General features: G+C 60.1%; 36 protein-coding genes and 4 tRNA genes. 23 read left to right on the top strand and 17 right to left on the bottom strand.

Annotation, left to right across the window (positions count from 1 at the left end):
* Both trpS and DW796_RS06535 read right to left on the bottom strand, forming a co-directional pair.
* Window positions 1–833: tryptophan--tRNA ligase (trpS, locus tag DW796_RS06540; RefSeq protein ID WP_118094659.1), on the bottom strand; the 833-nt coding region annotated here is incomplete at its 3' end.
* A 161-nt stretch (window positions 834–994) separates the two neighbouring features.
* Entirely contained in the window at window positions 995–2194 is a 1200-nt protein-coding gene (locus tag DW796_RS06535) for an MraY family glycosyltransferase (protein WP_118094629.1), read from the bottom strand.
* A 525-nt stretch (window positions 2195–2719) separates the two neighbouring features.
* Here DW796_RS06535 and DW796_RS06530 point away from each other — a divergent pair.
* From DW796_RS06530 to proB, 5 genes are all read left to right on the top strand, one after another.
* Window positions 2720–3664 (top strand): radical SAM protein, encoded by a 945-nt coding sequence (locus DW796_RS06530; protein ID WP_089572042.1) that lies wholly within the window; start codon window positions 2720–2722, stop codon window positions 3662–3664.
* A gap of 179 nt (window positions 3665–3843) precedes the next feature.
* Window positions 3844–3916 (top strand) — tRNA-Ala (locus DW796_RS06525).
* Between the two features lie 64 nt (window positions 3917–3980).
* Window positions 3981–4421, top strand: coding sequence for a hypothetical protein (locus DW796_RS06520; protein ID WP_089572040.1), 441 nt, complete (start codon window positions 3981–3983; stop codon window positions 4419–4421).
* 84 nt (window positions 4422–4505) lie between these two features.
* Entirely contained in the window at window positions 4506–6011 is a 1506-nt protein-coding gene (locus tag DW796_RS06515; RefSeq protein ID WP_118094628.1) for a nicotinate phosphoribosyltransferase, read from the top strand.
* Window positions 6012–6090: 79 nt separating this feature from the next.
* A complete protein-coding gene (proB, locus tag DW796_RS06510; protein ID WP_118094627.1) occupies window positions 6091–7218 on the top strand; it encodes a glutamate 5-kinase in 1128 nt (375 codons plus the stop codon).
* Window positions 7219–7416: 198 nt separating this feature from the next.
* Here proB and DW796_RS06505 read toward each other — a convergent pair whose 3' ends face one another.
* Complete coding sequence (locus DW796_RS06505; RefSeq protein ID WP_118094626.1) at window positions 7417–8835, bottom strand: alpha/beta fold hydrolase; 1419 nt, start codon at window positions 8833–8835, stop codon at window positions 7417–7419.
* Between the two features lie 112 nt (window positions 8836–8947).
* Between DW796_RS06505 and DW796_RS06500 the strand changes: the two genes are divergently transcribed.
* Window positions 8948–10234 carry a glutamate-5-semialdehyde dehydrogenase gene (locus DW796_RS06500; RefSeq protein WP_118094625.1) on the top strand — a complete coding sequence of 429 codons (1287 nt, stop codon included), beginning with the start codon at window positions 8948–8950 and terminating at the stop codon, window positions 10232–10234.
* Window positions 10235–10293: 59 nt separating this feature from the next.
* Here the strand turns inward: DW796_RS06500 and DW796_RS06495 are convergent, their stop codons facing one another.
* Both DW796_RS06495 and DW796_RS06490 read right to left on the bottom strand, forming a co-directional pair.
* The gene (locus tag DW796_RS06495) at window positions 10294–10893 is read right to left on the bottom strand and encodes an HD domain-containing protein (protein WP_055252329.1); all 600 of its coding nucleotides are present in this window, start codon (window positions 10891–10893) and stop codon (window positions 10294–10296) included.
* A gap of 116 nt (window positions 10894–11009) precedes the next feature.
* Complete coding sequence (locus DW796_RS06490; RefSeq protein WP_089572030.1) at window positions 11010–11495, bottom strand: CarD family transcriptional regulator; 486 nt, start codon at window positions 11493–11495, stop codon at window positions 11010–11012.
* Between the two features lie 342 nt (window positions 11496–11837).
* Here DW796_RS06490 and argS point away from each other — a divergent pair, with 342 nt between their 5' ends.
* The 4 genes from argS (at window position 11838) to DW796_RS06470 (ending at window position 18966) form a co-directional block, all read left to right on the top strand.
* On the top strand, window positions 11838–13691 hold the full coding sequence (gene argS, locus DW796_RS06485) for an arginine--tRNA ligase (RefSeq protein ID WP_117800437.1): 1854 nt from the start codon (window positions 11838–11840) through the stop codon (window positions 13689–13691).
* Between the two features lie 662 nt (window positions 13692–14353).
* Window positions 14354–16795, top strand: a complete 2442-nt coding sequence (gene rho, locus DW796_RS06480) for a transcription termination factor Rho (protein ID WP_233539695.1) — start codon at window positions 14354–14356, stop codon at window positions 16793–16795.
* 313 nt (window positions 16796–17108) lie between these two features.
* Window positions 17109–18509 carry a hypothetical protein gene (locus tag DW796_RS06475; RefSeq protein ID WP_147351023.1) on the top strand — a complete coding sequence of 467 codons (1401 nt, stop codon included), beginning with the start codon at window positions 17109–17111 and terminating at the stop codon, window positions 18507–18509.
* Between the two features lie 7 nt (window positions 18510–18516).
* Complete coding sequence (locus DW796_RS06470; protein ID WP_117583742.1) at window positions 18517–18966, top strand: VanZ family protein; 450 nt, start codon at window positions 18517–18519, stop codon at window positions 18964–18966.
* Window positions 18967–19081: 115 nt separating this feature from the next.
* On the opposite strand, the gene DW796_RS06465 is transcribed toward DW796_RS06470, so the two are convergent.
* Both DW796_RS06465 and DW796_RS06460 read right to left on the bottom strand, forming a co-directional pair.
* Window positions 19082–19519 carry an ROK family protein gene (locus tag DW796_RS06465; RefSeq protein WP_233539694.1) on the bottom strand — a complete coding sequence of 146 codons (438 nt, stop codon included), beginning with the start codon at window positions 19517–19519 and terminating at the stop codon, window positions 19082–19084.
* A gap of 17 nt (window positions 19520–19536) precedes the next feature.
* Window positions 19537–20718: a pyridoxal phosphate-dependent aminotransferase gene (locus DW796_RS06460; RefSeq protein ID WP_117638218.1), complete on the bottom strand. Its 1182-nt coding sequence runs from the start codon at window positions 20716–20718 to the stop codon at window positions 19537–19539.
* 164 nt (window positions 20719–20882) lie between these two features.
* On the opposite strand from DW796_RS06460, the gene DW796_RS06455 reads away from it, so the two are divergent.
* From DW796_RS06455 to DW796_RS06445, 3 genes are all read left to right on the top strand, one after another.
* Window positions 20883–20959 (top strand) — tRNA-His (locus tag DW796_RS06455).
* A 22-nt stretch (window positions 20960–20981) separates the two neighbouring features.
* Window positions 20982–21057 (top strand) — tRNA-Lys (locus DW796_RS06450).
* A gap of 43 nt (window positions 21058–21100) precedes the next feature.
* Window positions 21101–21173 (top strand) — tRNA-Lys (locus tag DW796_RS06445).
* A 112-nt stretch (window positions 21174–21285) separates the two neighbouring features.
* Here the strand turns inward: DW796_RS06445 and DW796_RS06440 are convergent.
* The 4 genes from DW796_RS06440 to DW796_RS06425 all read right to left on the bottom strand — a co-directional run bounded on the left by DW796_RS06440 (window position 21286) and on the right by DW796_RS06425 (window position 25350).
* On the bottom strand, window positions 21286–21648 hold the full coding sequence (locus DW796_RS06440) for a BRO family protein (protein ID WP_233539693.1): 363 nt from the start codon (window positions 21646–21648) through the stop codon (window positions 21286–21288).
* Between the two features lie 161 nt (window positions 21649–21809).
* Window positions 21810–23336, bottom strand: a complete 1527-nt coding sequence (locus DW796_RS06435) for an FAD-dependent oxidoreductase (protein WP_118094623.1) — start codon at window positions 23334–23336, stop codon at window positions 21810–21812.
* A gap of 256 nt (window positions 23337–23592) precedes the next feature.
* Entirely contained in the window at window positions 23593–24597 is a 1005-nt protein-coding gene (locus tag DW796_RS06430; RefSeq protein WP_055252290.1) for a GGGtGRT protein, read from the bottom strand.
* Window positions 24598–24615: 18 nt separating this feature from the next.
* A complete protein-coding gene (locus tag DW796_RS06425; protein ID WP_006235554.1) occupies window positions 24616–25350 on the bottom strand; it encodes an iron-sulfur cluster assembly scaffold protein in 735 nt (244 codons plus the stop codon).
* A 403-nt stretch (window positions 25351–25753) separates the two neighbouring features.
* On the opposite strand from DW796_RS06425, the gene DW796_RS06420 reads away from it, so the two are divergent.
* A complete protein-coding gene (locus DW796_RS06420; RefSeq protein ID WP_118094622.1) occupies window positions 25754–26554 on the top strand; it encodes a transposase in 801 nt (266 codons plus the stop codon).
* A gap of 65 nt (window positions 26555–26619) precedes the next feature.
* Here the strand turns inward: DW796_RS06420 and sufU are convergent, their stop codons facing one another.
* From sufU to sufC, 5 genes are read right to left on the bottom strand one after another with little or no spacing between them, the layout of a single operon-like run.
* Window positions 26620–27054 (bottom strand): Fe-S cluster assembly sulfur transfer protein SufU, encoded by a 435-nt coding sequence (sufU, locus tag DW796_RS06415; protein ID WP_117583738.1) that lies wholly within the window; start codon window positions 27052–27054, stop codon window positions 26620–26622.
* The gene (locus DW796_RS06410) at window positions 27047–28372 is read right to left on the bottom strand and encodes an aminotransferase class V-fold PLP-dependent enzyme (protein ID WP_199579833.1); all 1326 of its coding nucleotides are present in this window, start codon (window positions 28370–28372) and stop codon (window positions 27047–27049) included. Before DW796_RS06410 ends, sufU begins: the two co-directional genes overlap by 8 nt.
* Window positions 28369–29640, bottom strand: a complete 1272-nt coding sequence (locus tag DW796_RS06405; RefSeq protein ID WP_118094621.1) for a SufD family Fe-S cluster assembly protein — start codon at window positions 29638–29640, stop codon at window positions 28369–28371. The genes DW796_RS06410 and DW796_RS06405 overlap by 4 nt, the downstream gene beginning before the upstream one ends.
* Window positions 29640–31052: a Fe-S cluster assembly protein SufB gene (sufB, locus tag DW796_RS06400; RefSeq protein WP_117854891.1), complete on the bottom strand. Its 1413-nt coding sequence runs from the start codon at window positions 31050–31052 to the stop codon at window positions 29640–29642. The genes DW796_RS06405 and sufB overlap by 1 nt, the downstream gene beginning before the upstream one ends.
* A gap of 12 nt (window positions 31053–31064) precedes the next feature.
* Window positions 31065–31865 (bottom strand): Fe-S cluster assembly ATPase SufC, encoded by an 801-nt coding sequence (gene sufC / locus DW796_RS06395; protein WP_006235561.1) that lies wholly within the window; start codon window positions 31863–31865, stop codon window positions 31065–31067.
* A gap of 224 nt (window positions 31866–32089) precedes the next feature.
* Between sufC and DW796_RS06390 the strand changes: the two genes are divergently transcribed.
* From DW796_RS06390 to DW796_RS06380, 3 genes are all read left to right on the top strand, one after another.
* A complete protein-coding gene (locus DW796_RS06390; RefSeq protein WP_117735619.1) occupies window positions 32090–32521 on the top strand; it encodes an Rrf2 family transcriptional regulator in 432 nt (143 codons plus the stop codon).
* A 139-nt stretch (window positions 32522–32660) separates the two neighbouring features.
* A complete protein-coding gene (locus DW796_RS06385) occupies window positions 32661–34433 on the top strand; it encodes a hypothetical protein (protein ID WP_118094620.1) in 1773 nt (590 codons plus the stop codon).
* A gap of 203 nt (window positions 34434–34636) precedes the next feature.
* Window positions 34637–36436, top strand: coding sequence for an AAA family ATPase (locus DW796_RS06380; protein ID WP_158567705.1), 1800 nt, complete (start codon window positions 34637–34639; stop codon window positions 36434–36436).
* A gap of 20 nt (window positions 36437–36456) precedes the next feature.
* On the opposite strand, the gene DW796_RS06375 is transcribed toward DW796_RS06380, so the two are convergent.
* Window positions 36457–37476 (bottom strand): glycosyltransferase, encoded by a 1020-nt coding sequence (locus DW796_RS06375; RefSeq protein WP_118094618.1) that lies wholly within the window; start codon window positions 37474–37476, stop codon window positions 36457–36459.
* 256 nt (window positions 37477–37732) lie between these two features.
* On the opposite strand from DW796_RS06375, the gene DW796_RS06370 reads away from it, so the two are divergent.
* The 6 genes from DW796_RS06370 (at window position 37733) to DW796_RS06345 (ending at window position 45794) form a co-directional block, all read left to right on the top strand.
* Complete coding sequence (locus DW796_RS06370) at window positions 37733–38836, top strand: glycosyltransferase (protein ID WP_118094617.1); 1104 nt, start codon at window positions 37733–37735, stop codon at window positions 38834–38836.
* Window positions 38837–38842: 6 nt separating this feature from the next.
* Window positions 38843–39883, top strand: a complete 1041-nt coding sequence (locus DW796_RS06365; protein ID WP_118094616.1) for a glycosyltransferase family 2 protein — start codon at window positions 38843–38845, stop codon at window positions 39881–39883.
* A 74-nt stretch (window positions 39884–39957) separates the two neighbouring features.
* Entirely contained in the window at window positions 39958–41076 is a 1119-nt protein-coding gene (locus DW796_RS06360; RefSeq protein WP_158567704.1) for a glycosyltransferase family 2 protein, read from the top strand.
* 12 nt (window positions 41077–41088) lie between these two features.
* Window positions 41089–42156, top strand: coding sequence for a glycosyltransferase family 2 protein (locus DW796_RS06355; RefSeq protein WP_118094614.1), 1068 nt, complete (start codon window positions 41089–41091; stop codon window positions 42154–42156).
* Window positions 42157–44643: a glycosyltransferase family 2 protein gene (locus tag DW796_RS06350; RefSeq protein WP_118094613.1), complete on the top strand. Its 2487-nt coding sequence runs from the start codon at window positions 42157–42159 to the stop codon at window positions 44641–44643. It begins immediately after the preceding gene.
* Window positions 44644–44780: 137 nt separating this feature from the next.
* Window positions 44781–45794 carry an Abi family protein gene (locus tag DW796_RS06345; RefSeq protein ID WP_118094612.1) on the top strand — a complete coding sequence of 338 codons (1014 nt, stop codon included), beginning with the start codon at window positions 44781–44783 and terminating at the stop codon, window positions 45792–45794.
* Window positions 45795–46030: the final 236 nt, after the last annotated feature.

Genomic DNA, 46030 nt, shown 5'->3' with positions numbered 1-46030 from the left:
ATCTCGACTTCGGAACGGCCGGTGCAGATGGCGGCCGTCGAAAGCAGACCGGACACGCCGGGGCGGTTCTCGGGATCGAACGTGATCATGCGCTCGGAGTCGGTCTGGCTCTTCTTGATGCGCTTGGCCGTCTCCTCGGCGGTCATCGAGATGTTGATGGCGTTACCGTAGCTCTTGCTCATCTTGCGACCGTCCAGGCCCGGCAGCAGCGGGGTCTCGGACAGCAGTGCGTCGACCTCGGGGAACACCTTGCCGTAGCGGTTGTTAAAGCGGCGGGCGATGGTGCGGGTGAGCTCGATGTGCGGCAGCTGGTCGCGACCGACGGGCACCACATTGCCCTTGCAGAACAGGATGTCGCAGGCCTGGTGCACCGGGTAGGTGAGCAGAAGGCCGGTGAGCTCGTGGCCCGAGGCCTCCATCTCGGCCTTGACCGTGGGGTTGCGCGCCAGCTCGGCCTCGGAGACCAGCGACAGGAACGGCAGCATGAGCTGGTTTGCGGCGGGTACGGCGGAGTGCGCGTAGATCATGGTCTTGTCGGGGTCGATGCCGCAGGCAAGGTAGTCCATGACCATGTTGTACACGTTGTCCTGGATGTGCTCGGTCGTATCGCGGTCAGTGATGACTTGGTAGTCGGCGATGAGCACGTTGGTCTTGGCGCCCATGTTCTGCAGCTCAACACGGCCCTTGAGGGTGCCGAAGTAGTGACCCAGGTGCAGACGGCCGGTGGGGCGGTCGCCGGTGAGCATGGTGAACTTCTCGGGCGTTTTGGCCAGGCCCTCGCGAATGGCGTTGCTCTTTTGCAGCGCGACTTCGTAGCTGTTCTCGTTTGGCATGATTGCTCCTAACGTATGTTCATGGGTCAAGATGATAACGCGTTTATTGGAGGGGCGGGTCGTAAGTAGGCGAGGGGCGGGAGAGCGGCGGCTTGTGCGATGGGCGCGGCGTGGCTGCACGTTTGGCCGGCGGCGTCTGGACGCATCCTCGGCAGCTTACCCTAGCGCCTGTGGTGGCGCTCTTCCTTGCGTTCTTCTGCTGCCTGCTCCTCTTGCTTAAAGGCGGGATCGTCGGGGGTGACGAGCTCGTCCTCGTGCGTGCGCTTGTTGTAATGGTGACGCAACACGGGCTCAAACAGATGCAGATGCTTGGCAAAGGCCGCCGAGCCAATGGCGAGCACGGTAAAGATGAGCACGCGCATGGGCACCTCGACCTGGTTGATCGCGGCGGCGCCGGCCGAAAGCATAATGCACCAGGCGTAGATGAGCAGCACAGCCTGCTTTTGGTTGTAGCCCTCTTGGATCAGGCGGTGGTGGATGTGGCCCTTGTCGGCCTGCCCGATGCTAATGTGGGCGCGCTTGCGGCGCACGATGGCGCTAAACGTGTCGATGATGGGCACGCCGGCAACGATGAGCGGGATGATAAGCGAGGTGAGCGCGGCGGTGCGGCTCACGTTGAGTAGCGAGATGGAGCCCAGCGCAAAGCCCAGAAGCAGCGACCCCGAGTCGCCCAAGAAGATGCTTGCGGGGTTGAAGTTGTAGCGCAAAAAGGCCAGACAGGCGCCAAAGAGCGCAATGGAGAGCGCGGCGGCGTCGATGCGGCCCGAGAGAACGGCCATCGAAAACATGGTGAACGACGCGATGCCGCAGATGCCCGTGGCTAAGCCGTCGAGGCCGTCGATGAGGTTAATGATGTTGGTGAATGCCACCAGATAGATCACGGTGATGGGGTAGGCGAGCCATCCGAGCATGATTTCGCCGGGGGCAAACGGGTTGACAATGACGCCGATGCGCAGGCCACCCACGCAGGCGATGAGCGCAGCGAGGACCTGTCCGGCCAGCTTTTGCTTGGGCTTGAGCTGGATGACGTCGTCGATAGCGCCGGTCGCAAAGATGACGGTAAAGGAGAGCGCCAGCATGGGATAGCTAATGTGAAGGCGCGGGTGCGGCACCAGGACGGGCGGCCAGCCTAGGTGCCAGGTGCCTAGGATTTGCACAATGCAGGCAACGACCAGGCCCAAAAACACCGCCGTTCCGCCCAAACGCGGGATGGGCTTGGTGTTGATGCGGCGCTTAGAAGGATAGTCGACGGCGTCGAGCTTAATTGCCAAGCGCTTGACCAGGGGCACCATGAGGAAGGTCGTGATAAAGGCCGCCGCTGCCACGCATAGGTACGGTATGTAGCTCGGGGATGAAGCCATGAATCTAAAAACCGCCAAGCGTCGAAGGAAAAGGTCAGAAGAACGCCATGCGCAAAGGGCATAGCCGAACCATGATACTCGACCACGGGGGGTGCATGGAATTGCATGCAGCGATAATCACGCGCTTACCAGATATTGGGATGTTGTCGATGGCTTGTCGGGATACCGGCGGGGATCCATATGGGCTGTAATGGTGGTTTTCGGCAAATGAAAACCACCCCCCACGTTACGAAAATGAACCCACCTAAAACAGGTGGGTGCCCTCATCGACTGTTCCAGCGTCCTTAACAACGAAGGATACCTGTACTAGGTACGACTGTGTGGGCTCCCTAAATAAACGCGACGGTTCACCCAGTTGCTCCGCGGGGGGCGGAATACCTACATCATAAAGCGGCACTTTGTCGATTCCAGTCTTGACATTATAAAAATCGTGTCGGACGATTACGGCGCCTTGGGCTCGAGCCGTCTGTGCGGTTGGTCCCTTTACGTTTGAGCTGCTGAATCATTGTTTTGGAGCATGTTTTTATGCCGACGTCGTTGACCGAACTTTTTTCGCCCGCCTGCCATTTGTGTCCGCGCCGTTGCGGTGCGGCGCGCGACGAGGGCACGCGTGGCGTGTGCGGCGCCGACAACACGCTTAAGGTGGCCCGCGCAGCGCTTCATATGTGGGAGGAGCCGCCTATCTCGGGCGAGGCCGGCTCGGGTACGATTTTCTTTAGCGGCTGTTCGCTCAAATGTATCTACTGCCAAAACCACGAGATCTCGACGGGCAATTTCGGTCTTGAGATTTCGCCCGAGCGTTTGGTCGAGATTATGCTGGAGCTGCAGGACCAGGGCGCCAATAACATCAACCTGGTGACGGCGACGCACTATGCGCACCTGTTGCCTGCCACGATTGCCGCGGCACGGACGCGCGGGTTGGTCATCCCAATTGTCTACAACACGAGTGGTTACGAGCGCGCGAGTGCCGTGGCGGCGCTGGGCGACCTGGTCGACGTGTGGCTTACGGACTTTAAATATGCCGATGCCGGGCTTGCGCAGTCGCTTTCTCATATTAAGGACTACCCGCGCGTGACCGTGTCGGGTCTGGCCCAGATGGCGCGCGAGATTGAGCGCCGCGGGGGAGAACTGGTAGACGAGGACGGGCTCATGAGGCGCGGCATGATCGTGCGTCACCTGGTGCTGCCGGGGCATGCCGACGATTCGTGCCGCGTGTTAGACCTGGTGTGGCAGACGGTGGGCGACGTGCCGATCTCGGTCATGAACCAGTACACGCCCAATGCACTCATGCGCGAACAAGGCGGCGACCTGGCGCGCGCCGTGACGCGCGAGGAGTATGAGCAGGTGCTCGACCATGCCGACGACCTGGGCTTTACGACGATGTTTTGGCAAGAAGGCGGCGCGGTAGACGAGAGCTTTACCCCGGCGTTCGATACCACCGGTGTTCTTACTAGTGCTCAAACCAGCTAATCTGGGACGAGGCTCTTTGAGTAGTCTTTTTGGGACGGGGCTGTTTTAGCTACCCCTGCCGCTGTTCGACCAAACCGTTCGCGTTGTCTGTCGGGGTAGCTAAAACAGCCGCGTCCCAAAAAGACTGGGTATTGGGCGTTGACAGTTGGCGAGCCGTAGGTAAAATATCAACTTGTCCTGGGGACGTAGCTCAGTTGGGAGAGCGCTGCCGTCGCATGGCAGAGGCCGAGGGTTCGACTCCCTTCGTCTCCACCCTTGGATTTGATAAGCCGCTGACATTGTGTCGGCGGCTTTTTTTAAAAGAAAGGGCTGTACCATGGCCAAGCTTGAGTCCCAACCACTGTCTGCCGAGGAACGCGCCGAGTTGGAAGAGCTCCGCGCCGAGAAAGCTCGTCGCGAGGCCCAGGAAGAGGCACGCCGCGAGCGTGAGGAGCTGGCCGCCCTGCGTGCCGAGTGCGAGAAGGCCGAGGAGGCCGCTGCGAACGTCGCCCCCGCGCCCAAGCCCGCCGCCGCGAAGCCCGCGCCCACCGCACCTAAACCTCAGCCTAAAAAGGTCGCTCGTTCCAAGTCCGTCGAGCCCAAGCCGAGCCGTGACGAGATGACCTTTGCCCAGCGCATGGTTACCTCCAAGGAGCCCACGGGCGAGAACGAGATCCCTGGCATGGCGCCGGCTCAAAAAATCATCATTGTCCTTGCCCTCATCGCGTTTGTCATCTTTATGGGCTACACGATCCTGACCAGCATGGGCCTGCTCTAGCCCATTCGCGCTGGGTGCCATGCCCGAACACTCTGCCCTTTTCCAACCCTCAACCTCTGCACAGCGCATCCGAAAGGTCGCCCCATGGCTTTGACCGACATCTCGCATCCCACCGACATTGCAATGCTCACCGATCTGTACGAGCTCACTATGGCCCAGGGCCTGTGGGAGAGCGGCAAGGCCAATGAGCAGGGTTGTTTTACCGCGTTTTACCGCGACCATCCTTTTGGCAGCGCCTATGCCGTCATGTGCGGCACCGCCGAACTGCCCGAGCTGGTCGAGAATCTGCGCTTTACGCCCGAGGATATCGACTACCTCGCCTCGCTCCAGGCCCCGGCCGGCGGCGCGATGTTCAAGCCTGGATTCCTCGACTACCTGCGCGATTTTCGTGCGCATGTAAACATCGACGCCGTGCCCGAGGGCGAGCTCGTCTTTCCGCGCGAGCCCATGGTTCGCGTCACCGGCCCCGCGCTGGAGTGCCAGCTGCTTGAGACGGCGCTGCTCAACATCGTTGGGTTCCAGACGCTTGTCGCCACCAAGACGGCGCGCGTGGTGCTGGCGGCGGACGGCCGTCCCGTTGCCGAGTTTGGCCTGCGCCGCGCTCAGGGTCCCGATGGCGGCTTGGCCGTCGCGCGCGCGAGCTACGTTGCCGGCTGCTCCTCTACATCCAATGTGCTCGCCGGCCGCCGCTACGGTATTCCCGTCTTTGGCACGCATGCGCACAGCTGGGTGATGAGCTTCGATTCCGAGCTCGAGGCATTCCGGGCTTTTGCCAAGTCGAGTCCCAAGAACTGCACGCTGCTCATCGACACCTACGACGTACGTGAGGGCTGCGAGCATGCCATTACGGTTGCCAAGGAGATGGAGGCGGCAGGCGAGCGTCTGTCGGCTATTCGCATCGACTCCGGCGACCTCGCCAAGCTCTCCAAGTATGTGCGCGGCCGTTTTGATGCCGAGGGCCTGCCCTATGTGGGGATCTCGGTTTCTAACGATCTGGATGAGTACACGATTCAGTCGCTGCTCGACCAGGGCGCGCCCATCGATAGCTTTGGCGTGGGTACCAAGCTTGCGACCTGCTATGACCAGCCGGCGCTGGGCGGCGTGTACAAGCTTTCCGCCCGCCGTGCGAGCGAGGCAGATCCATGGACGCCGGTGGTCAAGCTCTCTGAGCAGCCATACAAGCGCACGATCCCGGGTGTGCAACGCGTGCGCCGTTATTACGACGGCTTTGGCGGCCCGGTCTGCGACATGATCTACGACGAGGACCATCTGGCGGGGGAGGGCGCCGCGCGCGGCAATACCCTTGTGGCCGTGAATGATGCCGCCCTGGTGACCGACGTGTCCGAACTTGAGTATCGCGAGCTGCTGGTGCCGATCGTGCGCGATGGCAGCGCGGTGGCTCCGCGTGAGAGCATCCAGGACGCGCGCGAGCGCTGTGCTTGGGCACTCGATCATCTGGACGCAGCTTTCAAGCGCTTCCTGTACCCGCAGACCTATGTGGTGGGCATGGAACAGGGCCTGGCTCAGGTGCGCGACGAGCTCGTGCGCAAGAACATGGCCGCGGCTTCGGCCTTCCCCTGGGCTCACTAATTCCTTGGGCGGTAGGGGCGAGTCACGCTCCCTTGGCCGCCAGCTCGGCCGTTCGCTGAACAGTTGATTGGTTTGACGTATGACGACTTCTTATAAAACGATGGTGGTAAAGATCGGTTCGTCCACGGTGGTGGGCGCCGACGGCAAGGTCAACCGCGCCTTTATCGGCGGACTTGCCGACCAGGCCGCAGCGCTGCGCGAGCTTGGCTGGCGCCTGGTCGTGGTGAGCTCGGGCGCTATCGCCTGTGGCTATCCCGTGTTGGGCTTCGACCGCAAGCCGGTCGGCGACCTGCCGAGCCTGCAGGCCTGCGCCTCGGCTGGTCAGTGCATCATCTCGTCGGCCTACGACGAGGAGTTTCATGCGCGTGACCTGCTCACCTCGCTCGTACTGCTCACGCGCCACGACACGGCCCGTCGCACGTCCTACCTGCATGCGCGCGACGCCCTGTTGCGCCTCGTGGAGCTTGGCGTGGTGCCGGTCGTCAACGAGAACGATACCGTTACCGTCGATGAGATCAAGTTTGGCGACAACGACACACTGGCGGCGCTTGTGAGCTGCCTGGTTTCTGCCGATCTGTGCGTGACGCTCTCGGACATCGATGGCCTTTATACTGCCAATCCGCATGAGGACCCCACGGCCGAGTTTGTTCCTGTCGTGCATAAGATCGATGCCAAGATTATCGCCTCGGCGGGCGATTCTTCGACCTCGGTGGGCACGGGCGGCATGATCACCAAGATCCGTGCAAGCCGCATTCTCATGACGGCCGGCATTCAGAGCGTGATTTGCTCGGGCGAGGAGCCCGATGCGCTCGTGCGTTTGGCCCGCGGCGAGAGCGTGGGCACGCTGTTCGATCCGCCGGCGGAGCGCCTGGACATTGCACCCCGCAAGCTGTGGATTGCACTGGGCGACAAGGCGCACGGCTCGGTGACGGTTGATGACGGCGCCGCGAAGGCGCTGGTCAGCCGCGGATCGTCGCTGCTCGCGGTGGGTATTCGCGAGGTCGATGGCCAGTTTGCCGAGGGCGATGTGCTCGACGTGTGCGACCCGAGCGGCATGGTTGTCGCCCGCGGTATCGCCGAGGCCGATTCGGACGTGCTGGAGCTTGCCGCCGGCCGCCGCCAGGACCAGATTGCCAGCAACCGCCTGCTCGCAGACCTGGCCGAGAAGCCGGCGATCCATCGAGATAATCTGATCGTCTTTGCCTAACCAATTGACGCTGCAAACGCCCCTAAGCGGCAATCTGACGTTCAATCGTCGGGCATGACCAAAAGGTCAATGCCCTCCTCTTTCACGTCACCTTGCTTGCTTAGGGGCGTTTTCGCTTTCCGTCCTCTTCCTGCGGCATTGTCGTTGCCGGCACTTGGGGACGTTTCTATTGTGCCGGCAGGTGGGGACACTCCTTTGCTAGAAGATTCGGCGCAGGTCTCCGCGGTTGAGGGCCTCGTCGAAGAGGTGCTTGAATACCATACTGCCGTGCAGGCCGTCGTGCTCGAACTCGTTAGTCACCCAGGCATGCGAGTTGCCCACGCGGCTGAGCGTATCGAGCTGCAGGCCCGAATCGACGTACATGTCGTCGAAATACACCGCGGCCTGGAGCGGCACCTCGTTGCAGGCCAGGCGTTGCGGGTCGTAGATCTTGTCCCAGCTGGTGTCTTCCATCAGCAGGTCCATGGCGGGCTTGAAGGGCTTGAGCTCGGGCATCTGCTCAAACATCCACGGGAACATGGCCTCGCCGGTAAACATGAGCGGGCGCGCGAGCGTGTCGAACTCGGCACGATGGGCCTTCTCCTCTGCCGCGGCCCAGCCAATGGGCATGGTGTCACCGTCGGCGTATATGAACTCCTGCAGCGTCCAGTACAGCGGATTCGTGCGCGTGTTGGTGCGCTCGAAGGCGCGCATCAAAAAGCTGTCGGATACTGAGGAGCCGCAGCTCAGCGTACCGTCGCCAGTAACAAACGCGTGATCGATAATCCAATGCATACGCTCAAAGCTCGGCTTCATGCCAAAGTCGCTGCCCATGAGCTGTAGGCGCTCGACCGTCATCGGCGAGCCGTCGGGCAGCACGGGCTTCTGTGCCTCGAGCGCATCGGCCAGGGCTGCCACGCGCTCGACGTCAGCGGGGTAACGGTCGTAATACTGCTGCGTCTTGGCGGCCATGCGCGGGAAGGTGTGCGCGTAGACCTCGCTGGCGCTCGCCGGCACGTGCGGAATGCCACCACAGGTAAAGCTTGCCGCCACGCCCTCGGGGAAGAGCGACAGATAGCTCAGCGTCAAAAAGCCGCCGTAGCTCTGCCCGAGCGTGACCCACGGCTTGCCGCCAAAGCCCACCAGGCGCAGGTACTCAAAATCGCGCACGATGGAGCTGGCGAGGTGACGCTTGAGGAAGTCCGCCTGCGAGCGTGCTGTATCGGCGCCGGCGGCCGTTGCGCGATCACCCAGTGCCTTGATCGTGCGTCCGTCCACGCAGCTACTGCGTCCGGTGCCGCGCTGGTCGGGAAGGACCACGCGGAAGTGCTTGACGGCCTCCTCGATCCAGCCGTCGCTTGTGGGCGACAGCGGACGCGGGCTCTCGCCGCCGGGGCCGCCCTGCAAAAACAGGAGCAGTGGCAGATCGTCGTTGATGCGGTCGGGCGCGCAAACCACACGGTAGAAGAGCTTGATGCTCACGGGCGCGCCGGCGATGGGCGCCGGCATAGCGCCGCGGCGCATGGTGCTGCCGACGGCCAGGAGCATCGGCTCCAGGCCGCGCCAGTCAAGGGGGACGTCGATGCTGTGGTCCTCGACGTAAAGGCCGGGGACGTGGTACGAAGTGATGAGGGCCATGTGAGTCTTCCGTTCGTTGCGGTGTTTCGGGTTGACCAATTCTACCGCCGCGGGCGAGGCCATGCGCAAATCGGCTACCATGGTTGCAAACTTCTAGGAGAAAGGGCCGCCCATGTCGGTCGATATAGCCACGTATGTCCACGATCTTGCCGTTGCCGCCAAGGCAGCGTCGGCCTCGCTTGCCACGGCGAGCGATGAACAGCGCCAGGAGGCCGTGCGCGCCATGGCCGCAGCGCTGCGCAACGGTGTCGACTCCATCGTCGCCGCCAACGAGCTCGATATGTCCGCCGCGCGCGATGCGGGTACCTCGGCCGGACTGCTCGATCGTCTGCTGCTGACGCCTGAGCGCGTCGAGGGCATGGCCGCCGGCCTGGAAAAGCTCGCCGAGCTGCCCGATCCCGTAGGCCGCGTGCTCGACCACCGCGTGCTCGCAAGCGGCGTGGACCTCACCCGCGTGAGCGTGCCGTTGGGCCTGGTCGCCATGGTGTACGAGGCGCGCCCCAACGTGACGGCCGACGCCGCGGGCATCTGCATCCGCACCGGCAACGCCTGCATTCTGCGCGGCGGCTCGCTGGCCTATCACTCGTGTGCCATGATTGCCGAACTGCTGGCCGATGCGCTCGAGGCCCAGGGTTTCCCGCGCGAGGCCGTGTCGATGATCGAGTCTACCGACCGCGAGGCCACCGGCGAGCTCATGAAGCTCCGCGGCGTCGTCGATGTGCTCATTCCGCGTGGCGGTGCGGGCCTGATCCAGCGCTGCGTGCGCGAGTCGCTCGTTCCGGTGATCGAGACGGGCACGGGTAACTGCCACATCTACGTGCATGAATCCGCCGACTTCGATAAAGCGCTCAATATTATCGTCAACGCTAAGACGCAGCGCGTGGGCGTGTGCAATGCCGCCGAGTCGCTGCTGGTCGACCATGCTGTGGCCAATGTGTTTTTGCCTGCGGTCGTTGCCGTGCTGCACGACCACGGCGTGCTCATTCACGGCGACGAGGCCACGTGCGCCGCATGCGCCGACGCCGGGCTTGCCGAGGGCGATGACTACGTTGCCGCGACTGAGGAGGACTGGGGTCGCGAGTATCTGGCGCTCGAGATGAGCGTGAAGGTCGTGGCGAACGAGGACGAGGCCATCGCGCACATCAACCGCTACGGCACGATGCACTCCGAGGCCATCGTTGCAGAGGACACGGATGCTTGCGAGCGCTTCCTGGACGAGGTCGATGCCTCGGCCGTGTATGCCAACGCCAGCACGCGCTTTACCGACGGCGGCGAGTTTGGCCTGGGCGCCGAGATTGGCATCTCGACCCAAAAGCTCCACGCCCGCGGCCCCTTTGCCGCCGAGGCCCTCACCACCTACAAATACAAGCTCCGAGGCACCGGCCAGGTCCGTCCCTAACGCCCGCGCAAACAAAAACCACCACAAAGGTGCCTGTCCCCTTTGTGATGGTTTTGGAATTAAGCCTGAAAGGTGTCGCGGTCGGGGGCGAAGGACTGCATGGCCGCGATGGTACGGTCGAAGAGCTCGGGGAGCTCCCAGCCCAGCATCTCGGCACCCTGCGTAATCACGTCGCGCGAGCAGCCGGCGGCAAAGCGCTTGTCCTTGAACTTTTTCTTGAGCGACTTGGTCGTAAAGTCCATGACGCTCTTACTCGGACGCATGATGACGGCAGCACCGATCAAGCCGGTGAGCTCGTCGCAGGCAAACAGGATCTTTTCCATCTGCAGCTCGGGCTTGGGCAGCGAGGTGTTGAAGTCCGACGTGTGCGTCTGAATGGCGCGAATGAGATCGGGAGAGGCGCCCTCGCCTTCAAGGATCTCGGCCGCATAGATGGTGTGGTTCATGGGGTCGTCCTCATGCTCCTCCCAATCTAGGTCGTGCAGCAGACCGACGATGCCCCAAAACTCCTCGTTCTCGGGGTCGAACTCGCGCGCAAAGTAGCGCATGGTGCCCTCGACCGTTTCGCCGTGGGTGATGTGGAACGGGTCCTTATTGTGCTCGTTGAGCAATTCGAACGCACGGTCGCGGGTGATTCCGGCGGAAAGTGGCTCTGCCATAAAAGACTCCTTGTGCTCGCAGGTATCGCTAAGAATGAATACTACTAGAACGACTAGAACGAAAAACCACCACAAAGGTGCCTGTCCCCTTTGTGGTGGTTTTTGGCGCGGATGGGTTAGTTGAGGGCGGCTTGGGCTAGGCGGGCTTCGGCGGCCTCCTCGGTGACGCCCAATGCCACGGCGAACTCCTCGATGGAGCGGCGCTTGGCTTCCTTGAGTACACGCATATAGTAAGAGCTGGGCTTTTTATCGGCTTCCTCGGCCTGGCGAATGCGGTGCATCATGGTCTTTGCCACGCGGACCGTCTCGGGCGCGCCCAGCTTGAGCTGCTGCTTAAAGTGTGTCTCTTCAAGCGAGCTGTTGCGCTCGGTAAAGGTGTCGCACTCCAGCTCGTCATAGTGGCTCAGCAGATGCTCGGCATCTTGCTGAGAGATGGCGGCATGCAGACGGTCGGCCTGCGCCACGGGGTACATAAGGATCGTCTGCGCATGCCCCTGCTTGGCCTCGAGCAACAACATGGGCTGCGGCGTGTCGTCCCTAAAACCGACGACGGTGCAGACTCCCTGACCCGGATGAATGACGTGTTGACCGATTGAGAACATGCTACCTCCAACTTATACGAATTTACGTATGTCTAGAATAACACGCTGACGTGCGCAAATCCTCGCTTTATGCAGGAAAAGCACACAACTCTGATAGGTAAGAGTATTCGATAAAAGACACAGCTCATTCACACCTTTATGCATTTTCAACGCGTGCATAATCTGCAGGCAGACCGGCATCTTTGAGTGACTCCATACAAGCTGTAGTCAATTTTGTGCATATGCAATTTCGATTGGCTTTACCCTGCGACAGTGCCCCTCGCTTGTGATAGAGTGCTACAAACTCTGGCTTTTGCCCTACGAGTGACCAAGAGCTCGGGGGCTTTAACACAAGGAGGATCTATGCCCGAGAAGATTGAAGAGCTGGTACGCGCTGCGCTTGCTGCGGCCCAGGAGGCCGGCGACCTTTCCGCATTTGAACTTGACGATTGCGCTATCGAGCGACCGGCTGACACTTCTCATGGCGAGTGGACCTCTACCATGGCCCTGAAGTCCGCCAAGCTGGCCCACTGCGCCCCGCGCAAGATCGCCGAGGCCATCGTTGCCCATATGCCCGAGGATCCCGCGATCGAGAAGGTTGAGATCGCAGGCCCCGGTTTCATCAACTTCTACCTCTCCGTTGCCGTCAAGAATGCCATCTTTGGCGAGGCTCGCGAGAAGGGCATGGACTTCGCTAAGTCCAACGTCGGTGGTGGCCTGAAGACCCAGGTCGAGTTCGTTTCCGCCAACCCCGTCGGCCCCATGCACATCGGCCACGGCCGCTGGGCCGCGCTGGGCGATTCGCTCTGCCGCGTTATGGACCACGCCGGCTATGAGATCCAGCGTGAGTTCTACATCAATGACCACGGCTCTCAGATGAACACCTTCGGCAACTCCATCAGCACGCGCTATATGCAGCTTGCCGACATCATCGCCAAGCAGGGCGTTGATATCGACGAGGCTCACAAGCTGCTGATCGCCGACCGTGACGCCTTTGTTGCCGACGAGAACGACGAGCACCCCGAGACCCATCCGTATCAGGACAACTTTGCCGAGACCTTGGGCAAGGACTCTTACGGCGGCGACTACATCATCGACGAGGCCGCCGAGTTCTGGCGCACCGACGGCGACAAGTGGGTCGACGCCGATCCGCAGGAGCGTATGGAGAGCTTCCGTGAGCGCGGCTACGTGAAGATGGTCGACAACATGCGCGACCTCTGCCACGCCGTCAACTGCGACTTTGACCGTTGGTACTCCGAGCGCTCGCTGTATGTGAAGGACACCGAGGGCGAGACCGCCGGCACCTCCGCCGTCGACCGCGCTTTTGAGAAGCTCGACAAGATGGGCTACCTCTACACCAAGGACGGCGCCCTGTGGTTCCGCTCCACCGATCTGGGCGACGACAAGGACCGCGTCCTGATCAAGTCCGACGGCGAGTACACCTACTTCGCCTCCGACGTCGCCTATCACTGGGATAAGTTCCAGCGCGTCGACCACGTCATCGACATCTGGGGCGCCGACCACCACGGTTACATCGAGCGCGTCCGCTGCGTCTGCGACGCTCTGGGTTACCCCGGCAAGTTCGAGGTTCTACTGGGCCAGCTCGTCAACCTGCTGCGTAACGGCAAGCCCGTCCGTATGTCCAAGCGCAAGGGCACCATGGTGACCCTTCAGGAGCTCGTCGACGAGGTTGGCTCCGATGCCGCTCGCTACACGCTCATCTCCAAGAGCTCCAACCAGATGGTCGACTTCGACATCGAGGCCGTTAAGAAGCGCGACAACTCCAACCCGGTCTATTACGTGCAGTATGCTCACGCCCGCGTGTGCTCCATCCTGCGCCGTGCCGCCGACGTTACCGCCGAGCAGGCCGACGAGATGGGCATGAAGGCCGTTGCCGCCAAGGCCATCGGTGAGAACGTCGATTACTCGCTGCTGACCGACCCGACCGAGCTCGCCCTTTCGCGCAAGCTCAACGAGCTCACCGACCTGATCGCCAGCTGTGCTCGCGATCGCGCCCCGTTCCGTCTGACCCACTTTGCCGAGGAACTCGCCGGTGACTTCCACAGCTTCTACGCTGCCTGCCAGGTGCTGCCGAGCGAGGGTCGTCCCGTCGACCCCGAGCTTTCGCGTGCCCGTCTGGCCGCTTGTGATGCCGTCCGTGTGACGCTCGCCCTGGTGCTCACCCTCGTTGGCGTTTCCGCGCCCGAGCAGATGTAATCTGCGGGTCATTTGACCGTGTAGGTTTGGTTTAACTGAGCCCTATAAGCCCGATCTCCTACGGAGGTCGGGCTTTTTTCGCAAACGCCGACGTATTGATGAATTTGGAGCTGCTAGAAATACGAAACTATGCCGGTTTACTACGATGAATTGAGGAATTCTAACCACGCCGGCTTTTTGCTAAAAAGTGCAAGGCATCTACCTGCGGTTTTAGTTCAACAAGTTTCGGAGTGGTCGCGGTTGAGCGATTCATCGTAGTAAACCGCCATAGTTTTGGCGGAGGCAGTCAGATTTGTGGGTGGCAAACAAAGAGTGTCCCTTTTGACTAGTCGTTTAAGAACGTCCCCCCAATGACTAAGTTGCAGGTGGCGGCGGTTGTGTTACACTAACGCTGCGTAGTTGACGCAATCATCTCGATACAGATCAATGATGTCCGTCGTTTTGAACGGAACTAGACTGTTTAGCCGCCCTGAAGGTTTATGCAGGGAGCATGTGATCACAGGGCTTGAAAAGAAAGTTGAGCAAACACTGTGTCTGATCAACAGCAAGAAAACGAAATAACGACGACGCAGGCCGCTCCCGCTGCACCGGTTGCGTCGGACCAGGTCGCGGCGCCCGCGCAAGCCTCGGCTCCTGAGACGCCTAAGGCTGCTTCGACGCCTATGCCTGTAGCGGCTGAGAAGGCCGTGCCTGCAACTGGTGAGGAGGCTGCTCCGGCAAAGCCCAAGCGCATGCGCCGCACGGCCAAGCCTGCCGCTGACGGCGAGGAGGTCACCAAGCCAAAGCGCCGTACCACGCGCACGACGCGCGCCAAGCTCACCGTTGCAGCTGACTCCTCGGCGCCGATTTCCGATGAGGTCGCGCAGGCACGTGCGTTGGCGCAGATTAGCGAGGCCCAGGTGGTGCGCGCCCGCCGTCGTGCTGCCGAGCGCGAGGCCGCGGCTCTGACCGAGCTTGCAGCTCCGTCTGTGCCCGAGACGCCTGCCGCCACCGAGACTCCTGTCGCCGACCAGCCGACCGAGAAGCCGGTACTGCGCACACGCCGTCGCACGGCTGCTAAGGCCGAGCAGGTTGCTGAACAGGTAACCCCCGAGCTCACTGAGGCTTCGGTCCGTTCCGCGGCAGGGGAGGGCACATCGCCTGTTGAGCCCGCTGCGCCTGTCGAGGCCAGCGAAGTTCCCGTTGTCGATCCGGCTTTGCGCCCGCACCGTCGCGGTCGCAAGCCCAAGGCCTTTGTCGAGGCCGAGAAGGCCGCAGCCGCAGCCGCCGCCGCTCGGGATGCTGCGGCGACCGCCAAGTCCTCAACTGCTGCCGATGAACCCGTCCAGGATGCTACGACTTCCGAGGCCGTTTCTGCCGATGCCGAGCCCGCCGACGTCCGTCCCGGTCGCAGCCGTCGCACTGCTGCTAAGCGCACGTCCAAGGCTAAGGCTGCCAAGAAGGGCGCGTCCGAGGTTTCCGCCGAGACGACCGCCGATGCATCGACTGATGTCGCCGAGCCTCAGGACGTCGAACAGCCTGCGTTCGAGAAACCCAAGCGCGGCCGTAAGAAGTCCGCTAGGGCCAAGGCCGCCGAGCAGCAGGCTTATGTCGAAGCGCAGGTCGATACCGGCGCCGAGGCCAATGACGCCGCCGCGGCCAATGTTGACACCGCCGCAACCGATGGCGCCGCGCCCGCCGAGGGCGAAGACGGCGCTCGCCCCAACCGTCGCCAGCACAAGCGCAACGACGAGCGTGACGAGCACAAGGATGACCGCAACAACGACCGCCGCAACCGCCAGCGAGATCGCAAGCAGCGCAACAAGGAGCGTAATGCCGCTCCCACCGAGCCCACGCTTTCGCGCGAGGAACTCGCGGCCATGAAGGTCGCCGAGCTGCGCGAAAAGGCCAAGGAGTTCGAGATCGAGACGACCGGCAAGAAGAAGGTCGAGCTCGTCGAGGAAATCTACACCACCGCCGCGAAGGCCGAGGGCTTCCGCGACATTAAGGGCATCCTGCAGATTCGTCCGGACAGCTCCGGCATCATCCACGCCCATGGCTATATGAAGTCCAACGACGACGCCTTTGTGCCCGCTTACCTCATCCGCTCCGCGCGCCTGCGCACGGGCGATGTCATCGAGGGCTCGCTGCGCCCCTCGCGCGGCGGCGACAAGCGCGCCGGCCTCGTCAAGATCACGACCGTCAACGGCATGGATCCCGAGCAGATTCGCAATCGCCCCAAGTTCGGCGATCTTACTCCGGTCTATCCCAACGAGCCACTGCGTATGGAGCACGGCAAGGATTCCATCACCGGTCGCGCCATCGACATCGTGTCGCCGATCGGCAAGGGCCAGCGCGGCCTGATCGTGTCGCCGCCCAAGGCCGGCAAGACCACGATCCTCAAGAAGATCTGCCAGTCCATCTCGATTAACAACCCCGAGGTGCACCTCATCTGCCTGCTCGTCGACGAGCGCCCCGAAGAGGTCACCGATATGCAGCGCTCCATCAAGGGCGAGGTTGTGGCGTCGACCTTCGATATGCCCGCCGACAACCACACCCGCGTGGCCGAGCTCGTCATCGAGCGCGCCAAGCGCATTGTGGAGCTGGGTGGCGATGTCGTGGTGGTGCTCGACTCCATCACGCGTCTTGCCCGCGCCTACAACCTGGCGGCACCCGCCTCGGGCCGCATCCTTTCGGGCGGCGTCGATTCGGCGGCACTGTATCCGCCCAAGCGCTTCCTGGGTGCAGCCCGTAATATCGAGAACGGTGGCTCGCTCACCATCCTGGCCTCTGCCCTCATCGACACCGGTTCCAAGATGGACGAGGTCATCTTTGAGGAGTTCAAGGGCACCGGCAACATGGAGCTTAAGCTCGACCGCGACCTGGCCGACCGCCGCATCTTCCCGGCTATCGACCCCGTTGCCTCCGGTACGCGTAACGAGGACCTGTTGGTCGACGAGCAGATGCGTCCGTTTGTCTTTGGCCTGCGTCGCATTCTTGCCGGCATGAACAACACCGAACGCGCAGCCGCGTCGTTCATCAAGGGTCTTAAGGGCACCAACACCAACCAGGAGTTCCTGGTGCGTTCGGCCAAAAAGCACAGCGACTACGAGCAGACGTTCTAGGTTGTCATCCACACGCAGCGATAGTCATCAATGCGATAAAGGGTCGGGGCTTTGAGCCTCGGCCCTTTTCCATAGCGCCGCTCCGCGCTTATTTTTGACCGTAAGACCGACGAGCAGCAGGTTTCCCGTTTCAATCCGACATCGTCGCTTGCAATCGACAGGGCGGTTTCGCATAATAGCTTTTAAGCTTCGCGACGGAAAACGCAGATGAAACGAACCATATACCGTTGCTTTGGGGCATAGCCCCGCTTCATCTTCTCTCGCGCAGCCAACTGAATGATGCGATTTGGGTGCTGGAAGATGGGGAGAGCTCATGGCTTCTTCTGATGCAACACAACGAGCAGTCCTTGCCGGACTTTCGTGCGGGATCGGTCTTGCCGCTCCCGTGGTTATGTATGCCGCGACGCTGCCGTTTTCGTCGGTGAACGAGACGGTCGTGGCGGGTGCGGTTCCCTTCGCCGTGGGCGCGGTGGCGGGCGTGGGTATCTATGCCGCCTCGCTGGGTATCTCCGAGTACCGTGTGCAGCGTGAAGAGCGTCTGTTCCAGCCCGATGCCATGGGCGGTGCCGCCAATCTCAATCAGCATCAAAGCGAGTTCAAGACCGCCTCGATTCCAGCTCAGCAGCAGGATGCGACTCCTTACGCTGCGACTTCTGCTTATCAGGCTCAGTCGGAGCAGTCTACCTCGGCATTCCTTTCCGGCCTGACTGGTGCGTTCCAGCGCCGTCATGCCGATGATGGTGTCCCTACCATCGCTCGAGCCGCAGATGCCATGGACGAGGCCGAGGCTTGGTCCATGATCGACAGCATGCTCGACGACGATTCGCCGGTGAGCTGCGACCCTGCGCGCTCGCGCGACGTCTATCAAGTCGCCATCGACGAGCTCACCAACGGCGGGCAGACCGGCTCCTTCAATCGCGACGACATCGCCGCCGCGGCACGCGCCGTGTCTGGCTCCCAGGCCGCCCCTGCGGGCAGCACGGCGGCTTTTGTGGCACTCGTTGCCAACGCGGCAGCCAATAACGCCTGCAGCGCCACCTCGGCGGACGCGAACGCTTCTGCCGATAATTCGTACGTTGATGAAGCCATGACCGCGGACGAGGAGGCCGTTGCCGCCCGCCGTGCCGCCGAAAGCTCGCTTTGGGGCGCTCCTGCCCAGCAGCAGGCGGCTGAGGCTGCGCCGTACAACGCAAACCTCGCCAGCATGCCTATCATTTTCGGTGCCGCGGACATCGATCTCGATGACCTCGATGAGCCTGCAGCCATCACCGCATCGATTGATGCCCAAGATCGCATCGACACCGGCGACCTTCCGGATGCCTCGCTCGAGGTTGATGTCCCCATGGCCGATTACTCGGGCCACGAGGACATGTGGGCCGCTGCCACCGCGATTCTGGACGAGATCGACGAGCCTGCTCCTGTTGCAGCTCCCGCTCCCGTCGCTGCCCCTCAGCCTGCTGCACCCGCCTATGTCGGCCGTCACAGCGCTGTGTTCCCCGAGGATACCGCCCGTATCTCGCGCGAGGGCATCGAGCGAGCCGAGGCTATTGCCGTCGGCATTATGGAAAATCGTCGTCACGAGCGCGTCAATCAGATCCTCGAGGAAGAGATCGAGCGCCTGCAGTCCTCTACCGCCAAGCGTACGGGCCGTGCCTATCTGAGCGTTATCGAGGGCGGTACCGCCAGCTTCGCGCCGCTCCGCGCGGAGGCATAACTTCTGCATGGTTAAGATCAATCGAAAATGGGCGGTCGTGACCTGCCTGATGGCGCTCTTGATCTGGGGCAATTCGCTGGTTCCCGGCTCGGGGTCGGGTTCGCTGAGCCTAACGGTCATGGAAGCTATCCGCGGTTTTCTGCACGGCGTGGGACTTCCATATGAATGGGTGACCAACTTTGTTGTTCGTAAGTGCGCGCATTTTACCGAGTATTTGGTGCTCGGCATCCTGGCAACGCACGCCTTTGATTTTGAGGGCCGACGCACCTTTGACGTGCTGCTGCCCACGGCAGTGTTCCTGCTGCTGATTCCCTCGATCGACGAGACGATTCAGCTCTTTGTGCCGGGACGCGCCGGCATGATCACTGATGTGATGATCGACTGCTGTGGAGCGGCAACGGGCGTTGTGCTCCGATATCTCTTACGGTCGCTGATGTGCGCCAAAAAGGCCGCCTAAGGACGCATTGTTTGGTCCTAGGCGGCCTTTTTTATTGGAGGGCTTATATGAGGTGTGGCGGCGTCGTTCCATAGGTCGGATTTGCCGGGTGCGCCACGCCCTGTGGGTGCGTCTGTTACTGAAGCGCCTGTGCGCCTAGGGCCAGGCAGCCCATGATGCCCTGCTTGCCCTCGAGGCTGTTGTTGACGATGTAGGTATCGATGTCGTTGACCTCGGGCGTGACGATATAGCCGTTGAGCATCTCGGCGCACTTCTTGCGCGCGAGCGGCACGATGGGGGTGTGGTCGGCCACGCCGCCGCCGATGACGATCTTCTGCGGCGCATAGCACAGGATGAAGGTCATGAGCGCCTGCGCCAGATAGCCGGCGAGCAGATCCATGGCCTCCGGGTCATCGGCCATGTCTCCGGCGCTCTTGCCATCCCAGCGCCTTTTAACGCCGGGGCCGGCGATGAGGCCCTCGAGGCAGTTGTCGTGGAAGGGGCAGGCGCTGTGCTCGCCAATGGTGTCGCGCGGGTCGCGCGTGACCAGGATGTGACCGGCCTCGGGGTGCATTTAGTGCCGGGCCGTCCTTACCAGCGCGGCTTGATTTTATCTCGCAGAGACTCGAGGTTCTCCAGCGCCGCGTTGAGCGTCTCGTCTCGCTTGGCAAAGTGGAAGCGGATGAGGTGGTTGACGGGCTCGCGGAAGAAGCTGGAGCCCGGAACGGCGCCCACGCCCACCTTGGAGGCCAGATCCTCGCAGAAGTTGAGGTCGCTGTCATAGCCAAACTCAGAGATGTCCATCATCACGTAGTAGGCGCCCTGCGGCACGTTGTGCGTGAGGCCGATGCTGTCGAGTCCCTGACAGAATAGGTCGCGCTTGGCGGTGTAGAGGTCGAGGACCTCCTGGTAATAGCTGTCGTCGAAGTTGAGGGCGGTGACGACGGCCTCTTGCAGGGGAGCGGCGGCGCCTACGGTGAGGAAGTCGTGGACCTTCTTGATGCGCTCGGTGATTTCGGCAGGGGCGATAGTGTAGCCCAGACGCCAGCCGGTGATGGAGTAGGTCTTGGACAGCGAGCTGCAGCTGATGGTTCGCTCGAACATGCCGGGCAGCGTGGCCATATAGACGTGCTCGTGGGGCGCGTAGACGATGTGCTCGTATACCTCGTCGGTGATGCAGTAGGCGTCGTACTTTTTGCACAGGTCTGCGATAAAGGTGAGCTCCTCGCGGGTAAAGACCTTGCCACAGGGGTTGGACGGGTTGCATAGGACGATTGCCTTGGGATCGTTGTCTCGGAAGGCTGCCTCGAGGACCTCACGGTCGAAGTCAAAGGTGGGCGGGTTGAGCGGCACATAGATGGGCTCAGCGCCCGAGAGGATCGTGTCGGCGCCGTAGTTCTCGTAGAACGGCGAGAAAATGACGACCTTGTCGCCGGGGTTTGTGACCGTCATCATGGCGGCCATCATGGCCTCGGTGGAGCCGCAGGTGACCACGATGTTCTCGTTGGGGTTGATCGGCATGCCCATAAAGTGCTCCTGCTTGGTGGCAAGCGCCTCGCGCATGGCCTGGGAGCCCCAGGTGATGGAGTACTGGTGGTAAAGCGGCTTGGGGTCGGTGGCAATGGTGCTGAGGCTATCGAGCAGCTGCGCCGGGGGATCGAAATCGGGGAAGCCCTGCGACAGGTTGACGGCACCATACTTGTTGGAGATGCGCGTCATGCGGCGGATGACCGAATCGGTAAACGCCGCCGTGCGGTTGGAGAGTTCTTTCATGCCTATCCTTTCGAGCATTGGGTGGAGCAAGTTTACTCCTATGGAACCGATGGGATTTGCTCGAAACGGGCTCAAAAAACTCTTTTCAAAATTCTTGAAAATTGGGGCTTGCATCGCGTGGCGTTCCTTGCAATAATAGTCGAGCGCGAAGCGCACAGGACACGGTGGGTGTAGCTCAGTTGGCTAGAGCGACGGGTTGTGGTCCCGTAGGTCGAGGGTTCGAGTCCCTTTACCCACCCCAGTTCTTGCTTCGTGTTGATATCGGGTCGTTAGCTCAGTTGGTAGAGCAGGGGACTCTTAATCCCAAGGTCCAGGGTTCGACCCCCTGACGGCCCACCACACGATATCTCCTCTAAAGTCCGCCACCACGGACTTTAGCTTTGGGTCGTTAGCTCAGTTGGTAGAGCAGGGGACTCTTAATCCCAAGGTCCAGGGTTCGACCCCCTGACGGCCCACCCAAAGTATGTTAAAGCGACTGGCTTAGGCTGGTCGCTTTTTTGTTGACCTCGCATGGGGTCGAACCCGAAAGGGCACAGCCACTTTCACAGATCGAGTCTACCCTGGGGATCAGTAAAACCGGCGCGTCTGCACGGCGAAGTACGCCTGTGCGAGCGCGATTTCTTGCTTGTTTGAATCTCCGTTCTGGGCGATTAAATAGCATGCATAGCGCGTAAGTTTGTAGTCTTTAACCGCGCGAGCGGCGACACCGGCAGTTACCATTTTCGTGGTGTCACGAAAATGGGAATCAACTGGAGTTTTGTTTGTATCGCACGAGACTTTTGCCCTCTTAACAACTTCGGCAAAGTTCTCCCATCGAGTGTACCCCATGGGTTCCATTAAATCGCGTGCGAGCCAATACTCAACGCCGTCTTCCACATTGGCGTAGCTATCAAGTTTGACACGCCACTTCTCGATATCTCTACTGTCCATATCTCCTCCTCGCTGGCCTATTGTCTATGCGGGCTTTGCCCGCTCTGTATTCAGAATTAGGATACGCTGCCGTGCGGACACGAATGGGCCCCGTGCCACTTCGAGTTCACGGGGCCCATAGATATCGATTAGTTGTGTTTTGCTTTAGATAGGTGTCCAGTTTAATTCGCTCGATAGTGCGATCCGAGACTTTCGGTTCGCTTGCGCATGGCTTTGACCATTTCCTGTGCTAGTTGAATCTGCGATTGCAGGCGGGCGAGGGCTGCGATTTCGCTGTCATTGGCGTGTGGCTTGCTCAGCGCCGTTGCGTCGTCTTGCAGGCTTTCAAGCTGTTGCAGGGCCTTGGATAGACCCGCTTCGGTCCTGTTGATCATGCAGTAGGTACTCATTGTGCGTTTGAGGCAGCGGGTCAGGCGCTCGGCGTCTGCTGTAGCTATGCCATGCTGGGGGAGGGCGATATCCATCGGTGCGGCCGCCTCAGGAGCGTCCAGCGCTGCTTGGGCTGCCGATGCGCCCGCAATGCGCCCGAACACGATGCCATTGGCACTCGACAAGCCGCCGATGCGGTCGGCGCCGTGCATGCCGCCTGTTGCCTCACCGCAGGCGTAGAGGCCCTCAACGCCTGCGTACGCGGTCTTGTCGATTTTGATACCGCCGTTGGCGGCGTGGGCATACATCGCCACGCGCATCTCGTCGGTCGGCGCGATGCCGTGCTCGTCTTGCAGCCAGGTGGCAAAGGTCTGCACAAACTCGGGGATGTCCTCGCGGGGGAAGTCGTAGTGGAGCGCCAGGCCCTCTGCACCTGCCTGATCTATGACGAGGTCGATGGCGCGGGAGGCCAAGCGCGAGGTGAAAGGACCATATCCAGAGCGCTGCTCAAGCAGATCGTTTAGCTTGCCGTCGGCAATATCGACCGGCTGGTCTACATGTACGTAGCGCCAGGTTTTCTCGTTGAAGACCAGGTTGCGCTTGGGCTCGATGAAGCCGGGCATCATCTGCATGAATTCTATATTAGTAAGCGATGCGCCGTGCGCCAGTGCGATGGCCTGCGAGGAGCTGAGCACATCAGCCGACGTAAGGCTGCGCTCGAACAGGCCGCCTGTGCCACCGGCTGCGATGATCGTGGCCTTGGCAGCAAAGGGCACGATTCGATTTTCGGTAAGGTCGTAGAGCACGGTTCCGGTGATTCTGCCGTTCGTGTTCTCAACAAGGTCGATAAGCTCATGGCGGGGGAGCAGGCGAATGCCGAGCGACTCGATCCGGGTCGTCAGAGCGTCCTCAAGGGGCTTGCGGGTGAGGCCGCGCCACATGCGCGTCTTGTGGTCAAAGCAGGGGATAAACTGCTTTTGCTGGGCGCTTTCGGCGCTTTGCGGACGCTGAAGCTCAACGCCCAAGTCTTGCTCGAGCCATTCAATTGCCTGGGGAATGCCGTGGACGAACGTCTGGACGAGTTCGGGGTCGGCAACGCCGCCGCCGACGGCCTGGATGGTGTCGATAAGGTTCTGTTCGTCGCCTTCGTCGACGGGACCAATAAGGCCGAGGCCCCAGGTGCCCGGGAAGAAGCTCGATCCACTCATAGTCTTTCCGGCGCTTGCCACAGCGACGGTTGCACCCGTGCGCGCCGCTTCGATGGCGGCGCAAAGGCCCGCAATGCCAGATCCAATTACCAGTACATCAGTCGATTCCATCGGATTCCTTTCTCGTCCGGTGCATTGTCGCACGGGTGATCGGCAATGGGGCCGCAAAGACTCGGCAAATCGGTTAAGGGCAATTATGGCAGGTGGGTGTCATGGACACTTTGACGTTCCATCTCGTCTCATCTCGTATTTCGCCCCAACTGGTATATCGGCATTAGCTACCCTGCGACAGCGTAAACAAAAAGAGCCGCTACCTCGAAAGGTAGCGGCTCCAAAGCTCAACTATATGAGCATCGCGCGGGCGCGATTAGGCCTTGAGGGCCTCCTCGACGGCGACAGCGCAGGCGACGGTGGCACCGACCATGGGGTTGTTGCCCATGCCGATGAGACCCATCATGTCGACGTGCGCAGGCACGGAGGAAGAACCGGCGAACTGGGCGTCGGAGTGCATACGGCCCATGGTGTCGGTCATGCCGTAAGAGGCAGGGCCGGCGCCCATGTTGTCCGGGTGCAGGGTACGGCCAGTGCCGCCACCAGAAGCGACGGAGAAGTACTTCTTGCCAGCCTCGAGGCGCTCCTTCTTGTAGGTGCCAGCGACGGGGTGCTGGAAGCGCGTGGGGTTGGTGGAGTTGCCGGTGATCGAGATGTCGACGTTCTCGTGCCACATGATGGCAACGCCCTCGCGGACGTCGTCGGAGCCGTAGCAGTTAACGGCAGCGCGGGGACCATCGGAGTAGGGGATGGTCTCGACGACCTTGAGCTCGCCCGTGTAGTAGTCGAACTGAGTCTTCACATAGGTGAAGCCGTTGATGCGGGCGATGATCTGGGCGGCGTCCTTGCCCAGACCGTTCAGGATAACGCGCAGCGGCTTCTTGCGAGCCTTGTTGGCGTTCAGAGCCAGGCCGATAGCACCCTCAGCGGCAGCGAAGGACTCGTGGCCGGCCAGGAAGGCGAAGCACTCGGTGTCGTCGGAGAGCAGCATAGCGCCCAGGTTGCCGTGGCCCAGACCGACCTTGCGGTCCTCAGCGACGGAGCCGGGAACGGTGAAGGCCTGGATGCCCTCGCCGATGATGGCGGCAGCCTCAGAAGCAGTCTTGGCGCCACGCTTGACAGCGAGAGCGCAGCCGAGGGTGTAGGCCCACTCGGCGTTCTGGAAGGCGATGGACTGGGTGTTGTTGACGATCTCACGCGGGTTGAAGCCCTTGTCGGTGCAGATCTGCAGAGCTTCCTCGAGGGAGGCGATGCCGTTGTCGGCGAGGCACTTGTTGATCTTGTCAGCGCGGCGCTCGTAACCTTCGAACGTAACAGTCATAGTTATTTCCCTCCCTTTCTACTCGTGAACCGGGAACACGCTGGCGACGGAGTGAGTCTCCTCGTCGGTGCGCGGGTCGATGTACTTGGCAGCGTTCTCCCACTGACCATAGTGGCCCATAGCGCCAGCGATGGCCTCCTCGGGGGTCTTGCCGGCCTTGACGGCGTCGGTGAACTTGCCGAGGTTCAGGAACTCGAATGCGATGATCTCGTTCTTGTCGTTGAGAGCCATGCGGGTGACGTAGCCCTGAGCGAGCTCGAGGTAACGAGCGCCCTTGGCCTTGGTGCCGAACATGGTGCCGACCTGAGAGCGAAGGCCCTTGCCGAGGTCGTCGAGGGAGGCGCCCACGGGCAGGCCGCCCTCGGAGAACGCGGTCTGGCTGCGGCCGTAAACGATCTGCAGGAAGATCTCGCGCATAGCAACGTTGATGGCGTCGCAGACGAGGTCGGTGTTGAGGGCCTCGAGGATGGTCTTACCGGGAAGGATCTCGGAAGCCATGGCGGCAGAGTGGGTCATGCCCGAGCAACCGATTGTCTCAACGAGGGCCTCCTCGATGATGCCGTCCTTGACGTTCAGCGTGAGCTTGCAGGCGCCCTGCTGAGGTGCGCACCAACCCACACCGTGCGTAAGACCGGAGATGTCGGAAATCTCCTTAGCCTGGACCCACTTGCCCTCCTCGGGGATGGGTGCGGGGCCGTGGTATGCACCCTTGGCAACGGGGCACATGTTCTCCACTTCCTGTGAGTACTGCATGCCTCTCCTCTCTATCGTGTTGGCGTCCCGTCTGGGGGTCGTGGCTGGCGATTGCCGGGCGACCCTTCGAAAGGGACATGACATGCAGCCCCTATAATACCGCGAAATGCACGGAATATTCGGCGAACGGCTCAGTTTTCGTAGCGAGAAGTCCGGAAGTTTTAATTGAAACGGTTTAACTATATGTTCTGTGGTCGCGAATTTCCGTAGAGGGGGTTCGTCTTGGGCAAGCTTTTGGTCAGCTCTTGTATGCGTTGCGGGGTCTGACCTGTTGCAACGGTGCCGTTCGCCGCCCGTTTACTGCCTTTGGCCGCGCGAGTGTATTGTTTTGCGTGAATGTTTTGATGGCACGCTTCAATCGTGCTGTATTGGATGGCAATCAGATCCCGGCGAAGGGAGCGCCATGCAGCGCGTTTGGAGAACGGTTACCGGCTTTTACCATGTCTGTGCCCGCGGTGTGGGCAAGCAGCTCATCTTTGAGGGCGATGAAGACCGGTGGGAGTTTTTGGAGCTGATGCGCGATTGCTGCCGCGAGGCGGGCGTGACGGTTGTCGCCTGGTGCCTTATGGGCAATCACGTGCATTTGGTGCTTGCAGATTACGAGGACGCGATGAGCGCGGCGATGCACCGGCTGCTTTTGACGTACGCGCGGCGGTTCAATAAACGCACGGGGCGCACGGGCCATCTGTTCCAGAACCGTTTTGACCGGCGCTCGCTCGATACCGACCGTTATCTGATGGCTGCCATTCGCTATGTTCACGCTAATCCGCAGGAGGCGGGTATCGCCCTGATCGAGCGTTATCCCTGGAGCAGCTTTGCCGAGTATCTTCGAGCGTATGACAACGATATGACGAGGGGATTTTCGGACCCTTCTTGTGTTCTCGAGCTCTTTGAGTCTGCCAAGGGGTTTCTGGATTATTCTCTGTCGATGCCCGATGGTTCCGATCCGGTGATTCACGATATGGATGAGACGGAGTGGGAGCGGCGTGCGTTTGCCGACAAGATGGCGAAGCGCCTGGGTGTGCCGCTCAACGAACTCAAGACCGTAGCACCCTCGCGGCGAGACGGAATCGTTTTCGCCCTGCACGATGGCGGCTACACGGTGCGCGAGATCGAACGGTATACGGGAATCAGCAAGAGTACCGTCTCTCGTATCGTGCGCGCTTATGCGCGGGTGAATGCTCAGGCTGAGGGCTCGGAATAGAAAATGGCCGAACCACTATTGTCAAGCGATTCGGCCAACAAAATTCTTAAGATTTGGGACAAATACTACTGATTATTTTGTCCCGTGAGCATGCCGTCGAGGGTGCGCCAGGCGAGCTCGGCGCATTTGACGCGGGCGGGCATGTGCGAGATGTCCTGGAGCTGGGCGGCTTCGTCCAGGTCTTCCAGGTCTTCCTCGGAGAGCTGCTCGCCGCGGATCATGGCGAGGAAGAGCTCTGCCAGGCGGCGAGCTTCCTCGACGGTCTCGCCGGTGATGAGGTCGGCCATGATGTCGGCACTGGCCTGGCTGATGGCGCAGCCGTGGCCGGTAAAGGAGGCCTCCTCGATCACGTTGTTCTCGACGCGCAGCTGCAAGGTGAGCTCGTCGCCGCAGCTGGGGTTGATGCCGTCGTGCTCGTGCGTGGGAGCATCCATCTCGTACTTATAGTCGGGGTGTGAGTTGTGCTCCATAAACGTGGTGGAGGTGTACAGATTACCCATTGAAAGTACTCCAAACGTGATGCAGACCGGCGATGAACTTGTCGATGTCGGCCTTGTCGTTGTAGAAGGCTACGCTGGCGCGGCAGCAGGCGAGGTTCTCGACGCCCAGCCAGGTGAGCAGCGGCTGTGCACAGTGGTGACCGGCGCGGATGCAGACGCCGTCCATGTCCATGATGCTCGCGACATCGTGCGGGTGGATGCCCTTGACATTAAAGCTCACGACGCCGTGATGGTTGTCCCAGTAGATGGAGCCGATGATCTGGACAAAGTCGAGCTGCATGAGCTCGCCCATCAGGTAGTGGACGAGTGCCTGCTCACGGGCCTGGATGTTTTCGTAGCCCACCGTGTTAACGAGGTAGTCGAGGGCAGCGCCTGTGGCGAAGATTCCGGCTGCGTCCTGCGTACCTGCCTCGAACTTCTCGGGGACGGGCGCCCAGACGGCGTCCTGCTCGGTGACCGAATCGATCATCTCGCCGCCGGTGAGCATGGGCGGCATGGCGTTGAGCAGGTCCATCTTGCCCCACAGCAAGCCGATACCCATGGGGCCCATGGCCTTGTGCGCGCTAAAGGCAAAGAAGTCGGCGCCCAGATCGGCCACATCGACCGGCATGTGCGGCAGCGACTGCGCGCCGTCGACGACCAGGTAGCCGCCGCACTTGTGTACGAGCTTGCCGAGGTTCTTGACCGGGTTCTCGACGCCCAGCACGTTAGAGACCTGACCCACGGCCAGAATCTTGGTTTTGGGGCCAACCTTGGCAAGCACTTCTTCGGTGGTGAGCTGGCCGGTCTTGGTGGGATAGAGGTAGACGAGCTTGGCGCCGGTCTCGCGGCAGACCTGCTGCCACGGAATCAGGTTGGAGTGGTGCTCCATGATGGTGATGACGACCTCGTCGCCCGGTTCGAGCACTGTGGGCGCAAAGCTCTTGGCGACCAGGTTGAGCGACTCGCTGGTGTTGCGGGTGAAGATGATCTCGTTGGCCTGGGAAGCGCCGATGAGATCGGCGATCTGCTGGCGGACCTTGGCGATGGCCTCGGTGGCCTCGACAGACAGCGAGTACAGGCCACGCAGGGGGTTGGCGTTCATGCGCTGGTAGAAGTCGCGCTCGGCGTCGAGCACGCAGGCGGGGCGCTGCGCGGTGGCAGCGCTATCGAGAAAGGCGATCTCGGGGTGCTGCTGGAACAGCGGGAACTGCGCCTTGTAGGGGTTGGTCTCGATGTCCACGGTGGGCCAGCCGCGCGAAGCCTCGTCGCTGGCGTCGAGCTCCATGGGCTCGGGGGCGGTGCAGGTATCGCATTTAACGTGCTCGGTGTCGATCATGCGAGCTCCTCTTCAAAGTTGTCGATCAGGTTGTTGCCCAGGCGGACGACGGCGGCGCGGGTGCGCTCATCGGTGGCGGAAAGCGCGGCGTCCTCCAGCTTGGCGCGGATGAACAGATCCTCGGCGGCGTTTTGGTCAAGGCCGCGGCAGGCGAGGTAGAACAGCTGCTCGTCGCGGACGTGACCGATGGTGGCGCCGTGGTTGCCGGCGACGTCGTCCTCGTCACAGAGAATGACGGGAACGGTCTTGTTGTCGACGCCCTTGTTGGCCAAAAGCACCGTCTCGCGTTCGGTGCCGGTTGCACCCTTGCAGCCGTGCACGAGGTCGATGGTGCCACGGTAGACCTTCTTGGACGTGCCGGTCAGCACGCCGTTGGCGTCGATCTCGCACTCGGTCTTGCGACCGCGGTGGCGCAGCTCGTAGTTAAAGTCGCGCACCTGCTCGCGGGCGCCCAGGTAATCGGTATCGATGGTCACCTTGGCGGTGTCGCCCAGCAGGTCGCCGGCAAGGCCGGTGGCGCTGGCGCCGGCACCCAGGACGGTGTGCTGCACGTTGACGCGCGCGCCCTCGTCCAGGAACAGGCCGGTGTCGTCGAGTGCGATCCAGCTGTCGTCGAGTGTCTGCGTGCAGGTCACGTTGACGGTGGCGTACTCGTGGACGCACACGCGTAGCACGGAGCCCACGACACCCTCGCCGGTAACAGGAGAGTCTAGGGCAATATGCAGGTCGAGCGTTGCCTGCGGGCGAGCGACGATGTCGATGGCGGCGATGGCCGCGGCGGCATCGACACCGCTCACACGCACGGTAACCGTGGCGTGCTGGTATGCGGGCACATCGATGACGATGCGCTTGGTAGCGTGCTCGGCCAAGTAGGCGTAGGCAGCCTCGCCCATGCCGGTTTCGAAGGCTTCAGCAGGGGAGAGCTCCTCCTCGAGCTTGATGGCGCCGGCCTGGTAGACGGAGGTGGCGGGCACGTCGAGCTCGGTCTCGGGCGTGATGCGGGCGCGGTCGGCGGCATCACCGGGGGCGGAGGCGCGGCGCTCGGGGAAGCGCTCGGCCATGGCGTTCATGGCGGTGCCAAACGCGTCGGCAGCGCCGGAAAACTGCTCGCCCAAGCCTTCGACCTCAACGGCCTCCGCGGGAGCGGCGGCAAGCTCGTCAGAGAGCTCGAGCTTGGTCTGATTCATTTTCAACCAGCCCCAGGTTGCTGCGGGCATCGCGTTGACCTGCTCGAGCGTGGTAGCAGCGGCGTTGGTTTCCTGTTTCATTATCCGATCGCTCCTTCCATCTCGAGCTTGATCAGGTTGTTCATCTCGACGGCGTACTCCAGCGGCAGCTCCTTGGAGACCGGGTTAGCAAAGCCGTTGACGATCATGGTGCGGGCCTCTTCCTCCGAGATGCCGCGGCTCATCAGGTAGAACACCTTGTCGTCGCCGATGCGGCCGATGGTGGCCTCGTGGCCGATGTCGACGTTCTTGGCGCGGATGTCCATGGCGGGGATGGTGTCGGAGCGGCTCTGGTCATCGAGCATGAGCGACTGGCAGCTCACGGTTGCCTTGGAACCCTCTGCCTTGGGCGTGGCCACGATAGAGCTGCGGAAGGTCTGAATGCCGCCGCTCTTGGAGATACCTTTGGTCTCGACGGTTGCCGAGGTATCGGGCGCGTTGAGCACGACCTTGCAGCCGGTATCCAGGTTCTGGCCGGCGCCGGCAAAGGTGATGCCGGTAAAGCTCGAGCGGGCGCGGCGGCCGTTGAGCACGCTCATGGGGTAGAGGTAGCCCACGTGGCTGCCGAAGGAACCGCTGATCCACTCGATATCGCCGTCCTCGTCCACGCGCGCACGCTTGGTGTTGAGGTTGTACATATTCTTGGACCAGTTCTCGATGGTCGAGTAGCGCAGATGTGCACGCTTGCCCACAAAGAGCTCGACGGCGCCGGCGTGGAGGTTGGCAACGTTGTACTTGGGCGCGGAGCAACCCTCGATAAAGTGCAGGTCGGCGTCGTCCTCGACGATGATGAGCGTGTGCTCAAACTGGCCGGCACCCTTGGCGTTAAGGCGGAAGTAGCTCTGCAGCGGAAAATCGAGCTTGGTGCCCTTGGGCACGTAGACAAACGAGCCGCCCGACCACACGGCACCGTGCAGGGCCGCAAACTTGTGGTCGGTGGGCGGGATGAGCGTCATAAACTTCTCGTGGATGAGCGGCTCCCACTGCGGGTCGTGCAGGGCCTCCTCGATGCCGGAGTAGACGATGCCCATCTTGGACGCCGTGTCCTGCATGTTGTGGTAGACCAGCTCGGAGTCGTACTGCGCACCGACGCCCGCCAGGTAGCTGCGCTCGGCCTCGGGGATGCCCAGGCGCTCAAAGGTGTTCTTGATGTCGTCGGGCACCGACTCCCAGTCGTGCTTTTGGTCGGTGTTGGGCTTGACGTAGGTGACGATGTTGTCCATGTCCAGGCCCTCGATGGAGGGGCCCCACGTCGGGTCGGGAAAACGGTTGAAGATCTCGAGGGACTTGAGGCGCAGGTCGAGCATCCACTGCGGTTCGTCCTTCTTGGCGCTGATCTCGCGCACGATGTCGGGCGTGATGCCGGCGTCGAGGCGCTCGAATCCCTCCTCGCCATAGGTGAAGTCGTAGAGGCTGCGGTCGATGTCCGCGACCTCGGTGCGGTTCTTGGTCATTACGTCGCCCCTTTACGCCTGCTGCTCGGCAGCGGCGGCCTCGGCCTGGGCGCGCTGCTCGGCGGCCTCGCGCTCGAAGGTCTCAAAGCCGTTCTTGTCGATCCAGGGGATCAGCGAGGCATCGTCCTCGCGCACGATGTGGCCCTTGACCATAACGTGGACGCGGTCGACATCCAGGTGCTCCAGGATGCGCGTGTTGTGCGTGATGATGAGCATGGAGCCGTCGCAGCTCTTGCGGTAGGCGTCCATACCGTGGCTGACGGTGGACAGGGCGTCGACGTCCAGGCCGGAGTCGGTCTCGTCCAAGATGGCGAGCTTGGGCTGCAGCAGCAGAAGCTGGAGCATCTCGACCTTCTTTTTCTCGCCGCCCGAGAAGCCCACGCCCAGCTCACGGTTGAGGTAGGCGGTATCCATGTTAAGCTCGGCCGCGAGCTCCTTGACGCGACGACGGAATTCCTTGCCCTTCATCTCCAGGCCGGGGCGGCCGGCGATACTGGCGCGCAAAAAGCTCGACAGCGGTACGCCAGGGATCTCGACCGGGGCCTGGAAGCTCAGGAACAGGCCGGCGCGCGAGCGCTTGTCGGTGGTGAGCTCGGTTATGTCCTGGCCGTCAAAGACGATACGGCCGTCGTTGACCGTGTAGACGGGGTCGCCCATGACCAGGTGGCCGAGGGTGGACTTGCCGGCGCCGTTGGGGCCCATCAGCACGTGGGTCTCGCCGGCGGCGACGTTGAGGTTGACGTTGTGGAGGATCGTCTTCTCGTCCACGGAGGCGGTCAGACCCTCGATAGAAAGCAGCGGATTTGCGCTCATGCTGTACCTCTCTGTGTATGGTGTACTCATAGGTGTACTAAACCCTAGGAATCTTCTCGGAATAAAGTTACTATGGGTTCGGAGTTAGTCAAGGGAAAACCCGACTAATACACTCGACTTTTCAAATTCTGGGACAAAATAACCTGTTGTGTTTGTCCCACTTACTTAAGATTTGGGACAAACAAACCTGGTTATGTTGTCCCAGATGCGATGGGAGGGTAGGTATGCTCATTTCTTCCAAGGGCCGCTATGCCCTCCGGCTGATGATCTATATCGCGGCGCTGGGCGACGCCGAGGGCAAGATTGCCCTTCGTGAGGTTGCCGACCGCGAGCGCATTTCGCAGAAGTATCTGGAACAGCTGGTTCGTCCGCTTATGAAGGCTGGTCTGCTTAAGAGTGTGCGCGGCAAAGGCGGTGGCTACATGATGGCCAAGGACCCGGCCGAGGTGCGCGCCGGCGACATCCTGCGCGCCGTCGAGGGCAGCACGGCGCCCGTGGCGTGCGATGGCATCGACAACAGCTGCACCCGCAGCGATTTGTGCTCGACCGTCAAATTCTGGCGCGGTCTGGACGACGTGATCGAAAAGTACGTCGACGGCGTGACGTTGGCCGACTTGGCTGCCGTTCCAGAAATTAACTTCGACATTAAGCTGTAGGTTGAACGCAATTCCTTAAGATTTTGCGGAGGGTTGTTGCCGTTTACCGAGGGGTTGTTGTGCAACAACGGGTGAGCTGCAATACTTAACTCTATCTTTGCAAACCGCACTTTAACTACACCAATGCAGGGAGGATCTTATGCAGCCTAAGCATTCCGCGATTGTCGCGGGCCTGACGCTGGCGCTTTCGTTTGGCGCCGTTTCCGCGCCGGCACCCGCCGCTGCCGAGGAGCCCACGCCGGGCGTTGCCTCGGATGCCACCGATATCGATAAGGGTCTCTATACCCAGCAGTCCTTCTCGGGCGTGCTGAGGTCGGTTCAGGGCGTTTCGTTTGTCAACGTGACCGCCGAGATGAAGTACTTTACCAAGTACGAGAGCCACGGCAACTATAACCAGGGCTTTTCGTATGGTGACGGCTACAACGCGCTGGGCTATTACCAGTTCGACCGTCGTTGGTCGCTCATTCCGTTTATGAAGCAGGTCTACAACTACAGCCCCGAAAAATACAGCATGCTCAAGGATGCGATTGATCGCGGCAGCGAGATTTCCAACGCGAGCAATGCCATGTACGAGAACGGCCGGCTCACCGAGCTGGGCCATATCGCGCAAGATGCCTTCCAAGGTGCGTACAACACCGATCCTGTTGAGTTCTCAGCACTTCAAGATGCCTATGCGTACAACTCGTACTATGCGGTGACCGAGGCGTGGCTCAAGAGCGGCTTGGGCATTGATGTTTCGGGCCGCGCCGATTGCGTTAAGGGCATGGTGTGGAGTATCACCAACATGTGCGGCACCGGTGGTTGCAGGGACTTCTTCCGCTGGGCAAACCTTTCTAACAGTATGACCGATCGCGAGTTTGTGACGGCGCTTTCCAACAGCGTGGTCAACAATGTCGCCACCAAGTATTCGAGCCAGCCCCAGTATCATGAGGGCTGGAAGAATCGTTATAAGAATGAGCTGAAGGACTGCTTGGTTTATATCGCTGAGGACGAGGCTGCCGCTGCGACGCCCGTGCAGCCCGAGCCTACGCCGGCGCCCTCGCCGACACCTGATTCGAATGACGACTCGAGTGACGATGCCAACGATGACAGGATGGACGCGCCCTCGACCGATACTGACGGTGATGGTTCTGCTGGTGGTACTACCGACGACGGCTCTACCTCGAACGGCTCCGATTCGAACGGCTCTGCTGCGGGCGATTCGTCTTCAAGCTCTGCCGGCAATACGGACAGCGACGCTTCTGGTTCGACCGACGTTGACACCTCTGACTCATCCACCGGCTCGAGTGATTCGTCCGCTGACACCGGCTCTAACAACGGTTCTGGCTCTGCCGCAACCCCTGATTCCGATGCTTCCAAGGACGACTCGAATAAGGCGCCGGACGCTCCCGTTGCTTCGCCGGACAAGAAGCCTTCTTTCTCCGTGCAGCTTGGTTCTACGCTGGGCTCTTCGCTGATGGCTGGTGTCAATAACGGCTCGACCCAGAACAAGGACAACTCTGATCAGGTTTCCACGGAAAAGACCGAGGCCGCAAAGGGCGACTCCAAGGACGAGGCTTCCGAGAAGACCGAATCTGATAAGGGTTCTGGCTCTGAGGAGCAGAGCGACAAGTCCGAACAGAATAAGGACGCGGGCAAGACCGACGACGGAAAGCAACAGGGCGAGGACAGCGGTAAGGGAAATGCCGATGACCAGGTCCAGGAGCATAATGACTCCAAAACGGTGACCACCACGACCACGACGACTACGACCAAGTCCTCGGGCGGTAACATGCCCAAGACGGGCGACCTCATCGTGATGGCGAGCCTTGCCAGCGCAAGCTTGGCCACGCTGGGTGCCACGTCTATTTTGAGTGGCAAGCATAAGCTCGATCAGCAGAAGAACTCTGGGGAGGACGGCTCTGAGGAGTAGCCTCTCGGTTGTCGAATACCTTTAGAGTCGGGACGGGGTCCGGTGCAATTGCATCGGACCCCGTTTTGTTGTGCAACGATTCGTTATGCCCCCTCATACCCCATGTTGCTACCGTTGCCCGATATGTTTGCGTGGCGACATCAATACGTGCTAAGCGGTCATTACAATTGGCATCGTGCTGCGATTTGGGGAGGGGTGTTTTGGTGTCTGAACAGGCAAATGATGTTGGTGCTCATGCGTTTGGCGCACGGTTGCTCAATTATGCGGATAACGCAGCTCTGCCGGTTGATGTACACGACTTTTCCGATGCGATCAATCGGTATTTACTCGTCGATAAGACTATGTTTATTGCCGATATATTGGACAGCGAAGCATCTGTTGCGCTTTGCTGCAGACCCAAGGGTTTTGGCAAGAGCGTGAATCTATCGATGCTCAAATACTATTTGGAACGACCTGATCACCGGCTGTTGGATCGAAGCCCGTTCATCTGCACCCAGATTTGGCAGGCGGGCGGCGGTCGCTATCGTGATGAGTACGCGTGTTATCCGGTCATTATGCTCGACTTTACAGCTGCCGCTTCGAGGCATGGCGCTGGTGCTGCGGCAGCTATTCGCGGCGCTGTCGTGCGCGAGTGCGCCCGATTGCTGCCACTGCTTGTCGCGCCTGATCTGTCAAGACGTGAGGTTCGTCTTATCGAGAGGACGGCGCGTGGAGTGGCCAGCGATAAGGAGATCGATGCGACGCTCGGCGTGCTTATTAAGCTGCTCCGGACAGCTTTCGATGAGCAGGTTGTTTTCCTGATAGACGACTACGACGCGGTATGTCCAAAGCGTTTGGACGCTAAGGACGATGGTAGCGTGGATTCCCTAGAGTCGCTCAGCCGAATGTTGTTCGACACCATTGCCGACGCCGGCGACTCGTTGCGATTGACGTGTCTGATGGGCGAACGCCCCGGTCCTGCCGAGTTTGCGTTGTCCCAGCGTGGGGTTTCCTATCGGTCGGCGACACCGTTGTCGAGTTGGTGTGATCGATGGTTCGGTTTTTCGGACGACGAAGTCCAAGTGCTGTTGGATCGCATCGGTCGCAACGACTGTCTGGATGACGCGCGTGAGTGGCTCGAGGGCTATCTGTTTGGTGGTTTTTATTGCTCGATCCCGGAGCGTGTGGTGGACTACGCGCATCGCGGTTGCGTCGCGCCTGTTCGGGCGGATCTGTATGGTTACGCCGACAGTCTGAGCGCATGCATCGGTGACTGGAACCTCATACACTTGTCCGCATTGTTCGATTTGCTTGAGCCACATGGGTTTATTGAGGCGCCGGTGCATGTGCATGCCGAGGAGGCCGATGCCGCCAAGCCCGAAGATATCTGGACAGCGCTGTATCTGTCTGGATTTCTTACGACGGACATGACGGGGCATTCGGAAAACGGCGCGTGCCTTCGTTCCCTGCGTCTGCCTAACAACGAAGTGCGTCAGGCGCTCCGTCTTGTAATTCTGGAATGGTTTGAGTGCGCCGTTGAGGACGTTGGAGTTATCGACTCGTTCCATGACGGGCTGTGTCGAGGAGACGAGGACGCTGTAAAGCAAGCTTTGAGCTGTGCTATCGGCGATCTGGGCATCGATGTGGGCCAATCAGATATGCCGACAGCCTATCATCTGGTGCTTCAGGGGCTCTGCTTTGGACTGCCTGGCTATTGCAATCCCAGCTCCAAGCGAAGTGGCGTCTCGGATCGCTGGGATATCCAGGTGATTCCCACCGGTCGGGTGTTTGACGTGGCTGACACGTTCGGCATGCTCGATGAGCGACCGCTCATTACGATCAACATGATGTACGACCCTGGCGTCGATGCCCTGGGCCTGGAACTGTTGGCGGTTCAGGCGCTGCTCGAAATCGAGCGCGACGGCATCGATGATATCCGCGTGCCGCGCCCCGCCGTCGGGCGCATGCGTTGGGGCTTTGGTTTTGACGGTCAGCGTGTGTCCGTGGTGTGCCAACGACTGTAGCGGCGGGCGAAAGCCCTTTACTACTCCGCGTCCTTCAGGGGCGGCATGGGCTTCCAGTTAGGATCCTTAACGATCTTGCGGGCGTCCTTCATGCCGCGGCGCAGCGCCGGAATGCCGGTCTTAAAGCATTTGTCGACTGCTGCCAGACGAATGAACTCCTTGCAGAAGGTCGCGGCATTGCCCAGACGGAACAGCATGGGGTGGTAGTCACCGTAGATCTGCATATAGCGAGCGAGGAAGCCTCGGTTGCGCATGATGTAGTAGCGGTTGGTGTCGCTCGTGGAGTTGAGCTGTCGTTTGCCGGCGATATCCCAGTTGGAGACGGCGCGGGCGCGCTTGAGCACCACGTCGGCAACCACGGCGGCGGGGAAGTGCTGGCTGGCCACGTAGCCGTAGCAGGCATCGTCGCCGTAGATAAAGAAGCGCGCGTCGGGCAGGCCAATCTTGTCGACCACGCGGCGCGAGAACATGCCGCCCTCAAAGCACAGTTGGTTCATGGTGCGGTAGCCCTCGGGACCCAGATCCCACTTGGCGATGGGGTTAGGGATGCCGAGCGAAAGGATGAGCTGGTACTGCCAAAAGAAGGCGCCGCCGTCAAAGTCCAGGCGCGAACCCTGGATAACATCGTAGCGGTCGGTCCACTTGGCCAAGCGCTCGATGCCTTCGGGGATGACGAGCACGTCGTCGTCCATGACCCAGAACCACTGGGCTCCCAGATCGTAGGCGCATTTAGTGCCAGCGGAGAAGCCACCCGCACCGCCGCCGTTTTCGAGCTGCGGGGCGTAGATGACACGGTCGGTGCCGCCCTTTGCGTCGGGCAGATCGGTGTCGACGCCCCACAGGTTGGCCAGGCGCTCGTTGAATGCGGTGCACATGGCCTCGGTCTCGCGCGAATTTTCGTTATCGACAATCACGATGCGCCAGGGCGTTGCCGTGAGCTCGGTCATGGAGTCGAACAAGTTGGCCAGGAGTTCCTGACGCTTGTACGTAACGACAACGATGGCGAGCTTATCGATGGGAGCGGGAAGGGTCGAAGGCATGGGGCAATATATCCTTTCACGCGCGGCGGGCGAGCGCTGCGCGGAAGCTATCGAATACGTCCTTGGGACTGTTCTATTGTAAAGGCTCACCGCACCTTGTCGGCAAGCTTTGAATAAAACGCAGGAACCTGCCATGGGCCCGCCGCATGACGTGCGGCTACTTTGCCCGCAAGAGGCTCCATAGATTATATAAACGCCCGCTGGCGCGCTGACCCTTTGATACCATGAAACGAAAGGTATTTCCTAAGGAGCACATTTGTCTACTAACGCCTCTGGCAGCCCTGTTCTGTCGCTGCTTATTCCCATTTACAATGTTCAGCGCTACCTGCGCGAGTGCCTCGATTCCGCCCTGGCGCAGACGCTTAAGGATATTGAGATTATCTGCATTAACGACGGGTCGACCGACAGCTCGCCGGCGATTATCCGCGAGTATATGGAGCGCGACGCGCGTGTGAAGATGATCGACAAGGCCAACAGCGGCTACGGCGACTCTATGAACCGCGGGCTCGAGATGGCGCGCGGCCAGTACGTGGGCATTCTGGAGTCCGATGACTTTATGGCGCCCGATGCGCTGGAAAAACTTGTGGCAGCGGCCGAACACTTTGACACCGACTTTGCGAAGGCGAATTTTGACTTCTACTGGTCTAAGCCCGAGGAGCGCCGTTCGCTGCACGAGATGTTTAGACCTCAGGATTGCGGCAAGCCGGTACACCCGAGCGATACGACTCAGTTCTTTAAGCAAAAGCCGTCGATTTGGTCGGCCGTGTACCGTCGCGATTTTCTTGAGCGCAACGGCATTACGTTCCTGCCGACTCCGGGGGCATCCTTTCAGGACACGTCATTCGCCTTTAAGGTGATCGCGTGCGCCGATAAGGCTGTTTACCTGCACGATGCTGTGCTCTCGTATCGCCAGGACAACGAGAGCTCCTCGGTTAACTCTACCGCCAAGGTCTTCTGCGTCAATGCCGAGTATGCCGAGATAGAGCGCTGGATCCGAGAGGATTATGCCCGTGACCACGCAAGTGATGAAGTCGCGCGCATGCTCAAGTTCAATCAGCTCATTAAGTACGATTCGTATATGTGGAACTACGTGCGCCTGGCGCCTAAGTTCTATAAGGACTTCCTGGTGCAGATGGCCAAGGAATTTCAGGCGGCCTTGGACGCGGGGGAGTTTTCGCTTGACGACCTCAAGCCGTGGAAGCGTGCGAACCTCGCTGCCATCCTCAAAGATCCTGAGGGCTGGGTTGACGATCATCCGCACTTTGCGACGGACGGCGCCCTGGGACGTGCTAAGTATTACGCCTCGGTTGGAGGCCCTGGCGTGGTCGCCGCCTTCCTCATCGAATCGCTGAGGGGGTAGGTCGGCATGGGAGAGGCCTCGTGTCCTAAAGCTACCATTGTCGTCCCCGTTTACAACTCTGCGCGCTCCATTCAGCGATGCCTCGATTCGCTGTTGGCGCAGTCGGAGCGCTCGATTCAGGTTGTCTGCGTTAACGACGGTTCGACCGATGATTCCTTGAACGTGTTGCGCCGGATTGCGCAGGCCGACGATCGCGTACTGGTGATTGACCAGGAAAACGCGGGCGTCTCGTGTGCTCGAAATACCGGTATCGATGCCGCCGAGGCCGAGACCGTCTTTTTTGTGGACGCCGACGATTACATTGATGCCCAGACGGTCGAGCGCGTGCTGCATGCCATGGAGTCTGCAGATGCCGAGGCCGCCGTTTTTGGCGGCGTCTGTGAACCTGCCGATGCTGCCCCCAAACGCGTCCAGCAACTCATGAGCCCCAAAGCTGGTACCTTCGGCGCCCGTGATCCCCAACTGCTGTTCCATACGAATGCTCAGCCCTATGCCTGCCGTGCGGCTTTTTCGCGCGAGCTGCTCAATCGCGAAGGCATTCGCTTCGCCCCCGGTTTGGCTTTGGGCGAGGACGTCGTTTTCCAATTTGTGGCTTATGCGCGTGCCCGCAAGACCGTCGTCATGCCGGATAAGTTCTACCACTACGTGATGGAGAGCGAATCGGCGACGCACGAGTTCAACAGTGCCGAGGCTCGCGCCAAAAAGCTTGACGCCCACATGAGGATGCTCGAGGAGGTCCTGGAGGACTGGGCGGCCTACGGTCTTTTGGACCTGTGCCCCGGCGAGCTGATCACTTGGTTCCTGGACCTTATTGTGTTTGATTTGGCACGCTTGGACGCTAATGACTACCGCCGTGTAGCCGTTCGCGTCAATATGGATCTCACGACGTTTTTGGGAACGGAGTGGGCGGACATGCCTGCTAAGGGCGCCGTTCGCCGTGTTGCCCACAAGCTCGTTGCGGCGACCGCGGGCGTTTCGATGGCAGACGCAACGCTGTTCTATCTTTCGACTCGCGGTCTCAAAGCCTGCCTGGAGCGCTTTATCTAATTCCAAGCGCTGCCGCCCGCCGCAACTCGGCTGCTAAAATAACCCTGTTATACGCTATTCAACAGGAGGTTCTCTTGCAGAACTCTGATACCCCTAAAGTTTCGCTGCTCGTCCCCATTTGCAATGTCGAACGCTACCTGCGCGAGTGCCTCGATTCCGCCGTGGCGCAGACACTCAAGGACATCGAGATCATCTGTATCAACGACGGCTCCACCGATAGCTCACCAGATATCATCCGCGAGTACATGGAGCGCGACCCCCGTGTAAAGATGATCGACAAAGCCAACAGCGGCTACGGTGACTCGATGAACCGCGGCCTGGAGATGGCATGCGGTGAGTACGTGGGTATCCTTGAGTCCGACGACTTTATGTTTGAGGACTCGCTCCAAAAGCTGGTCGCCAAGGCCGATGCTGAGCATGCCGATGTGGTAAAGGGCGACTTTTACCTGTATTGGTCCACGCCCAGCGAACGCCGTGAGCTGTTTGGGATCATCGACGAGCATATGACGGGCGCCGCTTATCGCCCCGTCGATCGCCCGGGCATTTTCTACCGCAAACCTTCCATTTGGTCGGCTATCTATCGGCGCGAGTTCCTCAACGACAATCAGATTCGGTTCCTTCCCACGCCGGGAGCCTCGTATCAGGACGCAGGCTTTAACTTTAAGGTTTGGGCTTGCGCCGAGCGTGCCGCGTTTATTGCGGACCCCATTTTGTGCTATCGCCAGGATAACGAGAAGAGCTCTGTTAATTCGCCCAACAAGGTATTTTGCGTTTGCGACGAATATGCCGAGATGCAGCGCTTTTTGGATGGACGCCCCGAGCTTAAGGCTCGGCTTCAGGGCATTTTAATGCGCATGAAGGTCGATACGTATCGCTGGAATGATGAGCGCTTGGTCGATGGGCTGCGCGAGCAGTTTTGGGAGAAGGCCTCTCCCGAGCTCAAGTCCGATTGGGATGCCGGTCGCTTTGACCTGTCGCTGTTTGATCCGCGTGGCGAGACCGACTTGCGCCTGATGGTCAAATCGCCCCGCGCCTATATCGATTCGCGCTTTGACTTTAAGAAGCCGGGCAAGATCAATACGTTTAAGCACTACTTTAAGATCGGCGGCCTGCCGCTGGTCTGGCGCGTGCTGACGTATCAGCGCACCTACGGTGATAATCCGCACCCCGATGACGTTCCGGTCGCACAGTAGGAGCACTTGACTATGGCTACCCCCAAGATTTCCGTTGTCGTTCCCATCTATAACGTGGAGGAGTACCTGGCCTGGTGCCTGGACTCCCTGCTTGCGCAGGACATGCCCGATTGGGAAGGCGTGCTGGTCAACGACGGCTCGCCGGATGGTTCGCGCGACATCGCCGCTGCCTATTGCGGAAAGGATACGCGCTTTAAGCTTGTCGATAAACCCAACGGCGGTTTGTCGAGCGCCCGCAATGCGGGTATCGCTGCGTCCTCGGCTCCTATCGTCGCGTTCTTGGATTCCGACGACCGCTTTACGCCCGATGCGTGCCGTGTAATCGTCGATGCCTTTGAGCGTGAGGATTGCGACGTTCTGACCTTTGGCGCAAACCCGTATCCGTTGGAGGCGGGGTATCCGTGGCTTAACTATGTACTGAGCCCGCGCGATGTGTCGTTTGAGGGCTATAGCTCCGACCTGCTGTTTAAGGAAGCGTCTCGCCCCTTTGCATGGCGCACCGCTTGTAAGCGCGCTTTTTTACTGGGCAACGGGATCGTGTTCGATGAAACCGTTAAGTATGGCGAGGATCAGGTCTTCGATTTTGCCGTGTACGGTCGCTCGCGCAAGACCGCGCTAATCTCGAACAAGCTGTACGACTATCGCGTGGCACGCAAAGGCTCGCTCATGGACACCATGCGCTATGACGACGAGACACGTTTGCTGGAGCACGTGAAGATTTACTCAGCGGTGCTGGCCGATTGGCGCCGTGATGGGCTCGATGCCCAGCATGCCGATGACCTGGCATACTTCCTGTGCGATCTGGTGCTGTACGATGCACTCAGGCTGCTGAGCTCGGGTTGCGGCAAGGTGTTTGCTGCCGTCGCCGCGGCGCTTGACGGTTCTGCCGTGGGCAGTGATGCTGCGCTCGCACAATGCGCTCCTTCTGTTGCTGCTATGGTGCGTGCGGCGCTTACCAGCAAGGCCCCCAATGCCCGTGTATGCAAAAAGCTCATGTTCGATTACGACGTCTTGAGGTTTGGACGCCTGGGTGCCTGCAAACGCATGGCAGCGAACGCCCTGGGAAAGCGAGAAGTGTAGATGAGTATCAAGCGTTTGGCACTTTGCCGCAGTCAGGGCCGTCTGTTTGTGCTGCTTCGTTTTTACGGCCAGAATGTCGCCGCGCTTATAGAGCGGGAGGGTTCCCAGGCGTTTGCCCATGCGACGACGAGCGGTTCTTGTGTGCCGTCGCTGGTGCTCCCGGTCGATCATGGCCGCGTGCTTGCGCTTTGTCCCTCCGTTGCCGATTATGAGCGCGAGCTCGTCGTCTTGGTGCTTCCGTTTATGGACGGCTCTACAATTGACGTCTCATTTGCGTCCGGCGGCAAAAGGCTGGGCTCTATTCGCCTTGATAGTCGTATTGCCAAGCTGGAATCCAAGATTAACTACAAAGCAAAGCCTGCGCTGTGCGCGCTTATCCGCGACGCGCAGCGTGGTGAATGCTGCGGTCGCTACGAGATCGATGCCATTCGCTATTTGCCGGCAGACGCCGGCGCGGTGTGGCGTTATGAGGTTACCTGGGCGGGAGACCCCCAGTGCGCGCCTGAGCTCCAGATCTTCGATACGCATATGAACGCCATCGATGTCACCGTGCATGTGTTTGAGTCGCAGGTCGACGTGCCGCAACAGAACGGATGCCGCGTCAATAAAACGTATCTGAGCGTGGAGATGCCTCAGGATATACGAGATTTTGTCGCGATTGTGAGCGATCCCACAGAGCGGATCCAGAACGGGTTTTGCGCTATGGATGGTCGCCTGTACAACGGCATGGTCGACGATAGCTGGAACCGCATGAAGGACGCGCGTGCAGACGACGCAGCTTATCGGCGTTGGTTTGAGCAACATCGCGCAAAGCCGGCCGATTTGGTGTGCCAGCGTGTCGCTTCGGCGGCCTTTGCCTATAGGCCGCTTGTGAGCATTGTGGTGCCGTGCTACAAGACTGATCGGGTCTACCTGCGCGAGCTGCTGGACTCGGTGCTAGCCCAGAGCTATGACAACTGGGAATTGCTCCTTATGGACGCCTCGCCCGAATGGGACGCGGTGGCCGCCCTTGCGGCAGGCGCTCACGACGAGCGCGTTCGTCGCATCGAGCTTCCCGGCAACGGCGGCATTGTGCTCAACACCAACGCTGGTATTGAGCAAGCGACGGGCGACTACATCGCGTTCTTGGACCACGATGACATCCTGGAACCGGACGCGTTATTCCACTATGTTGCCGCGCTGAACAAGGTTGCCGAGGGCGAGCGTCCCCAGGTCCTGTTCTGCGACGAGGACATGTTCCAGAAAACGGGGGAGTGGGGCCAGCCGGTCTTTAAGACGCGGCTCAACGTCGACCTGCTCTATAGCCATAACTGCGTGACGCATTTTCTGATGGTGGAGAAGGCACTTATCGATCGCATTGGCATGTCTCCGGAAGATGTTGCGGGTGCCCAGGACTACGACCTGACGCTCCGCTGCCTTGCGGCGGGCGCACGGTTTGAACATGTTGCGCACGTGCTGTATCACTGGCGCGTGCATCCGGGATCGACCGCCGATGGTTCTGCCGATAGCAAGCCGTATGCCATCGAGGCCGGGCGCCTTGCGCTGCAGCGCCACTTTGATTCGTTGGGCGTTCACGGGACGGTCGAGGAGACCGAGACGCCGTTTGTCTACCGCATGCGCTATGCGCTGCCGGAGCCTGCGCCGCTGGTGAGCATTGTGATTCCCACCAAGGATCACATTGAGACGCTCGACGCCTGTGTAATGTCGATCGCCCAGAGAGTCACGTATGCCAATTACGAGATTGTCTTGGTGGAGAACAACAGCGAAGCCCCGGAGACGTTTGCGTATTACGAAACCCTGCCAGAGCGCGTGGCTGCAGCATCTGAAGGCAAGGGCATCGCGCGCGTTGTGTACTGGCCGGGCGAGTTCAATTACTCTCAGATCATTAATTTTGGCGTGGAGCATGCCAAGGGCGATTACCTTCTGCTGCTGAACAACGACACCGAGGTCATAAGCCCCTACTTTATCGAAGAGATGATGGGCTATATGCAGCGTCCCGATGCGGGCGTGGTGGGCGCCAAGCTCTACTTTGCCGATCATCTGGTGCAGCACGCGGGCATTGTGGTTGGCGTGCGTGGCGCACTTGCCCATGCCAACCAGGACTTCTCGGCAAAGCGCGAGGGCTATCTTGCCCGCGCTGTGCGCCCGGGCAACTTTAGCGCCGTAACGGGTGCCTGCCAGATGGTGCGACGCGACGTATTTGAGCGCGTCGGCGGCTACAACGAGGAATTCGCCGTTGGCTTTAACGACGCAGACTATTGCCTGCGCGTATGGGAGGCGGGCTACCGCACCATCTATACGCCCTATGCCGAGCTGTATCACTACGAGTTCACCTCGCGTGGCAGGGAAGAGGCCAACGAGGAAAAGCTGCGCCGCTGGAAGCGCGAGCAAGCGCTGTTCATGCAGCGCTGGCCTGAGTTTTTCTTGACGGGCGATCCATGGTTGGGGCCGAACCTATCTGCCGAGAGCGAGTACTTCTCGCTATAGTGCGAGGTGATGTGGAAATCCAGCATAGGGCGGCGGCGTGCCATGATGTATTTGCATGAGCGTCCGGCTGTTTATTAGGTATTTACAGTTAGGATAAAATTAGATTTGTTATTTCATCAAATACGCTGGAGAGCGCAATGAATAGTCCTATTCGTCAACAAGATATGTGCGATCAAAAGCCTTGGCTTACTCCTCGGGAACAAGTCTCCCATCTTAAGAGCAAGGGTGTCCGTTTCCGCTATATGAGCGAGGCAGAGGCGGTCGAGTATCTGACGAAGAACAACAATTACTTTCGCTTGCGCTCGTACCGCACCGGATTTCCAAAGGTTTCTGATGGAAAACGCAAGGGTGAATATGTCAACTTAGATTTCAAGATGCTTGTTGACCTTTCGATTATTGATATGTTGCTTCGAAACGAGATGATTTCGCTCACTCTTGATATTGAGCACTTCTGCAAAGTTGACTTGCTGGGCAGGATAGAGCAGCATGCCGAGGACGGTTACGAAATCGTTCAAGACTATTTAAGCGAGCAGGATACATTTGATAGCAAGGGGAATGTGACCAACTGGGTCAAAAAAGAGATTTCACGTTGTGAGTCGAGTGCCTATTCTGCAGGCATTCTTGCAAAATACAGTGGTTTTAATATGCCTGTCTGGGCCTTTCTGGAAGTTATTACCTTTGGCGCCTTTAATTCATTCATTTTGTTTTGCGCCAAACGGTTTGACGATGATGAGCTTCGCGATAGGTTTTATTTGCTTCGCGTGGCAAAAGATCTCCGCAACGCGTGTGCTCACAATAGTTGCATTCTTAATGGTCTTGCTTCGGGTGAGAATGCCCGAAGGGCAAATAACGGTGTTATGAAGGCATTGAGCAAAATAGATGGGATTGGCTCTTATCAGCGTAAGGCAAGGATGAGCAATGAGCGAATACGCCAGATTGTCACAACGCTATATCTGCACAAAGAGGTGTCGTCTAAAGGCGTTATTAAGCACAAAGCACAATCGCTTTCCAAGTTTATTTCTAGGGCAAATCGCAACATCAACTACTATAAAGGTGCGGAGGTCATAACTTCCTCCTTCTCGTTTTTGTCGAAAGTGATCGGCGCATGGTATTTCTGTGACGCTGAAGATATGCCTTCTTGCGATTCCTAGGCATCTGGTGCAAAATATTTCCCACTTCGAAAAGCGGTTCGGCCGTTTTGCAAGGGGGCTTCTCTTTATGGGACGCCCTCTATTTTTTTATGCCGCGCAAATCGGAAGATATTACGTTTTCGGCTACTGCTTTTTTCAATCCCCAACGGTTGTAGATCAATACCTACCGCTCGCACTTGTTGCGGTGACGCATAATTTCTTTCGCAAATTGACAACCGCATAGCGGAACACGGCCC

Source organism: Collinsella sp. AM31-2AC (assembly GCF_003469285.1).
GTDB lineage: Bacteria > Actinomycetota > Coriobacteriia > Coriobacteriales > Coriobacteriaceae > Collinsella > Collinsella aerofaciens_AT.
This window is presented reverse-complemented; position numbering and strand designations above follow the sequence as displayed.

Coding starts and splice junctions, on each gene's coding strand:
- proB (WP_118094627.1), top strand. CDS start 6,091: ATGACGACTTCTTATAAAACGATGGTGGTAAAGATCGGTTCGTCCACG.
- DW796_RS06405 (WP_118094621.1), bottom strand. CDS start 29,640: ATGAAACAGGAAACCAACGCCGCTGCTACCACGCTCGAGCAGGTCAAC.
- DW796_RS06470 (WP_117583742.1), top strand. CDS start 18,517: ATGGTTAAGATCAATCGAAAATGGGCGGTCGTGACCTGCCTGATGGCG.
- sufU (WP_117583738.1), bottom strand. CDS start 27,054: ATGGGTAATCTGTACACCTCCACCACGTTTATGGAGCACAACTCACAC.
- DW796_RS06495 (WP_055252329.1), bottom strand. CDS start 10,893: ATGGCAGAGCCACTTTCCGCCGGAATCACCCGCGACCGTGCGTTCGAA.
- DW796_RS06345 (WP_118094612.1), top strand. CDS start 44,781: ATGAATAGTCCTATTCGTCAACAAGATATGTGCGATCAAAAGCCTTGG.
- sufC (WP_006235561.1), bottom strand. CDS start 31,865: ATGAGCGCAAATCCGCTGCTTTCTATCGAGGGTCTGACCGCCTCCGTG.
- DW796_RS06375 (WP_118094618.1), bottom strand. CDS start 37,476: ATGCCTTCGACCCTTCCCGCTCCCATCGATAAGCTCGCCATCGTTGTC.
- DW796_RS06410 (WP_199579833.1), bottom strand. CDS start 28,372: ATGATCGACACCGAGCACGTTAAATGCGATACCTGCACCGCCCCCGAG.
- DW796_RS06475 (WP_147351023.1), top strand. CDS start 17,109: ATGGCTTCTTCTGATGCAACACAACGAGCAGTCCTTGCCGGACTTTCG.
- DW796_RS06465 (WP_233539694.1), bottom strand. CDS start 19,519: ATGCACCCCGAGGCCGGTCACATCCTGGTCACGCGCGACCCGCGCGAC.
- DW796_RS06535 (WP_118094629.1), bottom strand. CDS start 2,194: ATGGCTTCATCCCCGAGCTACATACCGTACCTATGCGTGGCAGCGGCG.
- sufB (WP_117854891.1), bottom strand. CDS start 31,052: ATGACCAAGAACCGCACCGAGGTCGCGGACATCGACCGCAGCCTCTAC.
- DW796_RS06365 (WP_118094616.1), top strand. CDS start 38,843: ATGGGAGAGGCCTCGTGTCCTAAAGCTACCATTGTCGTCCCCGTTTAC.
- DW796_RS06390 (WP_117735619.1), top strand. CDS start 32,090: ATGCTCATTTCTTCCAAGGGCCGCTATGCCCTCCGGCTGATGATCTAT.
- DW796_RS06435 (WP_118094623.1), bottom strand. CDS start 23,336: ATGGAATCGACTGATGTACTGGTAATTGGATCTGGCATTGCGGGCCTT.
- DW796_RS06355 (WP_118094614.1), top strand. CDS start 41,089: ATGGCTACCCCCAAGATTTCCGTTGTCGTTCCCATCTATAACGTGGAG.
- argS (WP_117800437.1), top strand. CDS start 11,838: ATGCCCGAGAAGATTGAAGAGCTGGTACGCGCTGCGCTTGCTGCGGCC.
- DW796_RS06505 (WP_118094626.1), bottom strand. CDS start 8,835: ATGGCCCTCATCACTTCGTACCACGTCCCCGGCCTTTACGTCGAGGAC.
- DW796_RS06520 (WP_089572040.1), top strand. CDS start 3,981: ATGGCCAAGCTTGAGTCCCAACCACTGTCTGCCGAGGAACGCGCCGAG.
- rho (WP_233539695.1), top strand. CDS start 14,354: ATGCCTGTAGCGGCTGAGAAGGCCGTGCCTGCAACTGGTGAGGAGGCT.
- DW796_RS06440 (WP_233539693.1), bottom strand. CDS start 21,648: ATGGACAGTAGAGATATCGAGAAGTGGCGTGTCAAACTTGATAGCTAC.
- DW796_RS06530 (WP_089572042.1), top strand. CDS start 2,720: ATGCCGACGTCGTTGACCGAACTTTTTTCGCCCGCCTGCCATTTGTGT.
- DW796_RS06490 (WP_089572030.1), bottom strand. CDS start 11,495: ATGTTCTCAATCGGTCAACACGTCATTCATCCGGGTCAGGGAGTCTGC.
- DW796_RS06460 (WP_117638218.1), bottom strand. CDS start 20,718: ATGAAAGAACTCTCCAACCGCACGGCGGCGTTTACCGATTCGGTCATC.
- DW796_RS06385 (WP_118094620.1), top strand. CDS start 32,661: ATGCAGCCTAAGCATTCCGCGATTGTCGCGGGCCTGACGCTGGCGCTT.
- DW796_RS06500 (WP_118094625.1), top strand. CDS start 8,948: ATGTCGGTCGATATAGCCACGTATGTCCACGATCTTGCCGTTGCCGCC.
- DW796_RS06430 (WP_055252290.1), bottom strand. CDS start 24,597: ATGACTGTTACGTTCGAAGGTTACGAGCGCCGCGCTGACAAGATCAAC.
- DW796_RS06425 (WP_006235554.1), bottom strand. CDS start 25,350: ATGCAGTACTCACAGGAAGTGGAGAACATGTGCCCCGTTGCCAAGGGT.
- DW796_RS06420 (WP_118094622.1), top strand. CDS start 25,754: ATGCAGCGCGTTTGGAGAACGGTTACCGGCTTTTACCATGTCTGTGCC.
- DW796_RS06350 (WP_118094613.1), top strand. CDS start 42,157: ATGAGTATCAAGCGTTTGGCACTTTGCCGCAGTCAGGGCCGTCTGTTT.
- DW796_RS06515 (WP_118094628.1), top strand. CDS start 4,506: ATGGCTTTGACCGACATCTCGCATCCCACCGACATTGCAATGCTCACC.